The organism is Clostridium sp. CTA-19, from assembly GCF_054767855.1.
On sequence record NZ_BAAABH010000005.1, the window covers coordinates 57672 to 115342 of the forward strand.

General features: G+C 26.4%; 61 protein-coding genes and 1 other annotated feature (2 of these 62 cut by a window edge). Of the genes, 13 read left to right on the forward strand and 48 right to left on the reverse strand.

Features of this window, described 5'->3' with window-relative positions:
• Positions 1-163, reverse strand: the start of a protein-coding gene (locus ACYUE0_RS04235) for an SH3 domain-containing protein (protein ID WP_460269600.1). It extends 1163 nt beyond the left edge of the window; 163 of the gene's 1326 nt are visible here — the first part of the coding sequence; the start codon lies at positions 161-163; its stop codon lies beyond the left edge, outside the window.
• A 235-nt stretch (positions 164-398) separates the two neighbouring features.
• Positions 399-607, forward strand: a binding site (T-box leader).
• A 150-nt stretch (positions 608-757) separates the two neighbouring features.
• Here ACYUE0_RS04235 and thrS point away from each other — a divergent pair.
• Both thrS and ACYUE0_RS04245 read left to right on the forward strand, forming a co-directional pair.
• Positions 758-2695: a threonine--tRNA ligase gene (gene thrS, locus ACYUE0_RS04240; RefSeq protein ID WP_199869621.1), complete on the forward strand. Its 1938-nt coding sequence runs from the start codon at positions 758-760 to the stop codon at positions 2693-2695.
• 309 nt (positions 2696-3004) lie between these two features.
• Positions 3005-4432, forward strand: coding sequence for a Sapep family Mn(2+)-dependent dipeptidase (locus ACYUE0_RS04245; RefSeq protein WP_460269601.1), 1428 nt, complete (start codon positions 3005-3007; stop codon positions 4430-4432).
• A 139-nt stretch (positions 4433-4571) separates the two neighbouring features.
• Here the strand turns inward: ACYUE0_RS04245 and ACYUE0_RS04250 are convergent, their stop codons facing one another.
• The 6 genes from ACYUE0_RS04250 to ACYUE0_RS04275 all read right to left on the reverse strand — a co-directional run bounded on the left by ACYUE0_RS04250 (position 4572) and on the right by ACYUE0_RS04275 (position 10189).
• Positions 4572-5858, reverse strand: a complete 1287-nt coding sequence (locus tag ACYUE0_RS04250; RefSeq protein WP_460269602.1) for an L-cysteine desulfidase family protein — start codon at positions 5856-5858, stop codon at positions 4572-4574.
• A 357-nt stretch (positions 5859-6215) separates the two neighbouring features.
• A complete protein-coding gene (locus ACYUE0_RS04255) occupies positions 6216-6785 on the reverse strand; it encodes a 5-formyltetrahydrofolate cyclo-ligase (RefSeq protein ID WP_460269603.1) in 570 nt (189 codons plus the stop codon).
• Between the two features lie 119 nt (positions 6786-6904).
• On the reverse strand, positions 6905-7870 hold the full coding sequence (locus tag ACYUE0_RS04260; protein WP_460269604.1) for a C39 family peptidase: 966 nt from the start codon (positions 7868-7870) through the stop codon (positions 6905-6907).
• 262 nt (positions 7871-8132) lie between these two features.
• Positions 8133-8822: a M48 family metallopeptidase gene (locus ACYUE0_RS04265; protein ID WP_061996380.1), complete on the reverse strand. Its 690-nt coding sequence runs from the start codon at positions 8820-8822 to the stop codon at positions 8133-8135.
• Between the two features lie 238 nt (positions 8823-9060).
• A complete protein-coding gene (locus ACYUE0_RS04270; protein WP_061996381.1) occupies positions 9061-9672 on the reverse strand; it encodes a DUF3793 family protein in 612 nt (203 codons plus the stop codon).
• Positions 9673-9766: 94 nt separating this feature from the next.
• Positions 9767-10189 carry a flavodoxin gene (locus ACYUE0_RS04275; RefSeq protein ID WP_199869627.1) on the reverse strand — a complete coding sequence of 141 codons (423 nt, stop codon included), beginning with the start codon at positions 10187-10189 and terminating at the stop codon, positions 9767-9769.
• 333 nt (positions 10190-10522) lie between these two features.
• On the opposite strand from ACYUE0_RS04275, the gene ACYUE0_RS04280 reads away from it, so the two are divergent.
• The 3 genes from ACYUE0_RS04280 (at position 10523) to ACYUE0_RS04290 (ending at position 13616) form a co-directional block, all read left to right on the forward strand.
• Positions 10523-11392: a hypothetical protein gene (locus ACYUE0_RS04280; RefSeq protein ID WP_199869628.1), complete on the forward strand. Its 870-nt coding sequence runs from the start codon at positions 10523-10525 to the stop codon at positions 11390-11392.
• A gap of 175 nt (positions 11393-11567) precedes the next feature.
• Entirely contained in the window at positions 11568-12056 is a 489-nt protein-coding gene (locus ACYUE0_RS04285) for a hypothetical protein (RefSeq protein ID WP_460269605.1), read from the forward strand.
• Positions 12057-12623: 567 nt separating this feature from the next.
• On the forward strand, positions 12624-13616 hold the full coding sequence (locus tag ACYUE0_RS04290; protein WP_460269606.1) for a choloylglycine hydrolase family protein: 993 nt from the start codon (positions 12624-12626) through the stop codon (positions 13614-13616).
• A 246-nt stretch (positions 13617-13862) separates the two neighbouring features.
• Here ACYUE0_RS04290 and ACYUE0_RS04295 read toward each other — a convergent pair whose 3' ends face one another.
• The gene (locus ACYUE0_RS04295) at positions 13863-14030 is read right to left on the reverse strand and encodes a hypothetical protein (protein WP_157450925.1); all 168 of its coding nucleotides are present in this window, start codon (positions 14028-14030) and stop codon (positions 13863-13865) included.
• A gap of 156 nt (positions 14031-14186) precedes the next feature.
• Between ACYUE0_RS04295 and ACYUE0_RS04300 the strand changes: the two genes are divergently transcribed.
• Entirely contained in the window at positions 14187-15671 is a 1485-nt protein-coding gene (locus tag ACYUE0_RS04300; RefSeq protein WP_460269607.1) for a polysaccharide deacetylase family protein, read from the forward strand.
• A 40-nt stretch (positions 15672-15711) separates the two neighbouring features.
• On the opposite strand, the gene ACYUE0_RS04305 is transcribed toward ACYUE0_RS04300, so the two are convergent.
• Positions 15712-16542: an Mrp/NBP35 family ATP-binding protein gene (locus tag ACYUE0_RS04305; RefSeq protein ID WP_460269608.1), complete on the reverse strand. Its 831-nt coding sequence runs from the start codon at positions 16540-16542 to the stop codon at positions 15712-15714.
• A 458-nt stretch (positions 16543-17000) separates the two neighbouring features.
• On the opposite strand from ACYUE0_RS04305, the gene ACYUE0_RS04310 reads away from it, so the two are divergent.
• From ACYUE0_RS04310 to ACYUE0_RS04335, 6 genes are all read left to right on the forward strand, one after another.
• Positions 17001-17867 carry a 50S ribosomal protein L11 methyltransferase gene (locus ACYUE0_RS04310; protein WP_061996388.1) on the forward strand — a complete coding sequence of 289 codons (867 nt, stop codon included), beginning with the start codon at positions 17001-17003 and terminating at the stop codon, positions 17865-17867.
• A gap of 287 nt (positions 17868-18154) precedes the next feature.
• Positions 18155-18724, forward strand: coding sequence for a CD3072 family TudS-related putative desulfidase (locus ACYUE0_RS04315; protein WP_460269610.1), 570 nt, complete (start codon positions 18155-18157; stop codon positions 18722-18724).
• Between the two features lie 12 nt (positions 18725-18736).
• Entirely contained in the window at positions 18737-19819 is a 1083-nt protein-coding gene (locus ACYUE0_RS04320) for an ABC transporter ATP-binding protein (RefSeq protein WP_061996390.1), read from the forward strand.
• Complete coding sequence (locus ACYUE0_RS04325; protein WP_460269611.1) at positions 19809-20702, forward strand: carbohydrate ABC transporter permease; 894 nt, start codon at positions 19809-19811, stop codon at positions 20700-20702. Before ACYUE0_RS04320 ends, ACYUE0_RS04325 begins: the two co-directional genes overlap by 11 nt.
• 10 nt (positions 20703-20712) lie before the next feature.
• Positions 20713-21537: a carbohydrate ABC transporter permease gene (locus ACYUE0_RS04330; protein WP_460269613.1), complete on the forward strand. Its 825-nt coding sequence runs from the start codon at positions 20713-20715 to the stop codon at positions 21535-21537.
• Positions 21538-21655: 118 nt separating this feature from the next.
• Positions 21656-23017 carry an ABC transporter substrate-binding protein gene (locus ACYUE0_RS04335; RefSeq protein ID WP_460269614.1) on the forward strand — a complete coding sequence of 454 codons (1362 nt, stop codon included), beginning with the start codon at positions 21656-21658 and terminating at the stop codon, positions 23015-23017.
• Positions 23018-23042: 25 nt separating this feature from the next.
• On the opposite strand, the gene ACYUE0_RS04340 is transcribed toward ACYUE0_RS04335, so the two are convergent.
• The 26 genes from ACYUE0_RS04340 to ACYUE0_RS04465 form a co-directional block, all read right to left on the reverse strand.
• On the reverse strand, positions 23043-23204 hold the full coding sequence (locus tag ACYUE0_RS04340) for a hypothetical protein (protein WP_199870538.1): 162 nt from the start codon (positions 23202-23204) through the stop codon (positions 23043-23045).
• A 64-nt stretch (positions 23205-23268) separates the two neighbouring features.
• Positions 23269-23703 (reverse strand): LMBR1 domain-containing protein, encoded by a 435-nt coding sequence (locus ACYUE0_RS04345; protein WP_061996394.1) that lies wholly within the window; start codon positions 23701-23703, stop codon positions 23269-23271.
• A 116-nt stretch (positions 23704-23819) separates the two neighbouring features.
• Entirely contained in the window at positions 23820-24296 is a 477-nt protein-coding gene (locus ACYUE0_RS04350) for a methylated-DNA--[protein]-cysteine S-methyltransferase (RefSeq protein WP_199870537.1), read from the reverse strand.
• Between the two features lie 62 nt (positions 24297-24358).
• A complete protein-coding gene (locus tag ACYUE0_RS04355; RefSeq protein WP_199870536.1) occupies positions 24359-25150 on the reverse strand; it encodes a response regulator in 792 nt (263 codons plus the stop codon).
• 499 nt (positions 25151-25649) lie between these two features.
• Positions 25650-27059, reverse strand: a complete 1410-nt coding sequence (locus ACYUE0_RS04360; RefSeq protein WP_199870535.1) for a carbon starvation CstA family protein — start codon at positions 27057-27059, stop codon at positions 25650-25652.
• A gap of 138 nt (positions 27060-27197) precedes the next feature.
• Positions 27198-27926 (reverse strand): LytR/AlgR family response regulator transcription factor, encoded by a 729-nt coding sequence (locus tag ACYUE0_RS04365; protein WP_061996397.1) that lies wholly within the window; start codon positions 27924-27926, stop codon positions 27198-27200.
• A gap of 15 nt (positions 27927-27941) precedes the next feature.
• Positions 27942-29600 carry a LytS/YhcK type 5TM receptor domain-containing protein gene (locus tag ACYUE0_RS04370; protein ID WP_199870534.1) on the reverse strand — a complete coding sequence of 553 codons (1659 nt, stop codon included), beginning with the start codon at positions 29598-29600 and terminating at the stop codon, positions 27942-27944.
• Positions 29601-29834: 234 nt separating this feature from the next.
• On the reverse strand, positions 29835-31037 hold the full coding sequence (locus ACYUE0_RS04375; protein ID WP_460269617.1) for an HD-GYP domain-containing protein: 1203 nt from the start codon (positions 31035-31037) through the stop codon (positions 29835-29837).
• Between the two features lie 125 nt (positions 31038-31162).
• Positions 31163-32044 (reverse strand): metallophosphoesterase, encoded by an 882-nt coding sequence (locus ACYUE0_RS04380; protein WP_460269618.1) that lies wholly within the window; start codon positions 32042-32044, stop codon positions 31163-31165.
• Positions 32045-32181: 137 nt separating this feature from the next.
• Positions 32182-32670 carry a tRNA (N6-threonylcarbamoyladenosine(37)-N6)-methyltransferase TrmO gene (gene tsaA, locus ACYUE0_RS04385; RefSeq protein WP_061996401.1) on the reverse strand — a complete coding sequence of 163 codons (489 nt, stop codon included), beginning with the start codon at positions 32668-32670 and terminating at the stop codon, positions 32182-32184.
• A 30-nt stretch (positions 32671-32700) separates the two neighbouring features.
• Positions 32701-33132, reverse strand: a complete 432-nt coding sequence (locus ACYUE0_RS04390) for a DUF134 domain-containing protein (protein ID WP_010294954.1) — start codon at positions 33130-33132, stop codon at positions 32701-32703.
• A 179-nt stretch (positions 33133-33311) separates the two neighbouring features.
• Complete coding sequence (locus ACYUE0_RS04395) at positions 33312-33665, reverse strand: NifB/NifX family molybdenum-iron cluster-binding protein (protein ID WP_460269619.1); 354 nt, start codon at positions 33663-33665, stop codon at positions 33312-33314.
• Between the two features lie 28 nt (positions 33666-33693).
• Positions 33694-34542 carry an ATP-binding protein gene (locus tag ACYUE0_RS04400; protein WP_460269620.1) on the reverse strand — a complete coding sequence of 283 codons (849 nt, stop codon included), beginning with the start codon at positions 34540-34542 and terminating at the stop codon, positions 33694-33696.
• The gene (locus ACYUE0_RS04405) at positions 34533-35363 is read right to left on the reverse strand and encodes a P-loop NTPase (protein WP_460269622.1); all 831 of its coding nucleotides are present in this window, start codon (positions 35361-35363) and stop codon (positions 34533-34535) included. The genes ACYUE0_RS04400 and ACYUE0_RS04405 overlap by 10 nt, the downstream gene beginning before the upstream one ends.
• Positions 35364-35365: 2 nt before the next feature.
• Positions 35366-35749 carry a NifB/NifX family molybdenum-iron cluster-binding protein gene (locus tag ACYUE0_RS04410; RefSeq protein ID WP_199870531.1) on the reverse strand — a complete coding sequence of 128 codons (384 nt, stop codon included), beginning with the start codon at positions 35747-35749 and terminating at the stop codon, positions 35366-35368.
• A gap of 207 nt (positions 35750-35956) precedes the next feature.
• A complete protein-coding gene (locus ACYUE0_RS04415) occupies positions 35957-36508 on the reverse strand; it encodes a class I SAM-dependent methyltransferase (RefSeq protein WP_460269624.1) in 552 nt (183 codons plus the stop codon).
• 179 nt (positions 36509-36687) lie between these two features.
• Positions 36688-37386 carry an arginase gene (locus ACYUE0_RS04420; RefSeq protein ID WP_460269625.1) on the reverse strand — a complete coding sequence of 233 codons (699 nt, stop codon included), beginning with the start codon at positions 37384-37386 and terminating at the stop codon, positions 36688-36690.
• A 206-nt stretch (positions 37387-37592) separates the two neighbouring features.
• Positions 37593-38213, reverse strand: coding sequence for a hypothetical protein (locus ACYUE0_RS04425; RefSeq protein WP_460269626.1), 621 nt, complete (start codon positions 38211-38213; stop codon positions 37593-37595).
• 123 nt (positions 38214-38336) lie between these two features.
• On the reverse strand, positions 38337-38783 hold the full coding sequence (locus ACYUE0_RS04430) for a hypothetical protein (RefSeq protein WP_460269627.1): 447 nt from the start codon (positions 38781-38783) through the stop codon (positions 38337-38339).
• Complete coding sequence (locus tag ACYUE0_RS04435; protein ID WP_460269680.1) at positions 38773-39327, reverse strand: phosphatase PAP2 family protein; 555 nt, start codon at positions 39325-39327, stop codon at positions 38773-38775. The genes ACYUE0_RS04430 and ACYUE0_RS04435 overlap by 11 nt, the downstream gene beginning before the upstream one ends.
• Before the next feature lie 161 nt (positions 39328-39488).
• On the reverse strand, positions 39489-40868 hold the full coding sequence (locus ACYUE0_RS04440) for a bifunctional metallophosphatase/5'-nucleotidase (protein WP_460269628.1): 1380 nt from the start codon (positions 40866-40868) through the stop codon (positions 39489-39491).
• Between the two features lie 291 nt (positions 40869-41159).
• Positions 41160-41486: an HIT domain-containing protein gene (locus ACYUE0_RS04445; RefSeq protein WP_460269630.1), complete on the reverse strand. Its 327-nt coding sequence runs from the start codon at positions 41484-41486 to the stop codon at positions 41160-41162.
• Positions 41487-41963: 477 nt separating this feature from the next.
• Positions 41964-42494, reverse strand: coding sequence for a 2'-5' RNA ligase family protein (locus ACYUE0_RS04450; RefSeq protein ID WP_460269631.1), 531 nt, complete (start codon positions 42492-42494; stop codon positions 41964-41966).
• Between the two features lie 12 nt (positions 42495-42506).
• On the reverse strand, positions 42507-43358 hold the full coding sequence (locus ACYUE0_RS04455) for a leucine-rich repeat domain-containing protein (protein ID WP_460269632.1): 852 nt from the start codon (positions 43356-43358) through the stop codon (positions 42507-42509).
• A gap of 184 nt (positions 43359-43542) precedes the next feature.
• Positions 43543-44178, reverse strand: a complete 636-nt coding sequence (locus ACYUE0_RS04460) for a DedA family protein (RefSeq protein WP_460269634.1) — start codon at positions 44176-44178, stop codon at positions 43543-43545.
• 28 nt (positions 44179-44206) lie between these two features.
• On the reverse strand, positions 44207-44761 hold the full coding sequence (locus ACYUE0_RS04465) for an undecaprenyl-diphosphatase (protein WP_460269635.1): 555 nt from the start codon (positions 44759-44761) through the stop codon (positions 44207-44209).
• A 678-nt stretch (positions 44762-45439) separates the two neighbouring features.
• Here ACYUE0_RS04465 and ACYUE0_RS04470 point away from each other — a divergent pair.
• Positions 45440-46795: a YjiH family protein gene (locus ACYUE0_RS04470; RefSeq protein ID WP_460269636.1), complete on the forward strand. Its 1356-nt coding sequence runs from the start codon at positions 45440-45442 to the stop codon at positions 46793-46795.
• 98 nt (positions 46796-46893) lie between these two features.
• Here ACYUE0_RS04470 and ACYUE0_RS04475 read toward each other — a convergent pair whose 3' ends face one another.
• The 13 genes from ACYUE0_RS04475 to ACYUE0_RS04535 form a co-directional block, all read right to left on the reverse strand.
• Positions 46894-47394: an NUDIX hydrolase gene (locus ACYUE0_RS04475; protein ID WP_460269637.1), complete on the reverse strand. Its 501-nt coding sequence runs from the start codon at positions 47392-47394 to the stop codon at positions 46894-46896.
• Between the two features lie 66 nt (positions 47395-47460).
• Positions 47461-48039, reverse strand: coding sequence for a sugar O-acetyltransferase (locus ACYUE0_RS04480; protein ID WP_460269639.1), 579 nt, complete (start codon positions 48037-48039; stop codon positions 47461-47463).
• Between the two features lie 173 nt (positions 48040-48212).
• Positions 48213-48821: a LysE family translocator gene (locus tag ACYUE0_RS04485; RefSeq protein ID WP_460269641.1), complete on the reverse strand. Its 609-nt coding sequence runs from the start codon at positions 48819-48821 to the stop codon at positions 48213-48215.
• A 96-nt stretch (positions 48822-48917) separates the two neighbouring features.
• Positions 48918-49361, reverse strand: a complete 444-nt coding sequence (locus ACYUE0_RS04490; protein WP_460269681.1) for an Lrp/AsnC family transcriptional regulator — start codon at positions 49359-49361, stop codon at positions 48918-48920.
• A gap of 257 nt (positions 49362-49618) precedes the next feature.
• Entirely contained in the window at positions 49619-50938 is a 1320-nt protein-coding gene (gene argH, locus ACYUE0_RS04495) for an argininosuccinate lyase (protein ID WP_460269642.1), read from the reverse strand.
• A gap of 26 nt (positions 50939-50964) precedes the next feature.
• The gene (locus ACYUE0_RS04500) at positions 50965-52158 is read right to left on the reverse strand and encodes an argininosuccinate synthase (protein ID WP_460269643.1); all 1194 of its coding nucleotides are present in this window, start codon (positions 52156-52158) and stop codon (positions 50965-50967) included.
• Positions 52159-52832: 674 nt separating this feature from the next.
• Positions 52833-53564, reverse strand: a complete 732-nt coding sequence (locus ACYUE0_RS04505) for an amino acid ABC transporter ATP-binding protein (RefSeq protein WP_460269644.1) — start codon at positions 53562-53564, stop codon at positions 52833-52835.
• A gap of 15 nt (positions 53565-53579) precedes the next feature.
• On the reverse strand, positions 53580-54227 hold the full coding sequence (locus tag ACYUE0_RS04510) for an amino acid ABC transporter permease (protein WP_216450651.1): 648 nt from the start codon (positions 54225-54227) through the stop codon (positions 53580-53582).
• Positions 54228-54272: 45 nt separating this feature from the next.
• The gene (locus ACYUE0_RS04515; RefSeq protein WP_460269645.1) at positions 54273-55070 is read right to left on the reverse strand and encodes an ABC transporter substrate-binding protein; all 798 of its coding nucleotides are present in this window, start codon (positions 55068-55070) and stop codon (positions 54273-54275) included.
• A 428-nt stretch (positions 55071-55498) separates the two neighbouring features.
• Positions 55499-56554 (reverse strand): ACR3 family arsenite efflux transporter, encoded by a 1056-nt coding sequence (gene arsB / locus ACYUE0_RS04520; RefSeq protein ID WP_460269647.1) that lies wholly within the window; start codon positions 56552-56554, stop codon positions 55499-55501.
• Positions 56555-56565: 11 nt separating this feature from the next.
• Positions 56566-56970, reverse strand: a complete 405-nt coding sequence (locus ACYUE0_RS04525; protein ID WP_460269648.1) for an arsenate reductase ArsC — start codon at positions 56968-56970, stop codon at positions 56566-56568.
• A gap of 20 nt (positions 56971-56990) precedes the next feature.
• Positions 56991-57317 carry an ArsR/SmtB family transcription factor gene (locus tag ACYUE0_RS04530; protein WP_216450655.1) on the reverse strand — a complete coding sequence of 109 codons (327 nt, stop codon included), beginning with the start codon at positions 57315-57317 and terminating at the stop codon, positions 56991-56993.
• 147 nt (positions 57318-57464) lie between these two features.
• Positions 57465-57671, reverse strand: partial view of a GNAT family N-acetyltransferase gene (locus tag ACYUE0_RS04535; RefSeq protein ID WP_460269649.1) — the 3' portion only. The gene runs 585 nt beyond the window's last position; 207 of the gene's 792 nt are visible here — the last part of the coding sequence; the start codon falls outside the window, past its right edge — the gene reads right to left on this strand; it ends in the stop codon at positions 57465-57467.

The following is a 57671-nucleotide window of genomic DNA, read 5'->3' on the forward strand; positions in this document are numbered from 1 at the left end:
CATCCTTTATATGACTACCTGACATACTTTTATTGTTAAAACTTTCAATTTTGTCATAACACCCTATTATTCTAGATGATGTCTCACTATGCCTTATCCAAAAGTCAGGATTTAGCATTTCATAAGTTATTTCTGGAATAGTTGAATTAAAATATTTTTCCATGCAACCTTCCCCCCTTCTTTCTATTTTCTTACTTTACTATACACTTACAATATATTATATTTTTATACATTACTGGTTATACTTATAAAACAAATACTTATTAAATCTCTTTACTTAGTAACCTATTAGGATATATAATAATATATAAATAGTAATATACTATTTATATATTTCTAACATATTTTTTCTTTATTAATATTGACATAATATTTTTTAATGTTATAATATTAAAAAGTTTAATACTATGACGAGGACAGTAGACTATCGATACATTTTCAGAGAAAGAATACATTAGCTGAAAGTATTCTTAAATGGAATTTAGTTGAAAACCACCTCTGAGTGACTCTAATAAAGTCCGGTAGACTCCGTTACAAGTCTAGTAATAAAGTGGTCTATTTTTATAGGCAAATTGGGTGGAACCACGGGTTTATACTCGTCCCTTTCTTTTTTAAGAAAGGGACGAGTTTTTTTATTTAAAATCAATAAATTATAAATAAATTTATTTCTACATAATAATAAAATCGAAAATTATTTTATTACTTAACAAAATAAGTCATTATTTTGTATCATTAATTGAATTAGGAGGAATTTAGTATGATAAAAATTAGTTTAAAAGATGGATCTATAAAAGAATTTGAAAATGAATTATCTGTTTTAGATATAGCTAAAAATATTTCAGAAGGATTAGCAAGGGTTGCTTGTGCAGCAACTATTAACGGCGAAGTAGTTGATTTGCGTCATATAGTTGATAAAGATTGTGAACTTAATATATTAACTTTCGATTCTCAAGAAGGTAAAGATGCATTTAGACACACTGCTTCTCACATATTAGCTCAAGCTGTAAAGAAATTAAATCCTTCTGCAAAACTTGCAATAGGGCCTTCTATAGATAATGGTTTTTATTATGATTTTGATGTTGAAAAGCCATTTACTTTTGAAGATTTAGAAAAAATTGAAGCTGAAATGAAAAAAATCGTTAAAGAAAACTTACAAATTGAAAGATTTGAACTTCCAAGGGATGAAGCTATAAAGCTAATGGAGGAATCTGGAGAAATTTATAAAGTAGAATTAATTAAAGACCTTCCTGAAAACGAGGTTATATCATTCTACAAACAAGGTGATTTTGTTGATTTATGTGCAGGACCACACCTTCTATCAACAAAACCAGTTAAAGCATTTAAACTTACTAAAATTGCAGGAGCTTACTGGAGAGGCGATGAAAAAAATAAAATGCTTTCTCGTATATACGGAACTGCATTTACTAAAAAATCAGACTTAGACGCTCACATTGAGGCACTTGAAGAGGCTAAAAAAAGAGATCACAATAAACTTGGTAGAGAATTAGAATTATTTACAACTTCCGAACCGGTTGGCCAAGGTCTTCCTATTTTATTACCAAAAGGATCTAGAGTTGTACAATTACTTCAAAGATTTGTTGAAGATGAAGAACAAAAAAGAGGTTATTTATTAACAAAAACTCCTTTAATGGCTAAAAGTGATTTATATAAAATTTCTGGACATTGGGATCATTACAAAGATGGTATGTTTGTTTTAGGCGATGAAGAAAAAGATGATGAAGTATTTGCTCTTCGTCCTATGACTTGCCCATTCCAATTCATGGCTTATAAAGCTAAAAAGAGAAGTTATAGAGACTTACCTTTAAGATACAACGAAACTTCTACTTTATTTAGAAATGAGTCATCTGGAGAAATGCATGGTCTTATCCGTGTAAGACAATTCACAATTTCTGAAGGACATTTAGCTGTAAGGCCTGACCAATTAGAAGATGAGTTCAGAGGAGTTGTCGATTTAATTAACTATATGTTAGATACTTTAGGAATTAGAGAAGATATAACTTATAGATTCTCTAAATGGGATCCAAACAACAAGGCTAAATATATAGATAAGCCAAAAGAATGGGAAGAAACTCAGGATAAGATGAGACAAATCCTTGATAATCTTCAATTAGATTATACTGAAGCTGAGGGTGAAGCAGCATTCTATGGTCCTAAGCTAGACCTTCAAATAAAAAATGTTCACGGAAAAGAAGATACTATAATAACTGTCCAAATTGATTTCTCATTAGCTGAAAGATTTGGAATGACTTATATAGATAAAGATGGTAAAGAAAAACATCCTTATATTATTCATAGAACTTCTATTGGATGTTACGAAAGAACATTAGCTATGCTTATAGAAAAATATGCTGGAGCATTCCCAACTTGGCTTGCACCAATTCAAGTTAAAGTTCTTCCAATCTCAGAAAAATATCATGATTATGCTGAAGAAGTTACTAAAGAACTTGAAAGAAATGGCTTAAGAGTTGAAACTGATTATAGAGCTGAAAAAATAGGATATAAAATTAGAGAAGCTCGTAATGAAAGAGTTCCATATATTCTAGTTGTAGGTGAAAAAGAAGCTGAAAATAAAGAAGTAGCCATCAGAAGTAGAAAAAATGGTGACGAAGGTGCTATAGCATTAAAGTCATTTATTGAAAGAATTACTGTAGAAGTAGAAAATAAAGAAAAGTAATTATTAAAGCAACACTTAGCAGTGTTGCTTTTTTCTGCATTAAATTACAATACAATGTTATAATTCAATTGAAATAGTTAATAAAATTTAAATTTAATTAACTCTTTCTAAACTTTTTTAAATTTAGTTTAAATTTTTGTTTCATTTTAAAGTATACAGTAGATAAATCATCTTTTTAAGAGGTTCTTTTAAATATTCTATTGTAATAGCACTTTGCAGAATTGCCTGTTTATTGTAGTAAATTTAAAATAGTGATAAAATTTATCATATACAAATCTAGAAAAAATAAATATATTTTGGGAGGCGCTTATGAATAATATTGAAATACAAAACATAAATAAATTTTTACAAGATAATAAAGAAAATATAATCAATGATATAAGAGACCTAGTTGCTATACCTAGTGTTTCTGAAAACTTACCCAAAGTTAAAGAATGTTTAAAAACAGTTATATGCAAAGCTGAAAAAATGGGTTTTAAAGCATATACAGTTTTAGATGACTCAATCGGTATTGTTGAAATGGGTGACGGAACTGAAACTATAGGAATATTAACTCATATAGATGTAGTTCCTGCTGATGATTTAGACAAATGGAATAGTAATCCATTTGAAATGGTTGAAAAAGACGGAGTTTTATTTGGTCGTGGAGTTTTAGATGATAAAGGTTGTATAGTTTCTTCATTATATGCTATGGATGCTATAAGAAAACTTAACTTACCTATTAACAAGAAAGTTCAACTTATAATAGGTACTCAAGAAGAAGTTGAGTGGGTTGATATGAATGAATATATAGAAAAGTATCCTTTACCAGATTACGGATTTACTCCTGATGGACAATTTCCTATTTGTAATAAAGAAAAAGGATATGCTGATGTAGCATTTAAATTTACTTCTTGCACTTGTTGCACTGGAGATTTTGAAATTACAAAACTTCAAAGTGGTAATGCTACTAACTCTGTTCCAGGGGTTGCTACTGCAATATTAAAAGGTGATCTAAATAAATTTAAAGATTCATTAAATAAATATTTAGCTTTAAATAAAGATGCTAAAATAACATTTTCTGAAGATGGATCGGTTATAAAAGTTGTTGCTGAAGGTGTTTCAGGTCACTCTGCATTCCCACATTTAAGCATAAATCCTATAGTTATGTTAGGTAAATTCCTTAATACATTAAGCATTGTTTCTAATTCTCAAGGAAATGCAATTAAATTTATAGCTGAAAATTGTTATGATTATTTCGGAAAAGGCTTAGGAGTTTATAGCGAAAGTGAATATTTAGACGGCGAATATATGCATAGAAATGTAATATCTCCAACAGTAGTTAAAGAAGATGATTCTCATTGCACAGTTATTTTAAATATGAGACCTGTATATGGTACAACACTGGAAGGATTAAAAGAAGTATTTACTAAAATATCAAATGAGACTAAATCTACATTTGAAGTATTAGATTTCTTAGCTCCTATATTTGTTAGCAAAGAAAAGCCATTTCTTCAAATAATGGAAAATACTTATAATGAATTAAGTGGTTTAAAAAATGATTTTACACTTGGACATGGAACTTCTTATGCAAAAGCTATGCCTAACACTGTTGCATGGGGACCAGTTTTCTATGATGAAGATGAATGTTGTCATGTAGCTAATGAATTTATATCACTTGAAAAATTATTTAAAGCCACTGAAATATATTCTGTAGCATTAGGTAGAATGCTTGAAGAAACTAAACCATTAATATAAGGAAATAAACATAAATATTAACTTATTTATGAATCTTTTGATTTTTTAAAATTGATGATATACAATTCATTATAACTCACTAAATCTTTTAGATTCATATATAATTTTTATAAATAAAAAGGGCATTAAGCCCTTTTTATTATTTACAAATCATTATATCTAAAATTACGTTATCACAATTTGTCATTCCACTATTAGCTAATGTAGCTAAGTTTCTTATTGATTGATCTGCCTCTTTACTTACTATTCCATCTTTATCAGAAATCTCGATACCATGTGTAGCAAGTATAGCTGATTTTACTGACGAACCAACTGCTGTTGATAATTTTAATGCACAACCTGGTTTTGCTCCATCACAAATCATTCCAGATACATCACCTATCATATTTTTAATTGTATAACATACGTTTTCTAATTTTCCACCCATCATATATGTCATAGCTGCACTAGCTCCAATTGAAGCTGCTACACCACATCCACAAAGTGCTGAAAGTCTTCCTAGATGGCTTTTTATGTAATAAGTTATTAAGTGACTTATAGCTAATCCTCTTGCTAAAGTTTCATCACTAGCATTTATTTTTTTACTAACAGCTACTACTGGTAATATTGCTGTTAATCCTTGATTTCCACTTCCTGCACTACTCATAACTGGTAATGGACATCCAGACATTCTAGCATCTGATCCTGCTGCTGTGAATGCCATTGTAAATGACATTATATCATCACTTAACATTCCTTCTTCAATTTGACCCATTAAAGTCTTTCCTATTTTAAGACCATATTCATGCTTTAGTCCTTCTTCTGCAACTTTACTATTCATAGCTGCTCCATCTAGTAAGAATTTTATATCTTCAAATGGAACTGTTGTAGCATACTCATAAATTTTAGCTACTGAAAAAGTTAATTTTTTCTTGTCTTCTTTTCCATCTTCTTTTGGAGCTTCTAGTGTTTCTTCATTTGAATAAACTATTTCTCCATTAACTTGTATTAAAGTTATATTTGTATGTTTATATTTTATAACAACCTTAGCTGTTTCTTCTCCACTTGTACAAATTGCTTCAATGTATAGTTTTTCTGTTCTATCTGCTTTTTTTACAGAAACTTTATTATCTTGAACCATTTGTTTTGCTTTTGCTACATCTTCTTGTGTACAATCTCTTAAAACTTCTAATTTTAAATCTGCATTACCAGCAACTGCCCCTAAAGCTGCTGCAATATCTATTCCATTTGCCCCTGTTCCTGGAATTCCAACTGACATTGCGTTTTTAATTATATTTGTACTTAAATATAATTCTATTTTCTCTACATCATTTTTTAAACAGCTTGCTGCTTTTGCTGTTGCAATAGCTATTGCTATTGGTTCTGTACATCCTAAAGCCGGTACAACTTCAATTTTTAATAATTCTGTTATTTCGTTATAATTCATATTCTTTCCCCCTACATTATGTAGATTTTATTTTTTGAAAATTCATTACATTTATAAGTTTTTGATTTATTCTAATATAGTAAATATAATAAATTTTCCATTAAAGATTTTGTTCGCTAATTTGATATTCTTTACAAACTTATTTAATCAAAAAAACAAAATAAATACAAGTGAAATTCAGGTATTTTATACAAGATATATTAGCATTAGAATTCATTTTTCGTCATTTTTCTCACTCAATCTTAGGTATATTTACTTTTTTCTAACTTTTTCAACTTGATTATATTTTAGTAATTAACACAAAATTATAATTTAAAATATTATATGCAATATTTCAATTATATTTTTTTAGCTGTACTAAACTATTTTTAATATTCTTTTATCTGTTAATATTACATTAGGTTTTACATCATGAACCTCATTTGGAATTTTGTTTAAAATCTGGAAATCATACGCAAGAGCTATTTTAAATTTGTTGTCACTTAAATCATTTAAAAATTTATCATAAAATCCTCCACCATATCCAATTCTCCCCCCATTTAAATCAAAAACTGCTCCAGGCATTACAATTAATTCTATATCATTCTTATCTATTTCTTCAGCAGTATCATCACATTCTAATATTCCTTTATATCCTATTTTTAACTGTGAAAATGAATTTATTTTGAAAGCTCCCATATCACCATTTGCATTTTTCACTTTGGGAATAAAGACTTTTTTATTATTATCAAAACAATATTTTATAATTTTATGGGTATCAACTTCACTTTTGTAACTTACAAATATAAATATATTTTTGCATTCTTTAAATTTTTTATGTGTTATAAATTTTTCAAATATTTGATTGTCATAAATCTTTTTAGTTTCTTCACTTATGCCATCTCTTAATTTCAAAATTTCTTTTCTTAATTCTTTTTTATTTAACATTTTAACTCCCCCTAAAAAATAAGCTTATTATAATTTTTTACATTAAAATTGCAATTTTAACTTTTTTCAAAATAAAAATAACGCAATAATTATTGACGTTATTTTTATTTTAAAATTTTTTATTCACAAGTTATAGCTTTTCTACCTGTATTTGTCCAAATTTTCAAAAATCTATCCTTTTCTATTTTATCATTTACTTTTCCTGTAAGCGGATCATTATAATATAAATACTCAGAATCGTATCCTGTTAACAACACTGCATGTTGATTAAAATACGCTGTTACAGTTTCCCCATTATTTTTCCACGATGTATTAATCTGAGGACTTGTAAAATCACTTGTAACCCACACTACAACCGGTCTGTTTTCTGATAATGATTTTTCAATATAGGAATAATCTAAATTTGTTAAGTTAATACCTTTAACATACTGATTTACTAAATCCAATAAAGGTATTGGATTTACAGAATATCCTGAAGAAACGCCTGTTATATCCCCTACAAAACCTATATCTGGATTTCCCCATTTGATTATATTCCCATTTTCATCATACTCTATTTTAGTATTATCTTTTTTCACCTTTTCTGCTAATGTCATTTTATCAACCTTTATGCCAGAATGATTTAACATCATAGCTACTGATGTTACCTCACAACCATTTTTTAATTCTGGAAGTTGTTTTATAATTCCTACATTCATAACATTACTTTTTAAATTAGAACTTTTTTCTTTCTTATTAATAAGTTTTTCTTCTGTTTCTTTTTTTTCCTTATCTCTTTTCTTTTCTTCAAGTTCTTTTAATGCTCTTTTCTTTTCTTCTAATTTTTTCTTTCGTTCTTCTTCCTTCTTTATTTTTTTCTCTTCCTTTTGCTTTTCTCTTTCTATCTTCTCTTTTTCAAAATTAGTTAAATAATCATCTCCTATATTAGAGTTTATCTTTATGTTTTTTATATGAGTTTCATATGCCGATACCTGGCTACTAAATCTAATATAGGTGTACAAAGAAATTGATAAAATTATTATAGATAAAGCACAAGTGATTATAGAAAAATTTCTTTTTTTCTTTTTCTTTCTATTCTGCTTCAACAATATCCTCCTCACTCATAACTTTAAGTACCTTAACTTATTTTATAATTTATGGGGTTCCAAGTTGACTTTTTAAATTATTCATTTCGAAATTTGGATATCCAAAATAGTGACACATTATCTGAATCACTTAAAATTCAACACTACATTTTGTATAAAAATATTTTTAAAGCTACTGAATAAATTTAAATTGGAGCTTGTTTCCCTATATACTTTTATATACGTAATAAATTTAAGTTAGTTAATAATCTTATTTTATAATTTAAAACAATTCTAACTTATATCCATTATCTTTAAGCCATAGCTCTTTTTCTTTATAATTGGGCATAATTTCTCTTACATAACACCAATATTTAGCAGAATGATTTTTATGAACAGTATGACATAGTTCATGTATAACTATATAATCAATGACATCTAACGGTGCCATTATACATTTCCAGTTGAATATTAAATCATTATTATATGTACAGCTTGCCCATCGTCTCTTTTGAGTTCTCACTTTTACTGACCCATAACTTAACTTTAACCTTTCTGAATGAATTTTAACCCTTTCTTCTATTAAATCTAAAGCTAATTTTCTATAAAATTTTTCTATCATATATTTTGTCTTATTTAAATCTTTACAATTTAAGATTATTTCTTTTTCTTCTATTCTTAAGTTGTTTTTTCCTTTTTTATCTAATATAATTTTCAATGTGTATAATTCTCCTAAATAAGGATATTTTTCTCCATCAACTCCATATTTTACTTCTCTATCTAACATACGTTGCCTATTTCTTTTAATTTTACCCTCTATCCAATTTAATTTTTTTTCTACTACTTCATAAATTGTTTTATCTGAAATACCATTTGGTACTAAAATTTTAATTTTATTATCTTCTTGTATCCTTATACATATACTTTTTCTTTCTCTATATATTATTTCTATATCTAATTCATCTATTTTCATAAAAAACCCTACCCTAATATTTTCTTTATTTTTATTTATTTGATTATACCTTAATTCATTATTATAGCATAAACTACTTTCTATTAAAAAAGATACCCATAGCTATTTTGCTATGGGTATCAATTTAAAACTGCACTTTAAAAATATTATATATTATTATAAGAAGGATTTGGATGTTATTGACTTATTTTGAGTTTTGAATTTATAATATTAGTAAAATATTCTTAAGATTTATATCTTAAGCTATTCCATCTAATATTTCTGTTAAAGACAAACCACTACAAACTTTATTTATTATTTCAAGCTTTGCTGCATCAAAATCTTCAAAAGTTTTCATAGCATAATGTTCATCTTTATACACTTTCCAATATCCGCATATTAAACATTCACTGTGTGGACTCTCTATGAATATTTTTACATCATCTAGTGGAAATCCTAAGAATAACCCTAGTTCATGCGGACAAGCATTTTTCTCATATCTTTTTTTTAATAAGGTTAATTTTTCATATAGGGTCATTTCTGACTTATACCCAAATTTTTTTAAATAAGTTTTTACTAGTTCATTTTCTAGTTTATTCTTTAGTAATTCTTCTTTATAAAAAAGTACTACTACCGCATCTTCCGTTTCTTTTAATTCGAAAGCTTTAAGTTTTAATCTTTCAAGCAATTCTTCTTTATAGTTTTTCCAATTATTTTTCATATTTTTATCATGATTACAAAGGGTAACTGTAGTTCCTGCCTTTAATTCTTTTATTGTAGGTGCTGCATTTAATACTATAACATTAACCATATATTCTACATCATCAAATTCTTTAATTTTATTTCTAAAATCCTTAATAGCTATATCCACTAGTACTCGCTCCTTTAATGTCATAATAAAAATAGTTTTATTTATTTGTTATATTTCAAAACCATAAAATATTTTTATAGTTTTAATATCACATTTATACTAATTTTTTTCCTAACTCAATACATTCTTCCTCACCTTTTGAGTCTGGTTCAGAATTTATAATTAAACCTTCATCTATTAAATTAGCACCATAACTTTCCATTCGCTCTACCCAATCTCTCATCCATTGGCCATCACCCCATCCAAAAGAGCCAAATAGAGCTATTTTTTTGCCTCCTACTTTATCCTTTATAGATTCTATAAAAGGCTCCATTTCACACTCTTCTAAAACTTCACTTCCCATAGACGGACATCCTAATGCTATAGTATGAAATTTTTCTATATCTTCTATAGTTGCCTCACTAACATTTTTTATTAAAACCTTAGATCCACTTTCCATAACACCTTGACCAATTAAGTTCGCCATTTTTTCTGTGTTACCTGTACCACTCCAATACACTATTAATATGTCTTTCATAAAACTCTCTCCTCACCATTTCTAATTGATAATGATTTTCATTACTAACTTGTCTTTATTATATCCTTACCTTTTTTACTTGTCAACAGTTTAATTGAAAATAATTATCATTTATTTAAGTGATATATTTCTTAGTACTATTTTTAATAAGAAAGACATATAATTTATTGATATATTTTGTATATTCTTAAAACTTAATATAAATTTAATACTATTTATATTATCCCATAAAAATTTTTTTTAATTCTTTTATATTTTAATTTATTAATACTTGATAGAAATAAATTTATTTCTATATTTCAAACTCCAAAAATTAGGAAAGGAGCTGTTATAATGAAATATTCTTTTAAAGATGTTTTCTTATCTATTTTATACAAAAATAATAATGAACAAATTCTTTCTTTATTGCGAAGTCACAATAAAATTCTTGAAAAAACTAAATATGAGTCTATAACTAAATTAAATAGATTAAAATATATATGTCTTAATTCTAATAATTTAGATGAGATTTTTTCTAATGACTTAACATCTTTACGCTTAGATAACTCAATTGATGATAGCTTATTGGAAGATATTCATATTGCAAATATTAATTATCCATCAGATGATAAAATTATAGAACAGTTATTTATTAGTAATAAGCTTATACAATGCATTGATAAAAACTGTATAATTTTCAATAAATATATTAATATAATTAAAGATTTAAAAAAATTTACAAAAGAAGCTAATATAGATACTACTATATTAACTAGTCCCTTTTTTCAATTTTCTAAGGATAAAAAGGGTTATCCCATGGCATTTATATGCCCTATTGATAAAAATTACTTTATAACTGGAAACTATAATTTTAAAATTTATGGTTTTTTTGGGAAATACGAAGATTTGTCGAAAAAAGGCGGTTACATGGAGCTTAATTTGAAGTATAATGAAATTATACCATCTTCCTTAGAGGTAAAAAATTTTTATTTAGGTAATAATACTAATTCAGAGTTTGGAAATAAAGCCCTTATATACCTTATAGATAAACTTATTCCTGAGTTTAATAATTTATTTAAAAATACTAATAATAATATTAAGCTTAAAGATAATTTTAAAACTAAGGTTATTTATGGTTCTAATACGAAAAAATCCAATTTAGAATTTTATAAAAAAAATGGTTTTACATTAAAGGAAGATAAATTTTATTTAAACCTATATTAAGACATATAAAATAGATATCTTATATTATTAAAAATATAAATCTATAGTAGTTAAATATATTTTTTAATACACCGTATTTAGAAATATATTTATACATTTAATAATTTAAGTTCTAGTTTAATTAATGATGCCACATTCATGTCTAATAGGTATCTTCAAATAGGTGGTGTATATTATGACAAAATCTACTTTATTTATAAATATCGAATCTAATGCTTCCCAACTAAATAATGCGATTAATTATTTGTGTGATATTCTAGAAAACAATCTAAAAATTCCTTTAAATAATAAATTTAAAATTATTTCAACACTTACTGATTCTATATCAGCTCTTTTTCTAATTAATAAGGAGATTTCAACTAGATTTAAATCTAGATTCATAGAATCCCCCCTATTACTTAAATTAGAAAAAGATATTGATTATATAAAAACTTTATATCCATCATCTTTTAAACCTTTTATTAAAACCTATTCTTTAGAAGGCAGTTACTGTGGTGTATCAGTATCAATAACTACTAGATTAAGAAATTATTTGATAGAAGTTTTAAATAATAATGAATCTGAAAGTTTATGCGAAAAATATTGCATTTTATTAGAAAAGTATTTGACCCATCTTTATAACTATATCATTTTCATTTTTACAGATGATTTAGTCTTAATGTAAATAAAAATATGGTATATTAGCAATTATCTATATAATTCTTTAAACTATAGTTAAACAAAAACTAAGTAAAAGTACAATCAATATATATGGGATTGTGCTTTTATTTAGTTTCATTTTAAATTTATTTAAAATCACATTGATTATTTATGGAGTTATAAATTAAGTCCTAAATTTATACATCAAATTTTTGTTATTAGTTGAGAAAAATAAGTGCAAATATATTTAGTTAAGAACCACAACTGTTCACTATTCACTCTTAACTTTTAACTAAAATAATTTGTTAGTTATTGATAAAATATTAATTTGAGTTTTCTCATTTTATAAATGAATAACTTTGAAATTTAACTTGGATACCCCAAATAGTGAGACATGCTCAGAATCACTTAGAATTTAACACTGCATCTTGTATGAAAATATTTTAAGGTTATTGAATAAATTTAAGTTGGAGCTTGTTTCCCTATATATGTGTACAAAATCAAAATAAAACAAAGTATAATACATTTAATAGGAACGTATACTACATTTAATAATATGTTATTGTCAATAAAATGTAGGAGGAATACAATTATGTGCACAAGTTTAACCTTTAAAACACAAGATGGAAATCATTTTTTAGCAAGGACTATGGATTTTTCACTTATATTAAATCCCAATGCAATTATGTATCCTAGAAAATATAAATGGAAACTATACCAGGATAAACAATCCATAGAAGTTAACTTTGCTTTTTTAGGAATAGGTCAAAAATTCGACGGAAATTATTGTGCTTTTGCAGATGGAACTAATGAAAAAGGTTTTTCATGTGCTTCTCTATACTTTCCCGGATATGCAATTTACTCTGACAAAGAATCAACTTCTTTATTAAATATTGCACCTTATGAAGTAGTACCTTACTTATTAAGTAAATGTGAAACTGTAAAGGATGCTATAAAAGAAATAAAAAAAGTAAACTTAATGAACGTGACCTTAGAAGAAATGCAATTATTACCACCACTTCACTGGATTGTTGCTGATAAAACTGGTAATTGCATAGTTATTGAGCCAACAGAAAATGGTTTAGTAATTAAAGAAAATCCTATTGGAGTTATGACAAACAGTCCTGAATTTAATTGGCATATGACTAATTTAAGAAATTATGTTGGCATTAACCCATTAAAAAAGAAAGAAGTTACTTTAGGCAATGTTACATTTAAACCACTTTCTCAAGATTCTGGTACATTAGGATTACCTGGAGACTTTACATCACCATCTAGATTCGTTAAAACAGTATTTGCAAAATATGCAAGTACTGATTGTAAAGATGAAATAGAAGGCATTACAAATATTTTTCATATACTTGAAGGAGTAACCATCCCTAAAGGTAATGTTATTACAGAATATAATAAAATTGACTATACACAATATACCTCTTGTTTTAATTTAGATAAAGGAATACTCTATTATAAAACATATGATAATTCACAACTAATAGCAGTTTCATTATGTAATGAAAATTTAGATAGTAATGATATTAAGTCTTGGAATATGACATTTAAACAAAACATTAAGTTTTCTAATTAATTAATTGATTCATTCAATTAATCATTTTTAATAGATAATATAGGGTTTAAAACCACCAATAAAACAAATAGTTTTTATTGGTGATTTTTATATTGATAATTTACAAATAAATAAATCAACTTAAGCCAACTATTGAAAATTTTATTTAAATAATAAAAATAGTGATAATAAGAATTTTACCTATCATCACTATTTATAGATATCTTTATTAAATATTGACTTATGTTAGTAAGTTATTTTTTAACTTTATTTCATTGATTTTTTTATATTCTTAATCATTATAGACATATCTTTTCCCATCTCCATAGAGAATTTTTTTATTTCTCTTTTAGTTTTAGCAGTTAATTTTTTCATTTTTTTCATATTAGGCATATTATTCATTCTACTTTTTCTACTTCTTCTTATCTTTTTCATTTTTATTCCTCCTAAAGTTTATTTTATATAACTAGTTTGCTCATTTTTTCAAATAAGAAACTAGTAAATTTTACTTATAATATAATTTTTATGTATCATAATAAAAAATGATTCATATTATATTAATGTATTAATATATCTAGGAGTGTTTAATTAATGTATGTTAGATATCCATATGAGAATAAATTTAAAGATTTAGATGATGGATTAAATTTGGAAGAAGCTAATTCTGATTTTTTTGTAACAGACAGACAAATCCCAAGACCACCTATAAATTTTCCAGGATTTAATCCTAATCAACCGCCTATAAATAATCCTAGTCAAAACAGTGGTCAACCATCTACACCACCACCTAATTTTACTCCACAAAAATCTAATTTTAAAAGTGGGGCACAAACTAAAGCAGTATCTCCAAACTCTATAAGACCTTGTATTTTTCAATTTGTTTATATTTGGCCACGTAATGGAAATGGATTTTGGGCTTGGTTAATAGGTGTTGATAGAACTTCTGCTTTTGGGTTTAGATGGAATGGACGAAGATGGGTTTATTTTGGAATTGGTCTAAATAGAATAGATTCCTTTGAATGTCACGGTCGTTCATCTGAAGAAAACATATCTATTGATAATTCATTAAAGGATGAATTAGTTTTAAAACCACTTGATTTAGATTGTTATGATTTTTCTAGAGAATCTAACAAAAAAAATTATGACCAACCAGTAGGTCCTCCACCTAATTTTACACCTAAAAAAGCAAATCTTAATGAAAAGCAAAATAAATCAGTATCTTCTAGCTCATTAAGACCATGCTTATATCAATATGTATATTTATGGCTTTACAATGGAAATTCATTTTGGGCTTGGCTAACTAGAATTGATAAAAAAACAGCCTCTGGATACCGTTGGAAAAATGGTCGTTGGGTTTATTTTGGTATAGACTTAAATAGAATTGCTTATTTTGAATGCTTTCATAGGGAAACTAAAAACAATACTGGAACTAATATGACTTATGTTGAAAGTATAAATCAAATTTCTGACTTTATTTATGATAAAAAAATAGCACCAAATTCTTTTTCAATAATATATCCTTTCTTTAAAGGATTATCAAGTAAATCAGCTGAAGATTCTATAAACAATCTTATAGTTGATAAATATATGTCACTTATAAGACAAGAACTTTTTGTAGAAAAGAAAGTTGTGTATATGGATATTTATGGATCATATTCATTATCACTTCAAGTAGAAAATATAGCAAGTTTTATATTTTATCTTTACTCTTATGGATTTAATAATGAAGAAAGTATATCCTATGCTTCTTTAACTGTTAATTATGAAACTGGTAATTTAGTTGGATTAAAGGATTTATTTAATCTTAAATCAAACTATATTGAAAAGCTAAATAGCTTATCAATAGCCTTTCTTGGAAAACAAAATCCTGAAAAAGCTAAATTATTTAAAGGTATAACAGAAAATCAAGAATTTTTCCTAACACCTAATTCCTTAGTTTTATATAACAGAAATGAGACTAATGATTCTACTCCAGATTATTTATCCGTTGATTTTATATTTATTCCATATAGTGATATAACCGATTTACTAACAGAAAAAGGTCCAATAAAAAAAATTATGGATTCTAATAAATAGAAAATAAGAGAACAAATTTTAAAAATTTGTTCTCTTATTTTTATTTGCAAAACTTTTCTATTTCATCTGTTATTTCATTTAAAGTTTCTTCCACTTTATCACCGTATTGTGTTACTTCACCATCAGATATTTTAGCTAAATCTAAAGTCATAGGCATTTCACCTAATAATTTAGTATGCATTCTATCTATGTACTCTTTAAAATCTTCATCTTTAAAGATTTTTATTTTAGTATTACAATCAGGACAAACTAAATAACTCATATTTTGTATTACACCTAAAACTTCAACATTCATTTTACGTGCCATATTTATTGATTTTGCTACTATCATAGAAACCATATCTTGAGGTGTTGTAACAACAACTACTCCATTTATTGGAATTGATTGCATAACAGTTAATGGTACATCCCCAGTTCCTGGAGGCATATCTATTATAAGATAATCTAATTCTCCCCAATAAACATCTGTCCAGAATTGTTTAACTGTAGCTGATACTGCTGGACCTCTTAAAATTACTGGCGACTCTTCATCATTTATTAAAAAGTTAATCGACATAACTTTTATATCTTCTTTTGATGTTACTGGTAATATACCTTGTTCTGATCCCAAAACTTCTGTTTCCTTTATATTTAAAAGTCTTGGAATACTTGGACCAGTAATATCTGCATCTAATACACCTACAGAATAACCTTTTTTTCTTAATGTTTTTGCTATCATAGTAGACATTGTAGATTTACCTACTCCACCTTTTCCACTCATAACAGCAATAACTTTTTTAACTTTATTATTAACATTATTTTCTATAGAACAACTTCCTTTTTCAGAAGTACATTTGCCTTTACTTGGACATGTATCGCAATTTGAAGACATATTATCCCCTCCTTATAATAACTCTCAATTTAACTTTATCATAATTTTATTAATAAATAAAATTTCATACCTAATAATCTAAGACTATATTACTTTTTAATCTTTAAATAATTTCCATCTACTAAAAATTACTTAATCTATCTAATTTTTTTAATTTTCTATTGAATAATTGATACATTTTTTACAATATAATTAAATATATATCTATTTTTATTGAAAACTAATATAAACTTATCTATAATAATACTAAAATAATTTTTTAAAATAATTTTTATTAATTTATTTTATACCTATTATATGTTAGATATTAGATAAATTTATTTACTACTTTAATAATTATTAATTATATTTTCTAACATCGTTCTTATTTTTTTGTTTTTAGTTAATAATAAAATTAGGATATATAATTAAGACATTCTATATCTATACATTAGGTATACAAGGAGGAAATATATAATATGTTTAAACTTACTTTTAAATTTCCACTATCTAAAGCTGATGAAGCTACAGAAAAACTCTACATTCATGATATATATAATGTATTTTATGAAAGTCCTATAACTATAACAAAAACGGACTATGGATATGGTTATTATGAAAATGAAGATGAATTTGTTGATTTTAATATAGTTGTAGAAAGCGATGATATAGAAGAAGCTAGAAACCAAAAAAATCTTATAATGAATACACTTAAAGTTAATGAAATTAAAATAGAATCCATAAATAATGTAGAATTAAATGAAACTTTAGAACCTATAGATTTAAATAATGGTTGGGTCTTATGTTCACCTGAATATGAAGTTGAAGGAAAAAATAAAATTAATTTTATTCCTCAAGGTGCATTTGGAACTGGTTTACATGAAACAACTCAAGATTGTTTAAGATATATTTTAGATGAAGATTTTAAAAATAAATCTGTATTAGATATTGGTACTGGTTCTGGAATTCTTTCAATTGCTACTGCAATAAAAAAAGCCGAAACTGTAGTTGCTGTTGATATACGAGATGTTAATGAAGAAATTCAGCTAAATGCATCATTAAATGAACTTGATAATATAGATGTTTATGTTGGTAATATATTAGAAAATGAAATAACATTTAAAGATAAATTTGATTATATTATTATAAATATTGGTGGAGAAGAAACCCAAATGTTCATGGATTTTATAAATAATCATATAAAAAAAGGTGGTACTCTTTTAGTATCTGGGTTAGTTGAGTGGACATTTGACTTAGTTGCAGATAAGATTAAAGATTACGGATATACTTTAATTTCTAGTTGTCAAACAAATGAGTGGTGCACTGCATTACTAACTAAAATTTAAAATCAAGCTATAAAATAGAGTTCTAATCTCTATTTTATAGCTTATTTTATTTCAATAAATTTTTATTACCTCTTTAAAGCTTCTTTTCACATCCTACTTGCAAAATTTTAAATTCTACTTCTTACATTATTTTGAGTTTCTCAAACACATAAAAATTAGTTTTACTTTTATAACTTATAGATAAATTTAATAAAAGATAGTTCATTTATTTGTTTTGCATATTTGTAATTTTTTGTATATACATTATACTATAAGTGCATATAATTTAAAAAATTTTAGGAGATTTTATGGAAAATTTAAATAAAAACAAAAAAATTGTAATAATTTGTCATTGTCTAATCAATACCAATTCCAAGGTTTATAATTTTGGAATTGTTAAAGAAGATTTTGAACAAAGAAAAAAAGATTTAATTAATTTATTTATAAATAATAATGTAGGAATAATTCAACTTCCCTGCCCTGAGCTAACTTGTTATGGTTGTAATAGATGGGGACATGTTAAAGAACAATTTGATACTCCTCATTTTAGAAAAACTTGCAAAAACTTATTAGAGACTTATGTTGATCAAATAGAAGATTACATAAAAAATGATTTTTCTATTTTAGGTGTAATTGGCATAAATGGAAGTCCTAGTTGTGGTGTTGATAAAACTTGTTCTGGCAAATGGTATGGTGAATTATCTTCTAATGAAAATTTATCAAATATGTTATCTTCATTAACTGTTGTAAATGAGGCCGGAGTATTTATTGAAGAGTTAATTTCAATTTTTGAAATTAAAAATATTAAGATTCCTATTCTTGGCTTAGATAGCATGAATATAAATGAAATTTTTAAGTTATTTGAATCTACAATTTAGAAAGGTGTTTATATGGATTTAAAAATAGAAAATCTTTCTGTAAAATTCAAGGATTTTACAGCAGTTAATAACCTTAATTTACATGTTAAATCTGGTGAACTTATAAGTTTTCTTGGGCCAAGTGGATGCGGTAAAAGTACAACTATTTTTACAATTTCAGGTATACATAAACCTTGCAATGGTTCAATTTATTTTAATGATAATATAATAAATGATTTAGTACCAGAAAAACGTAACATAGGAATGGTTTTTCAAAATTATTCTCTTTATCCACATATGAATATTTTTGATAACATAGCCTTTCCATTAAAATTAAAAAAACAAAACAAAAAAGATATAAAAAACACTGTAATAAATATGGCTAAATTAGTTAAAATTGAAGAGTTGCTTAAAAGAAAACCATCACAACTCTCTGGTGGGCAACAACAAAGAGTTGCTATTGCAAGAGCACTAGTAAAAAAACCTCAAATATTACTCTTAGATGAACCTTTATCTAATTTAGATGCTAGACTACGTGTTGAAATGAGAGAGGAAATACGAAGACTTCAAAAGGATTTAAAAATAACTACAATCTTTGTAACTCATGACCAAGAGGAAGCCTTAAGTATATCTGATAGAATAGTTATTTTAAAAGATGGCATTCTTCAACAATATGATTTATCTAATAAATTGTATTCAAATCCTAAAAATTTATTTGTAGCAAAATTTATTGGCAATCCTCCTATTAATATTTTAGATTGCCATATAGATAAACAAAATAATATTTTTAATATCTTAGGTACTAATTTAAAATTAAGTAACTTTATAGATTTAAGTAAAATTTCTAATAATATAACTAATTGCAAAGTTGGAATACGTCCTGAAGATTTTTTAATAAATGATTCAAATGGAGTTTTCAACGGAAAAATTGTAGATACTGAAAATATTGGAAAAGATTCTATATTAAAAATTAATATTAATAATTTTATAGTTAAAGTAGTAGTTCCTTATGATTCTATTAACAAAAATTTAGCAACTCTTTTAATTGGAGTTAAGCCAAATAAAATATTGTTTTTCAATCCTTCGACTGAGGAGACTATAAATTTTGAACAATAATAAAAGTTTTAAAAGTTTTTTTAAAGGACTACTATATATCTCTCCAGTATTAATAGTACTAATTGTTTTTAATATCTATCCTATATTAAAAACTTTTGATATGAGTTTTTATAGCAAATATAACTATCAAAAAAATTTAGTTTTTGAAAGAGGTATAGATAACTACATATATTTATTAAATGATGAAGATTTTTTTCTAGCAATAAAAAATACCTTTATATATGCTAGTTTAGTAATGCCAATTTCAATAATATTATCTTTATCTATAGCCATACTTTTAAATTCAAATATAAAATTAAAAAACTTTTTTAGAAGTATATACTTCCTACCCTTTGTTACATCTAGTATAGCTATTTCTATGGTGTGGAGATGGATTTTTCATGGTGATCATGGTCTATTAAATTATTTACTTTCTATGTTTAATATAGATCCTATTCACTGGCTTTCAGATCCTAGTAAATCCATGATTAGTTTAATAATTGTTAGTGTATGGAGGAGTTTAGGCTATAATATAATAATATTTTTATCAGGACTTCAAAGCATTGATGAAAAATATAATATAGTTGCTAGAATCGATGGTGCTAATTTTTTTCAACGAGTTAAAAATATTACAATTCCACTTTTATCACCTACCCTATTTTTTGTGTGTATAATAACTTGTATAAATTCTTTCAAAGTTTTTGGAGAAGTTTTTGCTCTTTTTGATAAACAACCAGGTCCATTAAATAGTTGCTTAACAATGGTCTATTATATATACAATAAATTTTATAATCATTATCAGTATGGCATAGCATCAGCTGCTGCATTAGTACTATTTTTAATAATAGTTACTTTAAACACAATACAATTTAAAATTGGCAGAAAAAAAGTTAACTATGATTAGAGGTGATAAAATGAATAAATTTAGATTTTCAAAACTTTTTACTTATTTAATATTAGCTTTAGGCTGTGTTATAACCTTATTACCTTTTGTATGGATGTTAAGCACCTCATTAAAATCTCTTAATGAAGTCTTTATAATGCCACCGGAAATTATACCTAAAAATCCAAAGTTTTCTAACTATAAAGAAGTAGCAACGCAAATTCCAATTGTTACTTACTTTATTAATACTTTAATTATTACTTTCATTGTTACCATTGGAACTTTAATTACAACTATATTGGCTTCATTTGGGTTTTCTAAGATAGATTTTTGGGGTCGAGATATTATTTTTTCAATTATGATAGGAACAATGATGATTCCTGGTGAGCTTATGTTAATTCCTAATTACATTACAATAGTAAAGCTTGGTTGGATAAATACTTTTAAAGGTCTTACTGTACCTTGGATAATAAGTGTTTTTTCAGTATTTTTGTTAAGACAATTTTTCTTAACAATTCCAAATTCACTTTACTATGCAGCTAAATTAGATGGATGCAGTGATTTTAAGTATCTTTGGACAATAATGGTACCTATATCAAAACCTGCACTACTAACTATTGCACTTTTAAAAATAGTTAATAGTTGGAATGAATTTTTATGGCCTCTCATTGTCACTAATATACCATCAATGAGAACGTTACCAGTAGGTATAATGAATTTTACTTCCGAAGCAGGAGGTAATTATCATCTACTCATGGCCGCTACCACTATCGTCATAGTTCCTATATTAATAATATATTTTGTTCTTCAAAAATATGTTATTTCAGGCATAACTAAATCTGGTATAAAGGGTTAAAATTTTGACTTATACATAAAAATTATCACATGATAAAAGTATAAGTTAAAATTTGAAACCCTATAAAAATAATTAATTTAATAATATTAAATATAAACTATATAAGGGGGACAGACTTATGAAATTCAAAAAACTAACAGCACTTGTTACATCATGCATATTAACTTTAGGTTTAATTGGATGTGGTAATTCTGCTGAAACTTCAACAAATGTTAAGGAAACAGAATCTAAAATTGCAACTGAAATTAAAGATCCAGTTAGTATTGAATTTTGGCATGCAATGAATGGAGAAAACGAAAAAGTATTACAAGAAATCACAGAAGAATTCAACAAAAAAAATGATGGTAAAATAACAGTAAATTTAGTTTACCAAGGTCACTACAAAGAACTATTTTCTAAACTTGAAGGGGCATCAAAATCTAACCAACTACCTGCTCTATCTATGATATATCCAAATAGATTAACAGCTTATGTTATGAACGATTTAGTTGAAAATTTAAATCCATATATAGAAAATGAGAAAATAGGATTTTCTAAAGATAGTTGGAATGATATTCCTGAATTTTTAAGAGATAATGGTATGTGGAATGAAAAGCATTACTCATTACCTTTTAATAAATCTACCTATCTTTTATTCTATAATGAAGATTTACTTAAAGAAAAAAATGTTAAGGTTCCAACTAATTGGAATGAACTTAAGGATGCAGCTAAAACATTAACAGTTGATAAAGATAATGATGGTACTACTGATACTGTTGGGCTCGCATTAAATTCTTCTGTAGGTATAGACTCTAGTTTTTGGGTAGAGCAAGCTGGCGGACACCTTATAGATGAGGAAAATGATAAAATATTATTTAACTCTCAGGAAACTGCGGAAGCTTTCGATTTCTTAGCTGGAATGGTTAAAGATGGCTCTGCTAAAGTATGTACTGAAGAAAAATATATGACTGGACCTTTTGGTAGAGGGGAAGCTGCCATGGGTATATCATCAATTTCTGCATTACCTGATATAATAAAAACTTGTAGTGGAAATAATATAAACTTTAAAACTGCAGTATTGCCTGAAAACAAACAAAAGGCCGCTCTTTTTGCAGGTACAGATGTTACAATTTTTAACACTCCATCACCTGAGGAAAAACTTGCAGCATTTGAATTTATTAAATTCTTCATGGAAGAAGAAAATCAATTAACATGGGGTACAAAATCTGGATACTTACCACTTAGAAAATCTGTTTTAGAATCAAATGATTTTAAAAATTATGTAGAAAAAGAAAATCCAGCTAAAGGTGTAGCTGTTGAAGAGTTTGATTATGGCTACTGTGACCCTAAAGTACTAAATGGTTATTCTATACATGAAAATATGAATAAAGCACTACAACAAATTTTATTAGAAGAAAAAGACACAAAAGCTGCTTTAGATGAAGCTGAAACTAATACCAGAAAAGCATTAGATGAAGCTAAAAAATCTTTTGATAATTAAAGATAAAAAATAGAAGGTTAATTTCTTAACCTTCTATTTCTTTGTTTTTTGAGGTGCTTTCCTTAACTTTTTCTAAATAATCAGTTTGATTTACTATATTTTCCTCAAATCTTTCAACAGCATTTTTAGTATAATTACCTATTGCCGCTATGTTTTTGTTTGTTTTATTATTTATTTTATTAGTCATAACCTTAATTCTCCTTGGAGTTATTTTATTTATTACTTATTCTTCTCCTATAAGATAAAATTTATTACTCTTTATCTAAATCTTGTTCTTTTTCAATATCACTCCATCTTTTCTTAGGTTCTTCAAGTAATTTTGCTCTTTCTTTTTTTATGTTACTTCTTACAACTAAAACTATTCCTAAATCAATTAAAGCATATAGAGAATACTTTTTGCTATTTTTAGTACACTGTATTATTCGTTTTTGTACTTCATCAAGCTCCTTCTCATCTAAACTTTTATTTAAAACTGATGCTTCATAATAAACTTTTAGCTCATTTACTTCATTTGAATTCAAATACATGGAAAAACTAAAAAAGATTCCAAAGAGAATTATTATTACATATAATGCATTTTTAAAACCATTTTCACTTAATTTAAACTTTACTAAGCAGTCTTTTATTAATAGATAAACTAAAAATACAAATAAAATCACACCTAGAATTGTAATAAAAGTTAGCACTTACTACATCCCCTTTTTTACTTTATTTTATTTATTTGTATTATTATACTATTAAAGTTAAAAATTTGTTTACTTATTTAACTTTATTAACTATTTCTTTACATATACTTTATATATTATGCATTTTCTGTTTCATGTTTTAACAACCATTCTTTTTTATCTAATCCACCAGCATATCCAACTAATTTTCCACTCTTTCCTATAACTCTATGACAAGGTATTATTATCGGTATTTTATTTTTATTATTAGCATTCCCAACTGCTCTAACAGCTTTTTCATTGTTTATACTTATAGCAATATCTTTATAAGTTTTTACGGTTCCATAAGGAATATTTTTTAATTCTTCCCAAACACTTTTTTGAAATTCTGTTCCCCTTAAAGCTACTTTAACTTCAAAGTCTTTTCTCTTTCCAGTAAAGTATTCATTAAACTCTGCAACACATTGATTAATTATAGAATTTAATCTATTACTTTTCAGTTCTATTTCATCTACTTGCTGAACAAATTTAATTTCAGTTATAGCTTTATTATTTGCATGTATTTTTAAAATTCCAATCGGTGAATTATAATAACAAAAATAAATATTTTCCATAACATACTCCTTTTAATATCTTATAAAATATTTTATATTGGTTTAATTTTTAAGTAATTTTCTTATCTACTTTTTATTTCTTTTAGCACTTCTTTTATTTTTTCATTTAAAATATGAATCCTAATATTTGTTTTTAACTTTGATATAAATAAATTTTCATCAATTGGCTTACCTATTATATCATCAGCCCCAGAATTTAAAATACTAGATAAAATTTTTGAATTTGTTAAAGAAGTTACTGCTATTATTATAGCCTTTCTATTACTGTTTCTTATTTCCTGTATTAAGTCTTTTCCAAATTCATTTTGCAAAACTATATCTATCAAATATAAATCATATTTTTTTCCACTTTCAAATAATTCTTTACCAGAATTAAAATATTCAACATTATTTATTCCATATTTATTTAAAATATCTTTTTCTATCATCTTCTCTAAAGAATTGTCATCAACTATAGCAAAATTTAATAACTTTAAATTTGCCATATAATCATCCTCTTTTAATATTTCTGATATTCGATTTATTATACCATCTTGTAGATTATCTTTTAAAATATAATCTGTAATGCCTAAATTAAATAGCTCTTTTTTTTCTTCATCTACATTATTACTACTAACTACTATTATAGGAACTTCATTTTTATCACTTATATTTACTCTTTTTAAAAATTCTTCAATAGTCCCTTCTCTACCAATTGAAGATGTAATTATTAAATCTATATCATTGTCCTTTAGTATATTATATCCATCATAAAAATTATCTGTGGCTAAATAACTATATCCCTTTTCTATTAAACTCTGTTTAATTATTTTACAAAAAAATTCACTTTGCTCAATATGAAGAATCTTATACATGTTTTTTCCTCCTACTTTAATTATAAAATATACGTTTACATTTCCCTTTAATTCTAAGGTTGTAATCATGTACGTAAAATCAATCCACTCTATTCTACTAAAATATCTTTTTTCTTTGCTATTACTATAGGGAAACAAGCTCCAACTTAAATTTATTCAATAACCTTAAAATATTTTTATACAAAATATAGTGTTGAGTTCCAAGTGATTCAGAGCATGTCTCACTATTTGGGGTATCCAAGTTTTGGAATGGATAATTTTAAAAGTCAACTTGGAACCCTATACATCATGTAATAATAAAAATTCTAAGTACAAGATTGTAACCCTATATAAATACTCGTTATTTAAATATATATATTTCTGCAAATGTAATATACTGACTGTTATATGTAATATAAATTTTTATAAATATAAAAAGTGCTTCTTTAAACTAATTCTATCATTTAAAGAAACACTTTTTACTCTTAGTATAATAAGTTTATTTTATTTTTACATTTGATTAACCATTAACTTCCTTGCCTTTTTTCTTTGTATATCTCATAAAAATTATGAACAAGATTAATGCAAATACTACTCCTATTATGTTTGATACCATTGCATTTAATCTTAACCCTTCTGGTGCTTGTAATATATATGCACTAGTTACTGCAGACATAAATACCGCTGGTATTGCACAAAGCCAATAATTTTTTCCTGATTGAACTAAATATGCCGCTGATGCCCATAACATTATCATTGCAAGAGTTTGGTTCGCCCAAGAGAAGTATCTCCATATTACTGTAAAGTCTATCATAGTAAGACCTATTCCAACTACAAACAATGGGATAGCTATTTTAAATCTATTAGCTATTTTATCTTGCTTCATTCCCATAGAATCTGCAATTGTTAATCTAGCACTTCTAAATGCTGTATCACCTGAAGATATAGGACAAGCTACAACTCCTAAAATTGCTAATATCGCTCCAACCTTACCCATTAAAGTGTTAGATATTGTATTTACAACTCCTGCTGGTCCTCCGTTTGCTATAGCATCTTGTAATCCTTCAGTTCCTCCAAAGAATGACATTGCTGCCGCTGCCCATATAAGTGCTATAACACCTTCAGCTATCATTGCACCATAAAATACTTTTCTAGCTTCGCTTTCTCTTTTTACACATCTAGCCATTATTGGTGATTGTGTTGCATGGAAACCTGATATAGCTCCACATGCTATTGTTATAAATAAGTAAGGAAATATAGGTGTTCCTTTTGGATGGAAATTAGCTAATGTAACCTCTGGTATGTTATAACCACCAATTACTATTCCAACTCCAATACCTACTGCCATTATAAGCAATGTTGCTCCAAATAAAGGATATATTTTTCCTATTATTTTGTCTACTGGAAGTACTGTTGCTGCTATATAATAAATTATTATTATTCCTATTAAAATTCTTCTATCTATTCCAGTTAAAGTTTTCAATAAATCTGCTGGTCCTGTTAAAAACACCACACCTACTAAAATTAATAAAACAACTGAAAATACTATCATTATTTTTCTTGGACCTTCTCCCAAATACTTACCTACAAGTTCTGAAACTGAAGCTCCACCATTTCTCATTGAAAGCACGCCTGTAAAATAATCATGAACTGCACCTGCAAAAATACAACCAAAAACAATCCATAAAAATGCTGCTGGACCCCATAATGCTCCTGAAATAGCTCCAAATATTGGTCCTAAACCTGCTATATTTAAAAATTGGATTAAGAAAATTTTTGGCCAACTCATTGGCACATAGTCAACTCCGTCTTGTAAAGTTTCTGCAGGAGTTGCATTTTTGTTATCAATTCCAAATGTCTTGTCTACAAATTTTCCATAAGTAAAATATCCGACTATTAACAATATTAATGATGCTAAAAACGAAATCATTTTATCATCTCCCCCAAAATATTTATTATTATTGCACCTTTATTGTATGCAATTTTCCCTCAATTCAAAACATAATGGGAATGAGATGCTTAATTTTGGCATGAAATGCAATATTCCTACACGAATAGACATAAACCTTTACATATTAATTAACTTTCTAAAATTTTTTATATTTTGCCTACTTACAGGAACCTCTTTGCCTATATCCTTTAATTTTAATACATATGTACAATTAAACCATGGAATGACCTCTTTTACCTTATCTAAATTAACTATATAAGATCTATGACATTTATAAAATTTTTCTTTATTTAACTTTTCCATAATGTCAGAAATCTTATTTTTAGATATAAACTCCCCATTTTTAGTAAATACCTTTACAACTTTACCATGAGCTTCTATATAATAAATTTCATCTGCATCTATCAAATACATTTTTCCTTGATCTATAATTGTTATTTTCTCTATAACTGTGTTTATATTATCACTGTCTTTAATATCAGTCTTTTCATTACTACTTTTTAATCGTTTTAAGCAAGATAAAATTCTCTCCTCTGAATAAGGTTTTAAAAGATAATCAAAAGCGTGAATTTCAAAAGCTTCAACTGCATATTCTTTATATGCTGTTATAAATATTATTTTAATTTTATTATTTATTCTATTTAGTAGTTTTGCTACGCCCACTCCATTTAGTCCTGGCATATTTATATCTAAAAAAGCAACATCTATATGTTCATTTTCCATAAATTTAAGTACATCTAATCCATTTTCAAATTCTTTAACAACCTCTAGATTACTAAATTCAGTTATAAAATATTTTAATTCTTCTCTTGATGGAAACTCATCATCTGCTATTATACATCTCATAATATCACCTAACCTTTAATTTATAATAAAACTTATTCTTGTTCCTTTTTTTAATCTTTCAATTTCAAGTCCTTTCCCATATATAAGTTTTACTCTACTATGAACATTGTATAGACCGATTTTATTTTCATCCACTTTATCATTATATATTTGATTTACTATATTATTATCTATACCACAGCCGTCATCTTCTATTATAACTTTAAAGCCATTATGTACTTTCTTAACTTCTATCCATACATTTTTTCCAAAAACATCTTCTAAAATCCCATGCTTTATAGCATTTTCAACTAATGGTTGTATAATCAAAGTTGGAACTTTTGCTTTTTTAGCTTCTTCATCAATATCATAATGAACTTCTATTTTATCTCCAAATCTGCATTTTTCAATATAAACATAAGCCTTAACATGTTCCATTTCTTCATCTAGTTCTACTAAATTTTCCTTAAACTCAATATTATATCTTAAATAATTTGAAAGGTTTATTATTAATTCTCTAGCTTTACTCGGATTTATTCTTATAAAAGATGTTATAGTATTCAATGCATTAAATAAAAAGTGAGGATTTATTTGCGCTTGTAGTGCTTTTATTTCAGCTTTTTTAGCCATATCTTCAAGTTTTTTTATATTTCCAAGCTGTATTTGAGTAGATATCAAATTACTAAGACCTAAAATCAAGTATTTTTTCCCTTCTGTTACTTTACTATCCTTATTAAAATAGACTTTTAAAACCCCTATTACTTCTTTATCATAATTTAGTGGAGTTATGATACCGGATTTTATTTCTATACCATCAATACAATTATAGCCTATCTCCTCTTCTTTATCAGATATAATCACTGTTTCTCCTGTATTTATAGCTCTTTTAGTATATTCTCCAACTATTTCTTTGCTTTTTATATTTAATTTATTGTTTTTAGCGCTATAAGCTAATATATGTTCTTTTCCTGTTATTATTGCGACCTCTCCACCTACTCCCACTCTTATAATTTCACAAACTTTTTCTAATGATGCTTCATTTAAATCTTTAAAATATGGAAGGGTTTTATTAGCAATTTCAAGTGCTAATTTAGCTTGTTCTCCTGCTACTTTTTCTTTTTCTTTAAATATATTATCAATTATACCTATAACCAATACAACGCCCAGTCCATTTATAACAACCATTGGAATATAAATTGAGCTTATGATTTCACTTCCTGTTGGAACCATTATTCTAATTAAAATCATACTAAAACTTTCAATTACTACAGCACAAAAGCAACCAAACACATATTTACCATTTGTGTTAACTAATTTATATAAATACCCTGGCATAATACCAGCTACTATTGTGCTTATAGCACATGGAATTGCAGTTGTAGCACCAACCCCTGAAATAATTCTATGAAAACTAGCAACTAGCCCTGCTATTCCCCCAACTAACGGTCCACAAACTATAGATGCTACTATAATACCAACATTTCTTATATTAACTATAGCACCATAATAGTCCACTCCAAAATAAGTACCAACAATCCCCAAACCTGAAAAAATAGCTGATAATATAACTATGTCTTTAATGGTATATTTACTATTGTCTAAAGCTTTTTTAAAGGTTTTACTTTTTGAAATTGTAAAAGCAATTAAAATAACATATCCTAAATTGCTCATAAGTGTATTTGTTAATGTCCACATAATACTTCCTTTCTTTAAATACTTTATACAAATTATATATTAGTGTTAGTATTTAACAAATTAAAGATTAATACTCTAATATTAATAAAAAAATAACAAGTCAATATTTAAAAATTTTTATAAAGGATAACTATTTAAAGACTCCCCAATTTTTAAATATAAACTTGTTCTATTAAAATTATCAATTTATTAAATAATAAGATTTAAATTTAGAGTTTATATCCATATAACTTTTTATAGGCTAAAAACCATATTTATATCTTTTGTGATATTGCTATCTATATATCCATCATTGCTCATTTTATTTAAAATATCTATAGCTTCTTTATGACTAAGTGATTTTCTATAAGGTCTTTCTTCCGTTATGGCTTGATATATATCTAAACATGCCATCAGCCTTGAATTAAAATCTAAATCATCTTTTGTGAAACCAAAAGGATAGCCCTTTCCATTTAATTTTTCGTGATGATTAGCAGCCCATTCAGTAATTTTTTCAAAGCCTCTAATTTCATGTAATGCAACTCTTGTATAATATGCATGATTTTTCACAACCTTAAATTCTTCTTCTGTAAGTTTATTAGGACTATCTAAAATACTATTTGGAACAGCTAGTTTTCCTATATCATGAAGATCTGCTGCAATCATCAATTGGACTTTTTCATCATGACTATAATTATAAAAATCTGCCATAACTCCCACTTTTTCAGATAATCCTCTAGAATGTCTTTGGGTATATCTTGATTTACAGTCTATAATCTTTGATAACACTTTAGTTATATTTCTTATTTCATCAAAGGACAATTCTAAGCTATAACTTGGTGTTTCTTTTTTTATAATATTATTTATAGACTCATTATTTATATTTGTCCAAAATTTTTCATCTCTAGCTATATCTATAAAGGCTCTTGATATTTTATGTGAAAAGCTTATATTTTCTCTTTCCTTTATAAAGCATATTATATCTTCTTTTTTATCACTTTTAAAATTATTATTCATCTCCATATCATTAGCAAATTGAATTATTTGTGCCATTATTGGAATCTCATCACCTTTTAATTTAAAAAAACCAGAACCATCATACTTTTCATGGTGATATTTAATTATATTTTTTACATCAGTCAAAAAAGGATAATTAATTATATTTTCTTCTCCAATTATACAATGCTTCTTTGCTACTTCTACTTCATTTAAGTTTATTTCTTCTTTACACATTAAATTATTATATAAATTTTTTTCACTTACCCCATTATCATGCAAAATAGCTAATGAAACTATATCATGTAATTCTTTAGAGTTTAAACCCAACTGTTGCCCAACTTTTAGTGCAATATATGCTACCCTTTTACCATGATTAGAAGGTAACCCTAAAACATCCATTTCAACAAAATCTAATGCAAATGACACTGACATTAAAAATTCATTTAAATTAAATAACATATTTTCCCCCATCTAATATATTATTAACTATATATCATTGATAATAATACTCATTAATATATTATATATTAATTTATTAAATTTTAAAATCTAATATCCGTTTTATTGCAAATAATGTATTTTATCTATATACAATCTATATTTATAGGCTCACTAATTATACTTCTTTTTACACATAAAACTCCATTTTCCAAAGAAGTTATTTTCCATTTTACAAGGGTTAATAAACCATTTTCTAACTCTATACAGCTCATTGAATATGGTTGGACACAACATCCATCATTAAAATATTTACATCCATTATTATTTAAAATAGACCTATGTGTATGGCCTGCAAGTACAGACTGATTATTTTCTTTTGCCCACCTCTCTAATTTTCTATCAATCACTGTCCTTCTAGATTTACTTTTAGCTGGACTAGTGGGATTTTTAAATCCAAAAACTTGCTCCATAAATCCCCAAACATACTTTACTAAAAACTTAGATAAAAAACTTAATTGGTAATTTAAGAAATCGACTTGATGTCCATGCACAACAAATAAGTTTTTACATACATTGTTGTCTATTAACATAATACCATCATAAATTGGCAAATCTTTAAATAACATATATAAATTTTTTTTATTTACATCATTCTCATAGCATTCTATTTCTTTTTTAAATTTTTTACTCTTTTTTATCTTATCGTGATTTCCTACAATCATATAAAGTTTATCTTTATTTTTAAATTTTAAAAGAATTTTAAAAATTTCTGGGTGAATTTCGTATATAGTTCCTATTTTCGAAACTTTCCATAACTCATCACCATCTCCCACTTCTACATATGAAAAATCTTTTTTATAATAATATTTTAATGCTGCCATATATATGTTTGAGTTAGGTAATAAATCATCTTTCCATGTTCCATCGCCCCTATGACAATCGCTTATAAAAACAAATTTTGATTTATTATTTATATCTATTTTAGGACAACTTATCATTATCTTTTTTAAAATATCCTTTGACATAGCTAACTTAACTCCCAAAACTTAATACACTATATTATATAGTTTCAATTAACTATTGGTTAACTCAAATTACAACTTTAATACAATAAAAAATAAATCGTTACAGAATACTTTTAAATATTCTGTAACGATTCATTTTATTCAAACCTATTATCTGATAGCCTAGTAGACACATTTTTAATATTACCAGTTAACCATCCTATTTTAATATCTGATTTAGGAATATCAAAACCTGGCACCAACGGTTTTACATCTATAACTGGAGTTCCATCTAATATGTCAATATTTTTCACAAAAATGTTTTTATCACAAATCTTCTCTACTTCAACTACTGACAAACCAATATGATTAGGTCTAACTGGTGTCCTTGTTGCAAAAACGCCATGAACCTTGTCATCTAAAAAAGGTTTTACAGTAAGTTCAGTTTTTTCCACCTTATGAAAATGATATATAACTATTATGTGCGAAAACTCTTCTAAATCTTTTAACCCTTCTGCATACTCATGGAATATCTCTATTTTTCCTTTATCTGCATTATCACCTGTTGGTTGAATAGGCATACTTTTTATATCTTCAAATTTGCTATGAATAATTCCTATAGGTTTTAAAATAATATTTTCTTCCAAAACAACTACCTCCACTGAAATAACTAAATTCTACTTACACCATTTATTGCAAAAACCTAATTTTTTATTACACATCACTTGTTTAGATCCACAATGGGGACAAGAAGTTTTATCTTGTTTAAAATTTACTTCATAGGAATTATCACAATCCATGCATTTAAGTTTACATAATTTTGTACTATAATCTCCACCACTTATTTTTATAGCTTTTCCCTCTGTCAAAGCCCTTGCAACTTTATTTCTTGCACTATCTATGATATTTTGAAAAGTTTGTCTAGACACTTCCATTCTTTTTGCACATTGTTCTTGATTTAAATTTTCTATATCTTTAAGTCTCATAGCTTCTAACTCTTCAACTTTTAAAATTATTTCTTCAACTTCGCATTTAGGTTTTCCAAAAGGCACAAAGTAATTATTATCTGGAAAAAATTCTACTCTTCTACACTTAGTTGGTCTTGCCATTTGTATTCCTCCCTACAATTTATTAGTATTTAATATTTATAATATGATTCACTATAGATTAAATAGTTTTTAATTCATATTCATACATTATACTACTATATTATAGAATTTTAAAATACACAAAAGCATTGTATTCTTTCTTCCTGATAATCACATGAATAAATATTAAAAACTAATTTTTATTCTCCACAATTTCCTTCATGTTCATGTTCTCTACAAACACTTCCTGTTGATTTTAAATTTCCTTTTATATATTCGTTTACTAAATCATCACAAATTCCACTTGCTCCTACAACTACTTCTATAGAGTTTTCTGCAAAAAGTTCTTGTGCTCTTTCTCCCATTCCTCCTGAAATTATAGTATTTATTCCTAAATCATTCAAAAAAACTGGTAAAAAACCTGGTTTATGTCCTGGATTTTCAACGAAACTTTTATTTATATCTCCTTCCTTTACTTCATAAATACTAAATCCTTCACAGTGTCCAAAATGTCCACTAACATAATTTCCTTCGCTTGATATTGCTATTTTCATTTTAATTCCTCCTAATTTTTATATATTATTAATAAATTATTTTCTTTATATTACTCCACATATCTTTTATGAATTTATTCGCTAAACTTTCTTTGTAGTAAGTTATTGGTTTTAATTCATTTATGGATTTTATTACTGTATCATCATAAGGTATTTTTCCAACAACTTTTATTCCCCTATCTTTCGCTACTTGTTCAATTTTGCATGCAACTTCTAAGTTTATATCATACTTATTTATACATATCATTGTAAGTACACCAAAGTGCTCACATAGAGAAATTGTTCTTATCATATCTTCAACACCTGATTTAGTTGGTTCAGTTACAATTAGAACTGCATTGCTACCAGTTATAGAAGATATTACAGGACAACCAATCCCTGGTGACCCATCTATAATTATTAAATCATCATTTTTATTGTATTGTTTTGCATTTTTTCTTAATTGAGTTATTAATTTTCCTGACCCATCACTTCCAGGTTTCATAATAGCTCTAGAAATAATTCCCTGTTCTACATCTGTAATAAAAGTATCTGCAATATGTTCATCTTCAAATGTTATCGCATTTTGTGGACATACAAGACTACAAGTAGTACATCCTTCACATAGAAATTCATTTACTGAAAAATCGCTTATAGCTTCAAATCTACATACTTCTTCACATTTTCCACATTTTATGCATTTATTTTTATCTATTATAGCTTTCTTGCCACTTATGAACTCTTCTTTTTTAATATTTTTACCTTTATAAAACAAAGACAAATTAGGTGCATCAACATCACAATCAACTTTTATTACCTGCTTTGCTAATTGAGATAGCGCAGTTGCTATGGTAGTCTTTCCCGTTCCACCTTTTCCACTTAAAACTACTAATTCCATTTTAGAACCTCCCTTGCCTTAATTGCTATATTATCAAATACCTCCTTGTATTTTGCATTTTTATATAATATATTCCCCATTGAATATATTTCAGCAACTTCTCTGCTATAAGGCAAAGCTCCTATAATTTCCATATCATTTTTCCTACAATATCTTTTAATTAAATTATCTTTTTTATCATCTTTATTTATAATTATTCCAAAAGGTATATTAAAAAGTTTTACAACCTCTAATGCCATTTTCATGTCATGAAGACCAAATTCCGTTGGCTCTGTAACTAGAATTGCAGCATTTGCATATTTTAAAGAAGTTACAACATTACAAGAAGTACCAGGAGGACAATCTATTAAATTAAAATTTGTTTCTATATTATTAAATACTTCCTTAATTACCGGTACTGCCATAGGTTCATTTACATTTAAAACTCCTCTTATACATTTAATATCCTCAAAAATTCCTTTTTCAATGTTTCCTATACTTCTTTTCTTATAAGATATAGCATCCTTATCACAAATAATTTTACATGCTCCACAACTATGACATAATTTTTGAAAAAGCATTATATCATCGCCAACCTTAGCTAGAGAATTAAATTGACAAACCCTAACACATTTTCCACAGGAATTACACTTACTATCATCTATAAATGGATAATCTACTAGAACTTCTTTTTCTTCGTCTATATAAGGTTTTAAAAATAAAAATCCATTAGGTTCTTCTACATCACAATCAATATAATTTGCTTTTAATGCTAAAGCTAAATTTGTAGATACAGTAGTTTTTCCTGTTCCACCTTTTCCACTTAGAATTGCAATATTCAAAGTTATCTTCCTCCCATATGTCCATTACCCATACCACCATGTTCTGGACCTGCAAAACTAATCTCTTCTAGCTCGTCTTTTTCTAACATTTTCAGTGCATCTTCTATGAATATAACATCTGATTTAAAAGCTTTAATTTTTGCTTTTTCTATAAGTTTAAAAGCATTGGGTCCAAGATTTCCAGTAATTATATAATCTACGTTTTCATTTATTAATTGTTGTGCTGCAACAATCCCTGCTCCACCTGATGAAGATTTCCCTTCATTATCTAATACATAAAACTGTTTTTTTTCACCATCATGAATCTGAAATAAATCACATCTTCCAAATCTAGCATCAACTAAACTATTACTCTCTTTTCCATTTGCTGAAATTGCTATTTTCATTTCATACCCTCCTAAAATATAATTATTCAAAACAAGTTATTGGCATTTGCTAATTATTATATTAATACTACTTTTTGTTTTTGTCAAATGCCAATAACATATTTTAAAAACAATTTTATATTTTATTTAATTACATTAATTTACATAAAAAAACTGCTATATAATAATTTTAAAATTACCATATAGCAGTCCAAGGTTTTTAATATTCTATTTTTCACAAATTAAACATAATAATTTTTCTGATGCATTTACTTCTTTTACATTATGTAAATCTGCATTTTCCAAATCATCTATAATACTTTCTTTTGTCACAAAATGTTTATGACATCCTTCTTTCCAATCGCAAATTAATATTTTGCCCTTATCTTTCAATACTCTTTTTGCATCTTTCAACAGTTCAATCGGAGCATCTAATTCATGATGAACAGTTATCATAAATACTAAATCAGCACTATTATCTTGTAATGGAATTTTATTTTCTTCCATTACATCAACAGCTAATCTACCGGATAATTCCGTCTTGATATTTTCATTTATCCACTTTATCATGTCATTAGATATATCAAATCCATAACCTTTAGAATTAGGAATTTTATTTAAAAACTCTTTTGAGAATACACCTGTACCTATGCCTATATCTACAATAGTAGGATTTTCCTTTAAAGATAGTTCAGTAATTATTTTATCTATTCTTATAAGTTTTAGTCTTTCTGGATTGTTAAGCTTATCCATTTTGTTAACATCAAATTTTTTATCCACTTTGTCACCACCATTTCTTTATTGATATTCATTATCAATTATTCATATATTATATTATTATTTTTAAAATGTCAATAAACATTTAAACCTATTTTCTTTATATTAAATAAACTTATATATAAGCAAAAAACTTTCATTACTTAAATGAAAGCTTTCGCTATAAATCAATATTTTATTTTTTACATTAAATAATAAATAGCATCAGAAAAACTCAAATTTTCTGGTGACCAATTTCTTTTAGGACAATCTACAACTTTATATGGCACTTTTAATTTATCTATAAATTCTTTAAAATCCTCATCAAACCAAGGTGGCGTCCACGCACCTGACCTACAAATGTGTAATGAAGGAACATAAATGTCCTTTTCTAAGTCATCTATATCTATAAAATTAACATTGTATTTATTTTTTATTTCCTTGAAATATTCTGGTTTTTCTGTAGTATACGGACTATATATAATATTTGCTTTATTAATTATATTATTTTTTAAAAGTTTTCCTAACCAATTTGCACAATTAACTTCAAAATTAAGCGAAGATAGTCCACCATACCCTAAATCAGAATGAGCATCAAAAAGATACACCTCATTACAATCATATTTTTTAGCTATGTCATAAGATAACACATGGGAATCAGAAATGTAAACCTTTAAATTTTTATCGAATTTAAAATTTCTTTTTATTTTATTCCAAAAAATATTTGCATTTCTAGAAAGCTCAAATGATTTTTCAATACTTTTCCCTCTATTTCTGCATTGAATATAACGCTTGTACCATAAATTTATAACATTCCTATTATTCTCAATATACGAACCCCAATTTTCCTTTTGAGTATAAACAAAATAATCCCAATCAACCGATAACAAACATTTTTTCATTATAATATACCCCCTCCTCAATAACAAAATATACAAACATAATATGCGATTGAAATATTGAGGTGTATATACTCTTCCTAACTATTATTTTAATACTTTACAAATTATAGTCAAAGTTACCAAATCAAGATTAAACTTAATAAATAGTTATATATATGGAGCAACCTATAAAGCAGTATCTTTCTTTAGAAAAGCTATCCTTTCTTTTATATTACTATACTTTGCAGGTATCTTCCTTCTCCTTCTTTAAATTTTGGAGTTGCTACAAACTCACTTTTAACTAAATACTCATTAGTATAACCAAATATTTGATGCCACAATTCATTACCAATATCTTTAATTGAAACCTCATGTTTTATTGAAGTTAACTTGTCCATGCTTCTTTTTAATTCCATAAAAGTTTTTTCAACATAAGGTAATATATCTAAAAGAATTATCTCCCCTATTCTTTGAATAATATCTCTTTCACTATTAAAAAACACTGGCACATCTATATTTAAATGCCCATTGGCCTTGTCTATATTTAAATAATTTAACTCTATTAAAAAATTTGCTAATTTTCTTTCCTTATTATTTAAATCAACATACTTTCTATTGTTTGTAAATATATTTTTTATTAAGCTACCACACTCTTTAGCAATTATATTATTAAAATCATCTAGAATATCCATATATGCGATATTTAAACTGTGAAATTTAATTCCTTCATCAATACTTTCAGGAATCATTCTAAAATATCTATATATATCCTTTCTAAAACCATTTCCATCACCAAAACTATTAAATAAAACATCATCAGCCCTATAATTATTGCTACTACATAACAATTTATTACTATGACATTCTATTTTTTCACTTTTTTCATATGCAACTATAATGTAATCTCTTCCCCCTGGCTGTGATTTTGATACAGAAAAAATATTTTTATTTGCAAAAAATTCAAAAGCTACTCAATCAAAAATCTCATCACAAATTATATGATATAGAACTCTTTCCACTGAATTAGATTTAATACAATTTAACTTTAAAATTTCATTTTCAATTTTATCACTTAAACTTATTACTCTATCTCCAATAATTTTCCCTACATTCTTTAAAAATCCATCCAACCTTTCAATATCGTCTTCTAAAAATACAGGAAAATTAATACTATATCCTCTATTTCTTTCATCTATAGCTCTAATTTTCTTTAGACTTAAAATTATATTTTCAACCTTTTCAACATTAATTTTTAATCTATTGCTAATTTTAAACATATCCATAGAATAAGGTTCAGACGCTGATATTATATATAATATTTCTGCTGCATATTTTTTATTGCATACATAAGAAGGGTTAAATTCATCAAATTTCCCATCGTCACCAAAATAATAAAACTCTAACTTTTTATTTACCATAATTAATCCTCCATTTAAATCTATTAAATATATGAATTATAATTTTACTACATATTAATCCTAAAATTATTCCACCTAATATATCTGTAGGGTAATGGACATATAAATATAGCCTTGAAAAAGCTATTAAAATTGCTATAGCAAAAAGTTCAAATGTATAATTCTTAAAATATCTATATAGTACTCCTACTACAGCAAAGGAAGATGTAGTATGTCCTGATGGAAAAGAATATGACAATGGTTTTTTAATTAAAAGATTTATAGGTGATATATCTACACATGGTCTTGTACGCTTAATTATATGTTTTAATATTCCTTCTCCTAATATTGTACTTAATATTAAAGCTCCTAATGCCATAAGACCTATATTTCTATACTTTTTATTTATAATTAATAAGCAAGATATTATAATCCATATCACCCCCCAATTACCTAAAGACGTTATTATAACCATAATTTTATCCATAATATGTACATGCATATTATCTTTTATATAATTTAGAATTAAATTATCAACCTTTTGTATGAAAAATATAATATTCATAATTAAGTTCACTTGATTCCTCCTTCATTTACACTTCAATTTATTTATATTATATAAAAAATAAAGACACTGATTAGAGAGTGTCTTTTAATAAATTATATTTAAGTATATCTATATATTATATAGATATCATCATATATAATTTTTTATAACTTTATATTTTATACAATTTTTATCCATCTATCCTCAAAACACTTTTCCATAAATTCCGGTTTAGATAAATATGTTCTTAGTGTATCCCTTGTATACTCTGTATTATATTTTTCATTTTCATTATTTGCTAAAGATGAATAGCCTGTACCTCGTTGTAAATAATCTGATGTAGCTACTCTATATACTTTTTCTTCTTCTAATTCTCCATTTTTCAGTATTATTCTTATAATGTTTTTCCCATCGTGAGCTATTACTGCACCTGATACATGTAACCTTCCTAGGTATTTACCTCTGAACCCTGCTCCCTTTCCATCTAACATACATATTTCTGATTTAAGAGATTGTTCTAGTGCTTCTTTTATATATTTCCCCTTAATTTCCATGTAAGTTGGATTTAATGGTGATGGACTTATTTCTAAAAGTTTTTTTTCTGAAACTGCACCTCTTTTTATTCCACCATTTATTATTCCACTATTTATTATGCTAAGATCACATGGTATTACATCTCTTAGACCATCTGCTAAAAGATTTGTTATTGGATTTTCATTAACTACATCATGCCAAACGTCCCTATTTATTTCATAAAGAGCCCCTCTTAAATTTTCCACTGCTAAATCATATTCAACCTTAAGTTGCTCTTTAATTTCACTATCTTCTATTTCATTTATGATTTCTATATTTTGTCCATCAAATTCTTTTATAACATTGTCTTCAATGTCTATATCTAAAACTCCTAAGTGGGTTCCATAGCAACCTGATTGATGAACTATTGTTTTATTTAATTTTTCTACTTTATCCATTAAAATATGACTATGTCCACCAATTATAATATCTATGCCTTCAATACTTTCGCAAAACTCTCTATCTTCTCTCATTCCTGCATGACTTAATAATATACATATATCATAATTTCCTTTGTTATCTTCAATTTCTTTTTTTATCTCATCTTTTTGACTTGAAGCATATAAATTATTTAATTCAAAAAATCCATTATATTCAGGTGTTACACCTATTATTAAAAACCTTATATTTCCTTTATTAACTATAATACTTCGCTTTAACCCTTTAATATTTTCTTTATTATATTTATACAAATTACTAGATAAGAAAGATACAGAAGTAGAACCAATCATAGTTTCCATGATTTCTATTCCTGAAAATCCCTCATTATTTCCAACTGAAATGGCATCATATCCTGCCTTTTCTAACAACCTTGCTCCAGCTTCACCATTTGTGCCTTGAAGTTCAATCCTCATAAAATCATTAAAATCTCCTGCATCTAAAAGTAGTGTATTTTCATCTCTTAGCTCTTTAATTTTAGTTACAGCCTTAGAGAAATTCTCAAATCTACTATGAATATCATTAGTGTGCAATATTCGTACTCTCATAAGATCCCCCTTTAAATTTCAAATTATCTATTATGCTCAAACTACTTATTTACTAAAAAATATTACTATCACAATTAATTCTCTAATTTTTTAACATCTTAAATTACTTTATAACACATATATAGATTTTCGTTTATTATAATTTTTCTACAAATTTTTCCCAAATCCTTTGTATTTTTATATTTTGTTTCATTATTTATATATATCACTTTAAAGTGCAAAATTTAAAACATATAGAAAAACAGTGTTTTAAATGCTTAAATCACTGTTTTTCTATTTAATATATTAAATTTATTTTCTACTTCCATAAACTAAATGAAAATGTAAATGCTTAGAATCTTGATATTTTCCTAAGTTCGTTATAACTCTACATGCACCATCTTCATCTACAACCTCTGCCGCAACTTTTTTTACTACACTTAATAATTCTAACAACAAATCATCTTCATTATCAGTAAGTGTAATTAATGATGCTATATGCCTTTTAGGTATAACAACTATATGTTTCTCATATGCTGGCTTAGTATGATAATATGCTAATACATTTTCTGTTTCATACACTTTCTTAACTTCTATTTTATTACTCAATACTTGTTCACAATAAAAATCATTTCCCAATTATCTTCCCCCCATTTTTAAGTTATCTAATGCAAAATAAATTTGTTATTTTAAGTATTTCTACAATTGTTTAATAATACCTGTTATTTTCTATACTTATTATTTTTCATATACTTATTTTAAATTTTGTTATATGTAATTTATTTGATAAAATATACATAACTTATATTGATTTATAAAAAAATTGGAGGTTTAAAGATTTGTTATGATAACTAAAAAACAAAGTAATATATTTAAAGTAGTTACTACAGTGATAGCTTTAGCTTTATATATTTTTCTAAAAATAAAAACTTCTTTTAACCCTGTAATAGGTATTCTTATACCAGTATACTCATATTTTTTAATAATTTATTTTCTCAATAAAAAACATAAGACTTCATAACTATATTAATTTGAATTTTACATTTTATAAAATATATTATACTGTATAGTTTTTAATTTATTTTTTTAAATTAACGTATAAAATTCATATAAATATTATTGTTTTAACTCTATTTCCATTTCTAAAATAGAAAGTTCACTTTCATCTATAATCTCCACTGAAATTTTTTTCACTACTGTATTGAAAACTTCTTGTATATTACAAGTCTCTTTATATGCATTTTCTAAACTCTTCTTATTGTTAAAGCTACCAATAGTCATATGTGGTATAAATTCAACGTTATTTAACCACTCAGGTTTATGCTCTTTTAATATATTTTTATATAAATTATTATGAATCCCTATTAAATCTTCTTTACCATCTATCACTTTTAAAAATAAATAATTCCCTGATTTATCCTGAACTTTAACTATTCCATATAAACTAATTTTAAAAGCTTTTGTCTCCTTTAATGTTTCTAATAGATAATTTTTTAATTCTTCTGTATTTAGATAACTTTCAAAAGGAAATACTAAAGTTATATGTGGTCTCACCTTATCACATAACGGATCATATACTTTTCTAATTTTATTAATAGCATCTACATTTTCAAACTCTGGAAATATCAATATACATCTTTTTTTCAAAACTATCCCCTTCTATCTATATACTATACATCCCTTTTTTTCTAACTCATCTAACCATTCTATTTCTTCTAATTCTCTATTCCATCTCAAATCTAATCTTTCTAAGTTTTCTATGTTTAGCAACTCTTTTGGTAATTTTTTTAATTTATTTCCTCTTAAATCTAATTCTAATAAATTTTCCATTTTACCTATATCTTTAGGTAAAATATTAATATTGTTATTTCTAAGATTTAAACGTCTCATTTTCTTGCACATACCAATCTCTTCTGGTATCTCTTTCAACATATTATTACTTAAATCTAAAACTCTTAAAAACTTTAAATTTCCAATAGAGTTTGGTATATATTTTAGTTTATTTTCTTTTAAATGAATCTCTTTTAAATTTGTCATATCACCAATAGAATCTGGTAAATCTTCTAATTTATTATCAATTAATCTTAATTCTATTAAATTTACTAAATTTCCAATATTATTAGGAATACTTTTTAACAGGTTTTCACTTGCATTTAAGTATTTTAACTTATGCAAAGTAAAAATTTCTGTAGGTATTTCTACAATTCTATTTCCATGTATATATAAATAATCTTCTAGTTCAGTTAAATATTTAAATTCTATAGGTATTTCAGTTATTTCATTATATCCTAAATCTAGCATCTTTAATTTTGATAATTTTTTTATATTTGCGCTTATACAATTTATTTTATTCACTGATATATTTAAAACCTGTAAACTTTTCATTTGAAAAATTTCATCTGGAATAATATCTATATTATTATCATAAAGACTTAATTCTTTTAACTCATCAAATTTATATTCTATATTAGGTAATTTTTTTAATCCTAAACTATTTAAATCTACTTTCATATTTTTCTCCAATCTATTAAAAACATTTTTATCAAATGAATACTTTTCACATTAATCCAAATCACATAATTGTATTCTATAGTTGCTAAAAAATCGATAATGATTTTAAATCATCATCGATTTTTATTTAAATAATTATTTACTAATTTATTTATTTCTTAAACTATCATATAAAATTCTACTACTATTTGAAAAATTTATTTTTTATTAATTCAAAAATAGCAGGAAGCAACGAAATCATAATTATAGCTATAATCACTATGGAAAAATTCTTTTCTACAAAAGGTATGTTTCCGAAAGAATAACCTATTAACGATATACCACTTACCCAAACTATTCCCCCTATTGCATTAAAGGTTATAAATTTTTTATAATTCATTTTTCCTACACCAGCAACAAAAGGTGCAAATGTACGTATAATTGGCATAAACCTTGCTAATATTATTGTTTTTCCACCATAAGTTTCATAAAACTTATTTGTTTTATCTATATATTCTTTTTTCAGAAATTTATTATCATCTTTTAATACTTTAGGCCCTAGATATCTTCCTATATGATAATTTACAGTATCACCTAAAATTGCCGCTAGCCCTAAAAATATAATTAATATTACTATATTTAAATCACCTAACGCAGCAAAGGCTCCTGCAGCAAATAAAAGAGAATCTCCTGGCAAAAAAGGAATTATAACTAATCCTGTTTCACAAAATATTATTATAAATAATATTAAATATATAAATAATCCATATTCACCTATAAAGGCTCCTAAAAATTTATCAATATGTAAAAATACATAAAAGAAATTGCTTATTAAATCCATTCCCTATACTCCTTATCATAGTTATAACCTATTTAAGTATTTTTCCTTCTAATTTTAAATATAAATTAGCTACTTTTTTACTAAGAAATTTTGAATATAAATAGTTAGTAATAAAAACTAATATGTATGCTCCAATAACATCTAAAGGATAGTGATGACCAACATAAAGTCTAGATACTCCTACAATACATGATAAAGTTATAAGAATAACACCATAAACTTTACTATACTTATTTATACCTAAAGCTATGCTCATTGTAAAAGTTGAATGATCACTAGGAAAAGATGCGTTAGGACTATGTGGAAATAATAAGTTTACATCATGTGAAACAAATGGTCTAGGATGGTAATAAACCATTCCTATCATCGCACTTAAAAATAAATTTAACACTGTAAAAACACCTGTGTTGATTGCAATAGCTCTAGTATTTTTATCTTTTTTAACAAATCCATAAATATATAAAACTAGAATTACTATAGCAAAAATTATAGGTACATATTTTGAAAATATTATCATAATATTATCCATAAGTTTGCTTTTACCAGCTAACTGATTTACTAAATCAAAAAGCTTAAAATTCATAAAAATCACCTCAATTTTTCTTTAGTTAGTTTTATAGGGCTTTAAATTTCAACTTATTCATTTATCAAATAAGAAAATTTAAGATTAATATTTTACTGCTAGTTAATAAATTAATTTAGTTAACAGTGAATAGTGAATAGTTAAAAGTTGTGGTTATTACTAATCACTTTGTTCCTAGTAATACTAAACGTAGATTTTTAAAATCATTTTTCAGAAAGTGGTTGCCACTTTCATCCTAAACTTTTAACTATTAATTCTTAACTATTAACTAATTATAGTTGTACTTATTTTCTTAAATAATAATAAAAATTTGATGAATAAATTTTATTCTAATCTTATCTTATACCCCCTATGCTTATTAACTATTTAAGTTTAAATTTATAAAAATGTCAATATAATTTTTATTTCTTATCATTTTTACGCTTAACTAAACTACCTGTTTACATTTCACCTTGAAAATAAATCATTCCTGTTATCACTAAAAGTTCATTACATATTCTTTTTCTTTCACCACATGTTACCATAGTGTTCAAAGAAAATATATTAACTTTAAAAACTGTCTTTAATTTCAATTGAATATTTAAATTTCACTATAAAACTTAACATTAAAAATTTATAATAACTTATAGTTTTTAATATAAATAGTATAAGTTAGTAATTTTTTAAATTGAGGAGGATATGATTTTGGAATCAAATCAATCTATAACTGCTAGAGGGGTTCTTAAGTTCATTATTCCATCATTATTAGGAATTTTTCTTTTTATGATACCTATACCTTTTAATGGACAAATAACCATACCTGTAGCAATATTTGCAAAAGTTATAACTACAAACCTTGAATTATATTTACCTACCATTGCCGCTATAATAATATGTTCCAGTGTATTATTTACTATCTATGTTAAAATTGCAAAACCTAATTTTATAGAAAGAAATAAGTTTCTTAAAGGATTATTCAATGTAAAACCTATATGGTTTTGGATCAGAATAATAGGTATGACCTTAGTTGTATTAACATTATTTGAACTAGGTCCTGAATGGATTTTCTCTGAAAATACTGGTGGATTACTTCTAAATAGCCTACTCCCTGTGCTATTTGCTGTGTTTTTATTTGCAGGTCTACTGCTACCACTTCTATTAAACTTTGGCCTACTTGAGTTTGTTGGAACCTTACTTACAAAAATAATGAGACCTATCTTTAATCTTCCTGGACGTTCATCAATAGATTGTATAACCTCATGGTTAGGTGATGGTACTATAGGTGTGTTGCTTACAAGTAAGCAATATGAAGAAGGATATTATACCAAAAGAGAAGCAGCTGTTATAGGTACTACTTTTTCAGCCGTTTCTATAACATTTAGTTTAGTTGTATTGCAAACTGTAGGCTTAGAAGAATATTTTCTTCCATATTACCTAACTATTTGTTTAGCAGGAATAGTTGCTGCTATTATACTACCAAGAATACCTCCACTATCAAGAAAGGAAGACACTTATTGCACTCCTCCAAAGGATAAAGGAGAGGTTATTCCAAACGGATATAGTAAATCTCAATGGGGTTTAAAATTAGCAGTTCAAAAAGCTAAAAGTAATAATATAAAAGATATATTTAAAGAAGGAACTCAAAATGTTTTAGAAATGTGGCTTGGAGTTATGCCTGTAGTTATGGCTATTGGAACAATTGCTGTAATTATTGCAGAATATACATCTGTTTTCAAATTTTTAGGATTGCCATTCTATCCAATACTTAAATTATTCCAAGTGCCTGAAGCCTTAAGTGCTTCCCAAACATTTGTAGTTGGTTTTGCAGATATGTTTTTACCTTCAGTTATAGCTGCTGCCACAATAGAAAGTGAAATGACAAAATTTATAGTAGCTGCTGTGTCTGTAACACAACTTATATATATGTCAGAAGTAGGTGGACTTTTAATAGGTTCTAAAATTCCTGTTAACATGAAAGACTTGTTGATTCTTTTTATAGAACGTACTTTAGTCACACTCCCTGTCATTGTAATTGTAGCTCACATCTTATTTTAAACTTATAAACAAAAGGATATATTAAGGCATTAACTTGCTTTAATATATCCTCTATTTTAAATATGTAAGTTAATCCATCTATAAATTTTAAATACTATCTAATGAAAATCACCTTCAACTAAATCAAGAATTTCATAAATCTCAGGATATTTAAATAACCTTCCTTCTTCAAGCATTTCTTTAAACTCATTAACTGTAATCCACTTAGCTTCAGCAACTTCATTTTCTTGTAAAACTAACTCTTCTAAATCAATATCTTTTCTTACTAAATATAAATCCCAAATTAAATCTGTTCTAAAAATTCTTCGCATAAATTCCACTTCATCTTCAGAAATTTTTATTCCTAATTCTTCGTTGACTTCACGAATACACCCATCTATAGAATTTTCTCCTGATATCATTCTTCCTGTTGTTAATCCCCACACCCCTGGTAGTATCTCACAACTGTTAGAACGTTTTTGTACTAATATTTTAGAATTTGAATTTATAATCCATGCCTCCATAGCTAAATGATACTCACCACTGTTTAATTTTTCCCCTTTTTCTTTTACTTTTCCTGTTTTATAACCATCTTTATCATATATATCCCAAACTTCCACAATTACCCCTCCTAATTCTAACTTTATTTTATTTAAATAGAGTACACATTTTCTAATATCAAAACTTTATATTCTCTCTACTACCTTACAGGGATTCCCATAGGCAACACAATTACTTGGAATAGATTTAGTTACTACACTTCCAGCCCCAATAACTGTATTATCGCCAATAGTAACTCCTGGACAAATAATTGCTCCTCCTCCAATCCAAGAATTATTACCTATACTTACTGGTTTGGTAAATGTTGTATATGATGCTCCATTTGAAGAATTTGTTTTAATTCTTTCTAATGGATTTATAGGATGAGTTGCCGTATATATTTGAACAGTTGGCCCAATAAGAACATTTTCTCCGATTGTTATAAAGTTATCATCTATAAAAACACAATTATAATTAATAAATGTATTCTTCCCAATAGATATATTTTTTCCATAATCACAGAAAAAATATTTTTCTATCCAAACCCCATCCCCTACAAATTTAAATAAATTTTTTAAAACATTAAATTTAAATTCCGCCTCTGTAGATGGAGCATTATTAAACTCTTCTAAAAGATTTTTAGCATTATGATACATACCAATAAGTTCAGAATCCCTTGAATCATAAATCTCTCCTGCCAACATTTTTTCTCTTTCAGTTAACATAACTCATATATTCCCTTCTTATTTAATAACTTATTTTTTAAAACTTACAATATTTCCAGCTTGTTTTCCTATATTATACAATTTTTTTGTTTTACTATCAAAAATTCATTCCAAACTCTAACTTTTCCTTTAACTAAAAAAATCAAGGCTTAGCCTTGATTTTTTTTATATTATTATACTTTTTTAAGCGCCATTTTAACACCAAAATAAATCAGTAAAACTCCGACAATTATATTTAATATTTGGATTACATATGCTGGTAAAAATACTTTTGTAAAAGTACCTAATACTGCAACTAACGTTAAAAAACTTAATGTAGCCATTAAAGCACCAATTCCAAAAATATAAATATCTTTTCTTTTCATATTTTCTTCAATAATTTTAGTAGAAAATACCCCTGCCCAAAATACTATTGTAAGCGGATTAGATGCAGTAAGTATTATAGATTTTAAAAATACGCTATTCGAATTTCCTGCCCCTTGAAGACTTAAGCTTGGTATAAAGTTAATACCAAATTGACCTAAAACTGTACTTAATCCAAAAATAATTAGTATAATTGCTCCAAAAATTTTCAGTCCTACTTTTACTTTCCTTTTTTCTATTATAGATGCTATTCCTAAAATAGCCGCAAAAATATAAAGACCATCAACTATAGTAACACCTAACACTCCAGTTTCTGCTACGTAAAAACCTTTTAATGAAGCCATCTGCAATATAAAAATACAAACAGGGCCTATTGCTAACTGCAATAACATTCCAAATTTTAAACCTTTTAAAAACATCCTATAACTCCTTTTAGGCATAGGTACTAATTTATTCAAACTTAATACTTAAAAACAAATGAATAAATCCTCCTTTATTAATCAAACAAATATGCCTTAAACATTAATATCTTCTTTTAGTGATGATAGAGTGATTATTGTATTTGATTGAACTACACCTTTTATTTTTTTTAGTTTATTAGATATAAAATTCTCTAAAACGTTGGTATCTTCTACAAGTATTTTTAGCAAATAATCATATTTACCGACAACATGATGACATTCTAATACAGAATTATATTTAACTATAGCTTTTCTAAATCCTTCTATATTTTCAGTTTTATCAATATTAACAAAAATAAATGCTAAAAGTTTATAATTAATTTTATCTCTATTAATCCTCACTGTGTACTGCTCAATTATACCAGCAGATTCTATTTTTCTTATTCTTTCTGATACAGCTGGCACAGAAAGCTTCACTCTTTTACTTATCTCTGAAGTAGTTGATCTACTATTTTGTTTTAAGACATTAATAATTTCGAAATCAATGGCATCTATGATTAATCACCCCTAACTTTTCTAAAGTAATTTTATTTTATAATATTAAATTAATATAAGTAAATATTTTTCAGAAAATCAATAAATTTTTAAGCAAAATATAACTTTTAGTTTAAATTTTTAATTTGTAATATTACATATACGTCTAATACTTTAAATTATTAAAGTGTTTTTTAGCAAATATTCAAAAAAAAGCACATGGAATAAACATATTAAACCATGTGCTTTTTATTATTAGGTACATTCAATTATCCTATATATTATTTAATTATTTCTTTTTTTATGCCTCTTTTTAATGTGCTTTCGTAGTCAATGAATTCGTAAATATCTTCATCAAATGCATCGCTAAATTTTTTAAGTTCTTTTAAATTTAAACTTTCTATTGTAGTACAATTTCCTTCGCAATAAAGTACTATCTCACCTATTATTCTATGAGCATCCCTAAAAGGAATTCCTTTAGTAACTAAATAGTCTGCACCTTCTGTAGCATTTAAAAAACCTTTTTTAACTGCATTTTTAGTAACTTCTTTATTTACTTTTAAACTTGAAAGCATACCACTCATTATTTTAAGACAACTTATAACATTGTTAGTACCGCTAAAAAATCCTTCTTTATCTTCTTGCATATCTTTATTATAAGCTAAAGGTATACCTTTCATAGTAGTAAGCAATGCCATTAAGTTTCCATAAACACCACCAGTTTTGCCTCTAATTAATTCTGCTGCATCTGGATTTTTCTTTTGAGGCATTATAGAACTTCCTGTAGAAAATTCATCACTAATCTCTATAAAATCAAACTCTTTACTGCTCCAAATTATAATCTCTTCACTCAATCTACTTAAATGCATCATTATTATTGAACATGCACTTAAAATTTCAATAGCAAAATCCCTATCACTAACTCCATCTAAAAAATTATCTACTGGCTTTTTAAAACCTAATTCCTTTGCAGTAAAATCTCTATCTGTATTATAAGTAGTACCTGCTAATGCACAACAACCTAATGGGCTTTCATCCATTACTTCTATTGTATTTAGCATCCTTTTTTCATCTCTTACAAGCATATTATAATATGCCATAATATGATACTTAAAAGTAACTACTTGAGCTCTTTGAAGATGAGTATATCCTGGCATAAGTACATTATTTTCATCACCAAGTTCTACTATGGCTTCTTTAAGATTCACAATTTCTTCTATAATTTCTTTAGCTCTATCTTTTGCATAAAGCCTAAAGTCTAATGCAACTTGATCATTTCTACTTCTTGCAGTATGAAGCTTTTTGCCTACTTCTCCAATTCTTGAAATTAAGTTCATTTCCACAAAACTATGAATATCTTCATATTCTCCTTCAATTAAAAGCTTTCCTTCATCAATATCTTTTAAAATAGAAATTAGACCTTTAATTATTTCATCTTTTTCTTCATCAGTTAAAATGTTACATTTAGCTAACATCTTTACATGTGCTATACTACCTTGTATATCGTATTTATATAGCTTTTTGTCAAATCTTAATGAACTATTAAAATCCTCCATAAGCTTGCTTTCTTTCTCTTTAAATCTTCCTCCCCACAGCTTCATACAAGATCTCCTCCAATTCAAAATTTTTATTTCTTTAATGATTTTATTCTTGATGGAAGACTAAATAATCTTATAAATCCGCCGGCATCCTTATGACTATATAAATCACTTTCACCAAAAGAAGATATGCCTTTATCATAAAGTGCATTTTCTGTAAACACTCCTGCATTTGTTACATTACCTTTATATAATTTTAATTTAACTGTACCTGTAACATTTTCTTGTGTTTTCTCTACAAAAGCATCTAAAGATTCCCTTAAAGTAGTAAACCATAATCCATCATAAACAAGCTCTCCATATTTTAAAGCTAACCCTTGTTTATAGTGATATGTTATTTTATCTAAAGTCAATCTTTCAAGTTCTCTGTGCGCCTCATAAAGAATTGTTCCACCAGGGGTTTCATATACACCTCTAGATTTCATTCCAACAAGTCTATTTTCAACTATATCAATTATACCTATACCATTTTCCGAACCAAACTTATTTAAAATAGTTATTAAATCCACTCCATTTAACTCTACTCCGTCTACTTTTTTAGGCTCACCCTTTTCAAAGTAAATTTCTACATAAGTAGGTTCATCTTTTGCATTTTCTGGTGCTGTTATTGAAGAGTATAACTCCAACTTATGCTGATTTTGTGGATCTTCTAAATCGCCACCTTCATGACTAATATGCCATAAATTTTTATCAACAGAATATATTTTCTCTTTTGTTACAGGCACGTCTACACCTTTGCTTAAAGCATAATCTATAGCATCTTCTCTTGAAGAAATATCCCACATTCTCCAAGGTGCTATAATTTCTATAAGTGGATCACAGGATGCAATTGCTACTTCAAATCTAACTTGGTCATTTCCTTTTCCCGTACATCCATGACATATGTATTTTGCACCCTCCATTTTTGCTATTTCTACTAATCTCTTACCCATAAGTGGTCTTGCAAGAGAAGTTCCAAGAAGATATTTATCCTCATAAACTGCTCCAGCTTTTAATGCTTTATATACATATTCCTTCACAAATTCTTCTCTTACATCTTCTATATAAACCTTCTTGGCACCAGTTCTTATTGCTTTTTTCTCCACTTCTTTCATATCATCATCTTGTCCAACATCTACACATACTGCTATAACTTCTAAATCATAATTTTCTTGTAACCAAGGAATTATGATTGATGTATCTAACCCTCCTGAGTATGCTAATATCACTTTTTCTTTATTCATAAATTAATCCCCCTTATTTTTAGTCAAAATTTTATATCTTTATTTTTTATTTTTAGCAATTATAGGGTTGCAAGTTAAATTTTAAAGTTATTCATTTATCAAATGAGAAAACTCAAATTAATATTTTATCAATAACTAACAGTTTATTTTAGTTAAAAGTTGTGGTGATTATTAATCACTATGTTCCTAACAATACTAAACGTACCTTTTTAGGACCGGCTTTGATTGTTTTAGGTTTTATTGATATACTTTCGATTTTATTTAAAAAATAACTTACGAAAAATAGATTTCGGTACGCCTGTCCTTCTTGTTACGGCTGTAAACTTTGGATATAACTTCAGTTAACTTTATATCCCAAATTCAAGGTTTAATTCTTCTAATCGAAAGAAACTGATTTTCAGTTTCATCCATTACTTTTAACTCTCAATTTTTAACTTTTAACTGACTATAGTTGTACTTGCTTTTCTCAATTGATAATATAATTTTAATAAATTAATTTAAATTAGAGCTTGTTTCCCTATATAGGGTTCCAAGTTGACTTTTAAAATTATCCATTCCAAAACTTGGATACCCCAAATAGTGAGACATGCTCTGAATCACTTGGAACTAAACACTATATTTTGTATAAAAATATTTTAAAGTTATTGAATAAATTTAAATTTGAGCTTGTTTCCCTATATTACTTTCTTTAAAAATTCTTTTGTTCTTTCCTCTTTTGGAGAAGTAAAAATCTCACTTGGTTTACCTTCCTCTATAATTTTCCCACCATCCATAAATATCACTCTATGTCCTACATCTTTAGCAAAACTCATCTCGTGAGTTACTACTACCATAGTCATACCTTCACTTGCTAAATCTTTCATAACATTTAAAACTTCACCAACTAATTCTGGATCTAATGCAGAAGTTGGTTCATCAAAAAGCATTATATCTGGTTCCATAGCAAGTGCTCTGGCTATTGCTACCCTTTGTTTTTGACCACCTGAAAGTTTTGATGGATAATAATCCATTTTATTTTCTAATCCAACCTTTTTTAATAAATTTTCTGCTTTTACTCTTACCTCATTTTTTTCTTGTTTTTTTACTATAATAGGCGCTTCCATAACGTTTTCTAATGCCGTCTTATGTGGAAACAAATTAAAATTTTGAAATACCATCCCCATTTTAGTAGTTACTTTTCTTAACAAATGTTTATTTTTCTCATTCAATTCTTCATTTTCTATTATTATCTTACCTTCATCTATACTTTCTAGATGGTTTAAGCATCTTAAAAAAGTACTTTTTCCTGACCCTGAAGCTCCAATTATAACGAGAACTTCTCCTTTTTTAACTTTTATATTTAAATTTTCAAATACTGTTAAATCCCCAAATCTTTTAGTAATGTTTATACCTTCTATCATATACATAGTCATTCCCCCCAATTAATATCTAGCTAGTTTTTTCTCCCATTTGGAGAACATACCTGTAAATATCGTAGTTAAAACTAAATAAATACATGCTGCAATAAAAAATGGTTCTATTGGTCTAAAATTAGATGAATATATCTGCTGTGCAGTTCTCATCAATTCTTCCATAGCTATGATAGAAACTAATGAAGTATCTTTTAAAATCGTTATAAATTCATTACCTACTGGCGGTATTATAACTTTAAAAGTTTGGGGAAGTACTACTCTTTTCATAGTTTGGCCATAAGTAAATCCTAAAGCCTTACAAGCCTCAAACTGTCCCTTATCAACAGCTAAAATGCCACCTCTAATTATTTCTGACATATAAGCCCCTGAATTTAAACTTAAACCAATTATAGCCGCTGACATCGGTTCTAATTTTATTCCTAAAAAAGGTAACCCATAGTATAAAAAGAATAGCTGCAATAGCATAGGTGTTCCCCTAATTATCCATGTATAAAATGAAGCTAAGGAATATATTAATTTATTCTTTGACATTTTCAATAATGACACTGCTATCCCAATTAAAGTTCCTAAAACTACAGAAATTATTGTTAAGAATATAGTCATACCTGTTGATTGTAGTAGTATAGGAAATATCTGCTTTAGTATATCAATATCCATAGCTTCTTCACCCCCTCTTTATCTTAAGTATTTTTTTAAAGCTAATTATTTATAAAAATCATAGCCAAACCATTTCTCTGACAGTTTGGATAAAGTACCATCTGCCTTTAATTCATCAAGTGCCTTTTGGACTTGATCTTTTAAATCTGTATCTTCTTTTCTAAACCCAGCACCTACATTTTCCTCTGAAAGCTTAACATCAAGAAGAATTAAATCCCCATCTCTTTGGGTTAGATAATATCCTCCAACTTGTCCATCTGCTATAACTGCATCAAGTCTTCCAATAGATAAATCATTAAAAGCTTCTGTTATCCCATCATATTTCTTAATTTCTTTTAACCCATCAATTTTTTGTGCAGCCATATCACCAGTAGTTCCTAGTTGCACTCCTACAACCTTATCCTTTAAGTCTTCTACATCATTTATAGATGAATTATCCTTTTTTACAATTAACTTTTGTCCCCCTACTATGTACGGCTGTGAAAAATCAATTTCTTTTTTTCTTTCATCAGTTATAGTCATTGTTGAAAGTATCATGTCATACTTTTTAGCTTTAAATGATAAAATAATTCCCTTCCAGTCATTATTTATAAACTCTGCTTCAACCCCAAGTTTTTTAGCTATCTCATTTCCTAAGTCAACATCAAACCCTACTAAGTTATGATTTTCATCCCTAAATTCCATAGGCGGATATGTATCATTAAGCCCAATTAATAACTTACCTTCTTCTTTAACCTTTTCTAAAGAATTAATATTTTCATCTTTAACTTTTTCATTACCACATCCAACAAAAGCAAAAAAACTTATTAATATAATTCCAATCAACATAAGAATTTTCTTCATAGTATCATCTCCTTTCCCTTAAATTTTTGTTATTATAGATAATACATCCTTTCTCATAATTATGCAAGTATATTTTTATATTTTTTTAAAATATTTTTCCTTTTGTCTTTAAAAGCCTTTAAATAAAGGATTCTTTTAAAAGCAAAAACCATACATTAAACTCATTTTTTCTATTTTTATTCTACATCTGCATATTTATTCATGTATATACATCGCTTCATTTTTATTTTTATTTTATTTTTTAAAACAAAAGGCTATCTTAAAATAGATTTTTAACTCTATTTCAAGATAGCCTTTTGTTTATTTAATAAGTATTATTTAGAACAATACACCTTATTATTTATATATTATTATATTAAGATTTAGTTAATGTAATAATTATTTTTCTTATTATAGTTTTTATAATCAAGAAATTATATATCTAAGTTTTATCCCTTATTATTCAAGAACCAACCTCTTGTATTATTAGCAATTTTAACAAGTGTTAGCATTATAGGCACTTCTGTTAGAACACCTACCACTGTAGCAAGAGTCGCTCCAGATTTAAGCCCAAATAGTGATATTGCCACTGCAACTGCTAGTTCAAAGAAATTACTTGCACCAATCATACCTGCAGGAGCAGCAACACTATGAGGAAGTTTCCATAACTTTGCCCAACCATAAGCAATAGTAAAAATTAAAAATGTTTGAATTGTTAACGGTACTGCAATTAACAATATGTGAAATGGATTATTTAATATAATTTCTCCTTGGAATGAAAAAATTATAATTAAAGTTAAAAGTAATCCGATAATAGTTATATTATCAAATTTCTTTAAAAATATATTATTAAAATATTCTATTCCCTTATTTCTTACAACATATTTTCTTGTCAAATATCCTGCTGTAAGTGGTATGACAACAAATAGTATTGTTGATAAGATTAATGTTCCATAAGGTACTGTAACATCACTTACCCCTAATAAAAATGCTACAATAGGTGCAAATGCTATTAATATAATTAAATCATTTACAGCTACTTGAACTAATGTATATGCCGGATCCCCTTTAGTAAGATAACTCCACACAAACACCATAGCTGTACATGGTGCTGCTCCTAACAATACTGCACCTGCTAAATACTCTGTAGCAAGATTTTCTGGAATAAATCCCTTAAATACAACTTTCAAGAAAAAAGCTGCTATAAAATACATGGTAAATGGTTTTATAAGCCAGTTAGTAACACATGTAACCACTAATCCCTTAGGTTTTTTAGTTACATCAACTATACTATTAAAATCAATTTTCAACATCATTGGATATATCATAAGCCAAATTAAAATAGCTACTGGTATAGATACATTATAATATTCAAATTTATTTAATGTCTCAGGTATAACAGGAATAAATTGACCTATAAGTATTCCTACTACAATACAAAGTGCCACCCATATAGTAAGATATCTTTCAAAAAATCCTATACCTTTATTCTTTTCTTGTGACATCTTTTTTCCTCCTATACTTCATTATTTTTAATTTTTTCAACTAAGCCTTTAACTTTCTTTTCTATATCTTTTGCAGTTTTAATAAACTCCTCATCACTTTTTCCTGTAGGATCTTCTAATCCCCAATCCTCCACATGATTTCCAGGTAAATATGGACATTGTACATTACATCCCATTTTTATAACTATGTCTACCTGTGGCAAGTCAGCTAAAAGCTTAGACTTTTGAGATATATTCATATCTATATCATATAAATCTTTTATTATCCTTACAGCATCTTCATTAATATTTTGTACTAATTCTGTTCCTGCTGAATAACTTTCAAAAAACTCATAACCATATAACTTACCTAAAGCTTCAGCCATTTGTGACCTGCAAGAATTATGAACACATATAAAAGCTACTTTCTTTTTCATTAATTTTTCCTCCTATAATTTTAGTCATACTTACATTTGCATTTAGATTTTTCTTTACAAATACATTCATCAGTATCTGTTATAAGATTCATAAGAAATAAAATAAGCTTATTACAGTTAGAATTATTAAGAGCATAATAACTCCATAATCCATCTTTTCTAGATTGTACAATTCCACAATCCATCAACACCTTCATATGGTGTGAAAGTGTTGGCTGTGTAAAATCAAAATGTTCCAATATATCACAAGCACACATTTCTCCACAGGATAATATATCAATTATTTTTAATCTATTAGCCTCTGATAATGCCTTTATTATTTTTGCATTTTCATCATAACATTTCAAATGTTTTTCACCCCTTTATATTTATAGTTATCTATATAAACATAATAAACTTTCATTTTTTCTTTGTCAATACAGTATTGCTAACTTTAAATTTATTATATATATTTATTCATATCTATATATCTATATTTTTATAAAATGTAAAAACTAACATTTTTCGCTTTTCCATAGACTCCAAAAACCAATTTCTATAAATCCAATATTTTTATAAATTTTACCTGCTATTGGATTATCATAAAACAAACATACTGTTTTCCCTTCTAAAAGTAAATCTATACACAATTTAGAAACTAAAGCCGTTGCATATCCACACCCTCTATAATCTATATGTGTACAAACGCCAACAATCATTGC

Excerpts from the sequence above, each read along its gene's own strand:
- thrS (WP_199869621.1), top strand. The coding sequence starts at position 758 with ATGATAAAAATTAGTTTAAAAGATGGATCTATAAAAGAATTTGAAAAT.
- ACYUE0_RS04245 (WP_460269601.1), top strand. The coding sequence starts at position 3,005 with ATGAATAATATTGAAATACAAAACATAAATAAATTTTTACAAGATAAT.
- ACYUE0_RS04250 (WP_460269602.1), bottom strand. The coding sequence starts at position 5,858 with ATGAATTATAACGAAATAACAGAATTATTAAAAATTGAAGTTGTACCG.
- ACYUE0_RS04255 (WP_460269603.1), bottom strand. The coding sequence starts at position 6,785 with ATGTTAAATAAAAAAGAATTAAGAAAAGAAATTTTGAAATTAAGAGAT.
- ACYUE0_RS04265 (WP_061996380.1), bottom strand. The coding sequence starts at position 8,822 with ATGAAAATAGATGAATTAGATATAGAAATAATATATAGAGAAAGAAAA.
- ACYUE0_RS04275 (WP_199869627.1), bottom strand. The coding sequence starts at position 10,189 with ATGAAAGACATATTAATAGTGTATTGGAGTGGTACAGGTAACACAGAA.
- ACYUE0_RS04280 (WP_199869628.1), top strand. The coding sequence starts at position 10,523 with ATGAAATATTCTTTTAAAGATGTTTTCTTATCTATTTTATACAAAAAT.
- ACYUE0_RS04285 (WP_460269605.1), top strand. The coding sequence starts at position 11,568 with ATGACAAAATCTACTTTATTTATAAATATCGAATCTAATGCTTCCCAA.
- ACYUE0_RS04290 (WP_460269606.1), top strand. The coding sequence starts at position 12,624 with ATGTGCACAAGTTTAACCTTTAAAACACAAGATGGAAATCATTTTTTA.
- ACYUE0_RS04295 (WP_157450925.1), bottom strand. The coding sequence starts at position 14,030 with ATGAAAAAGATAAGAAGAAGTAGAAAAAGTAGAATGAATAATATGCCT.
- ACYUE0_RS04300 (WP_460269607.1), top strand. The coding sequence starts at position 14,187 with ATGTATGTTAGATATCCATATGAGAATAAATTTAAAGATTTAGATGAT.
- ACYUE0_RS04305 (WP_460269608.1), bottom strand. The coding sequence starts at position 16,542 with ATGTCTTCAAATTGCGATACATGTCCAAGTAAAGGCAAATGTACTTCT.
- ACYUE0_RS04310 (WP_061996388.1), top strand. The coding sequence starts at position 17,001 with ATGTTTAAACTTACTTTTAAATTTCCACTATCTAAAGCTGATGAAGCT.
- ACYUE0_RS04315 (WP_460269610.1), top strand. The coding sequence starts at position 18,155 with ATGGAAAATTTAAATAAAAACAAAAAAATTGTAATAATTTGTCATTGT.
- ACYUE0_RS04320 (WP_061996390.1), top strand. The coding sequence starts at position 18,737 with ATGGATTTAAAAATAGAAAATCTTTCTGTAAAATTCAAGGATTTTACA.
- ACYUE0_RS04330 (WP_460269613.1), top strand. The coding sequence starts at position 20,713 with ATGAATAAATTTAGATTTTCAAAACTTTTTACTTATTTAATATTAGCT.
- ACYUE0_RS04335 (WP_460269614.1), top strand. The coding sequence starts at position 21,656 with ATGAAATTCAAAAAACTAACAGCACTTGTTACATCATGCATATTAACT.
- ACYUE0_RS04340 (WP_199870538.1), bottom strand. The coding sequence starts at position 23,204 with ATGACTAATAAAATAAATAATAAAACAAACAAAAACATAGCGGCAATA.
- ACYUE0_RS04350 (WP_199870537.1), bottom strand. The coding sequence starts at position 24,296 with ATGGAAAATATTTATTTTTGTTATTATAATTCACCGATTGGAATTTTA.
- ACYUE0_RS04355 (WP_199870536.1), bottom strand. The coding sequence starts at position 25,150 with ATGTATAAGATTCTTCATATTGAGCAAAGTGAATTTTTTTGTAAAATA.
- ACYUE0_RS04360 (WP_199870535.1), bottom strand. The coding sequence starts at position 27,059 with ATGATTTCGTTTTTAGCATCATTAATATTGTTAATAGTCGGATATTTT.
- ACYUE0_RS04365 (WP_061996397.1), bottom strand. The coding sequence starts at position 27,926 with ATGAGATGTATAATAGCAGATGATGAGTTTCCATCAAGAGAAGAATTA.
- ACYUE0_RS04370 (WP_199870534.1), bottom strand. The coding sequence starts at position 29,600 with ATGTGGACATTAACAAATACACTTATGAGCAATTTAGGATATGTTATT.
- ACYUE0_RS04375 (WP_460269617.1), bottom strand. The coding sequence starts at position 31,037 with ATGTTATTTAATTTAAATGAATTTTTAATGTCAGTGTCATTTGCATTA.
- ACYUE0_RS04380 (WP_460269618.1), bottom strand. The coding sequence starts at position 32,044 with ATGTCAAAGGATATTTTAAAAAAGATAATGATAAGTTGTCCTAAAATA.
- ACYUE0_RS04390 (WP_010294954.1), bottom strand. The coding sequence starts at position 33,132 with ATGGCAAGACCAACTAAGTGTAGAAGAGTAGAATTTTTTCCAGATAAT.
- ACYUE0_RS04395 (WP_460269619.1), bottom strand. The coding sequence starts at position 33,665 with ATGAAAATAGCAATATCAAGCGAAGGAAATTATGTTAGTGGACATTTT.
- ACYUE0_RS04400 (WP_460269620.1), bottom strand. The coding sequence starts at position 34,542 with ATGGAATTAGTAGTTTTAAGTGGAAAAGGTGGAACGGGAAAGACTACC.
- ACYUE0_RS04410 (WP_199870531.1), bottom strand. The coding sequence starts at position 35,749 with ATGAAAATAGCAATTTCAGCAAATGGAAAAGAGAGTAATAGTTTAGTT.
- ACYUE0_RS04420 (WP_460269625.1), bottom strand. The coding sequence starts at position 37,386 with ATGAAAAAATGTTTGTTATCGGTTGATTGGGATTATTTTGTTTATACT.
- ACYUE0_RS04430 (WP_460269627.1), bottom strand. The coding sequence starts at position 38,783 with ATGGTAAATAAAAAGTTAGAGTTTTATTATTTTGGTGACGATGGGAAA.
- ACYUE0_RS04435 (WP_460269680.1), bottom strand. The coding sequence starts at position 39,327 with ATGAATATTATATTTTTCATACAAAAGGTTGATAATTTAATTCTAAAT.
- ACYUE0_RS04440 (WP_460269628.1), bottom strand. The coding sequence starts at position 40,868 with ATGAGAGTACGAATATTGCACACTAATGATATTCATAGTAGATTTGAG.
- ACYUE0_RS04455 (WP_460269632.1), bottom strand. The coding sequence starts at position 43,358 with ATGAAAGTAGATTTAAATAGTTTAGGATTAAAAAAATTACCTAATATA.
- ACYUE0_RS04460 (WP_460269634.1), bottom strand. The coding sequence starts at position 44,178 with ATGGATTTAATAAGCAATTTCTTTTATGTATTTTTACATATTGATAAA.
- ACYUE0_RS04465 (WP_460269635.1), bottom strand. The coding sequence starts at position 44,761 with ATGAATTTTAAGCTTTTTGATTTAGTAAATCAGTTAGCTGGTAAAAGC.
- ACYUE0_RS04470 (WP_460269636.1), top strand. The coding sequence starts at position 45,440 with ATGATTTTGGAATCAAATCAATCTATAACTGCTAGAGGGGTTCTTAAG.
- ACYUE0_RS04480 (WP_460269639.1), bottom strand. The coding sequence starts at position 48,039 with ATGTTAACTGAAAGAGAAAAAATGTTGGCAGGAGAGATTTATGATTCA.
- ACYUE0_RS04485 (WP_460269641.1), bottom strand. The coding sequence starts at position 48,821 with ATGTTTTTAAAAGGTTTAAAATTTGGAATGTTATTGCAGTTAGCAATA.
- argH (WP_460269642.1), bottom strand. The coding sequence starts at position 50,938 with ATGAAGCTGTGGGGAGGAAGATTTAAAGAGAAAGAAAGCAAGCTTATG.
- ACYUE0_RS04500 (WP_460269643.1), bottom strand. The coding sequence starts at position 52,158 with ATGAATAAAGAAAAAGTGATATTAGCATACTCAGGAGGGTTAGATACA.
- ACYUE0_RS04505 (WP_460269644.1), bottom strand. The coding sequence starts at position 53,564 with ATGTATATGATAGAAGGTATAAACATTACTAAAAGATTTGGGGATTTA.
- ACYUE0_RS04510 (WP_216450651.1), bottom strand. The coding sequence starts at position 54,227 with ATGGATATTGATATACTAAAGCAGATATTTCCTATACTACTACAATCA.
- ACYUE0_RS04515 (WP_460269645.1), bottom strand. The coding sequence starts at position 55,070 with ATGAAGAAAATTCTTATGTTGATTGGAATTATATTAATAAGTTTTTTT.
- arsB (WP_460269647.1), bottom strand. The coding sequence starts at position 56,554 with ATGTCACAAGAAAAGAATAAAGGTATAGGATTTTTTGAAAGATATCTT.
- ACYUE0_RS04525 (WP_460269648.1), bottom strand. The coding sequence starts at position 56,970 with ATGAAAAAGAAAGTAGCTTTTATATGTGTTCATAATTCTTGCAGGTCA.